At 62.7% G+C, this 57,671-nt stretch carries 48 protein-coding genes, 1 other RNA gene and 1 riboswitch (1 of these 50 running past the window's edge); of the genes, 20 read left to right on the forward strand and 29 right to left on the reverse strand.

The features are described 5' to 3' along the window. Window positions 1-101 precede the first annotated feature (101 nt). Both B0E51_RS15640 and ubiH read right to left on the reverse strand, forming a co-directional pair. Entirely contained in the window at window positions 102-1,313 is a 1,212-nt protein-coding gene (locus B0E51_RS15640) for a UbiH/UbiF/VisC/COQ6 family ubiquinone biosynthesis hydroxylase (protein ID WP_077445809.1), read from the reverse strand. After that, entirely contained in the window at window positions 1,310-2,539 is a 1,230-nt protein-coding gene (ubiH, locus tag B0E51_RS15645; protein ID WP_077445810.1) for a 2-octaprenyl-6-methoxyphenyl hydroxylase, read from the reverse strand. Before ubiH ends, B0E51_RS15640 begins: the two co-directional genes overlap by 4 nt. Before the next feature lie 88 nt (window positions 2,540-2,627). On the opposite strand from ubiH, the gene B0E51_RS15650 reads away from it, so the two are divergent. From B0E51_RS15650 to B0E51_RS15690, 9 genes are all read left to right on the forward strand, one after another. After that, on the forward strand, window positions 2,628-3,254 hold the full coding sequence (locus tag B0E51_RS15650) for a hypothetical protein (protein ID WP_077445811.1): 627 nt from the start codon (window positions 2,628-2,630) through the stop codon (window positions 3,252-3,254). 19 nt (window positions 3,255-3,273) lie between these two features. Beyond that, window positions 3,274-3,846, forward strand: coding sequence for a cob(I)yrinic acid a,c-diamide adenosyltransferase (locus B0E51_RS15655; protein ID WP_077445812.1), 573 nt, complete (start codon window positions 3,274-3,276; stop codon window positions 3,844-3,846). A gap of 8 nt (window positions 3,847-3,854) precedes the next feature. Next, on the forward strand, window positions 3,855-4,775 hold the full coding sequence (locus B0E51_RS15660; RefSeq protein ID WP_077445813.1) for a histone deacetylase family protein: 921 nt from the start codon (window positions 3,855-3,857) through the stop codon (window positions 4,773-4,775). 300 nt (window positions 4,776-5,075) lie between these two features. Next, a complete protein-coding gene (gene lptD, locus B0E51_RS15665) occupies window positions 5,076-7,508 on the forward strand; it encodes an LPS assembly protein LptD (protein ID WP_143525961.1) in 2,433 nt (810 codons plus the stop codon). Between the two features lie 25 nt (window positions 7,509-7,533). Continuing rightward, window positions 7,534-8,877: a peptidylprolyl isomerase gene (locus B0E51_RS15670; RefSeq protein WP_077445815.1), complete on the forward strand. Its 1,344-nt coding sequence runs from the start codon at window positions 7,534-7,536 to the stop codon at window positions 8,875-8,877. A gap of 6 nt (window positions 8,878-8,883) precedes the next feature. Beyond that, entirely contained in the window at window positions 8,884-9,879 is a 996-nt protein-coding gene (gene pdxA, locus B0E51_RS15675; RefSeq protein WP_077445816.1) for a 4-hydroxythreonine-4-phosphate dehydrogenase PdxA, read from the forward strand. Continuing rightward, the gene (gene rsmA, locus B0E51_RS15680; protein WP_077445817.1) at window positions 9,876-10,664 is read left to right on the forward strand and encodes a 16S rRNA (adenine(1518)-N(6)/adenine(1519)-N(6))-dimethyltransferase RsmA; all 789 of its coding nucleotides are present in this window, start codon (window positions 9,876-9,878) and stop codon (window positions 10,662-10,664) included. The genes pdxA and rsmA overlap by 4 nt, the downstream gene beginning before the upstream one ends. Window positions 10,665-10,735: 71 nt before the next feature. Continuing rightward, entirely contained in the window at window positions 10,736-11,119 is a 384-nt protein-coding gene (apaG, locus tag B0E51_RS15685) for a Co2+/Mg2+ efflux protein ApaG (RefSeq protein WP_077441104.1), read from the forward strand. Between the two features lie 14 nt (window positions 11,120-11,133). Beyond that, window positions 11,134-11,985 carry a symmetrical bis(5'-nucleosyl)-tetraphosphatase gene (locus B0E51_RS15690; RefSeq protein ID WP_077445818.1) on the forward strand — a complete coding sequence of 284 codons (852 nt, stop codon included), beginning with the start codon at window positions 11,134-11,136 and terminating at the stop codon, window positions 11,983-11,985. A gap of 57 nt (window positions 11,986-12,042) precedes the next feature. Here B0E51_RS15690 and secA read toward each other — a convergent pair whose 3' ends face one another. Further along, window positions 12,043-14,769 carry a preprotein translocase subunit SecA gene (secA, locus tag B0E51_RS15695; RefSeq protein ID WP_077445819.1) on the reverse strand — a complete coding sequence of 909 codons (2,727 nt, stop codon included), beginning with the start codon at window positions 14,767-14,769 and terminating at the stop codon, window positions 12,043-12,045. Between the two features lie 232 nt (window positions 14,770-15,001). Beyond that, window positions 15,002-15,931: a M23 family metallopeptidase gene (locus B0E51_RS15700; RefSeq protein ID WP_077445820.1), complete on the reverse strand. Its 930-nt coding sequence runs from the start codon at window positions 15,929-15,931 to the stop codon at window positions 15,002-15,004. Between the two features lie 27 nt (window positions 15,932-15,958). Here B0E51_RS15700 and B0E51_RS15705 point away from each other — a divergent pair, with 27 nt between their 5' ends. Then, on the forward strand, window positions 15,959-16,441 hold the full coding sequence (locus B0E51_RS15705) for a DUF721 domain-containing protein (protein WP_077445821.1): 483 nt from the start codon (window positions 15,959-15,961) through the stop codon (window positions 16,439-16,441). Window positions 16,442-16,668: 227 nt separating this feature from the next. Here the strand turns inward: B0E51_RS15705 and lpxC are convergent, their stop codons facing one another. The 17 genes from lpxC to rsmI all read right to left on the reverse strand — a co-directional run bounded on the left by lpxC (window position 16,669) and on the right by rsmI (window position 35,079). Next, the gene (gene lpxC, locus B0E51_RS15710; protein ID WP_077445822.1) at window positions 16,669-17,583 is read right to left on the reverse strand and encodes a UDP-3-O-acyl-N-acetylglucosamine deacetylase; all 915 of its coding nucleotides are present in this window, start codon (window positions 17,581-17,583) and stop codon (window positions 16,669-16,671) included. A 459-nt stretch (window positions 17,584-18,042) separates the two neighbouring features. Further along, the gene (ftsZ, locus tag B0E51_RS15715) at window positions 18,043-19,233 is read right to left on the reverse strand and encodes a cell division protein FtsZ (protein WP_077445823.1); all 1,191 of its coding nucleotides are present in this window, start codon (window positions 19,231-19,233) and stop codon (window positions 18,043-18,045) included. 130 nt (window positions 19,234-19,363) lie between these two features. After that, complete coding sequence (gene ftsA / locus B0E51_RS15720; RefSeq protein ID WP_077445824.1) at window positions 19,364-20,596, reverse strand: cell division protein FtsA; 1,233 nt, start codon at window positions 20,594-20,596, stop codon at window positions 19,364-19,366. 10 nt (window positions 20,597-20,606) lie between these two features. After that, entirely contained in the window at window positions 20,607-21,341 is a 735-nt protein-coding gene (locus B0E51_RS15725) for a cell division protein FtsQ/DivIB (protein ID WP_077445825.1), read from the reverse strand. Beyond that, on the reverse strand, window positions 21,338-22,300 hold the full coding sequence (locus B0E51_RS15730) for a D-alanine--D-alanine ligase (RefSeq protein WP_254424555.1): 963 nt from the start codon (window positions 22,298-22,300) through the stop codon (window positions 21,338-21,340). The genes B0E51_RS15725 and B0E51_RS15730 overlap by 4 nt, the downstream gene beginning before the upstream one ends. Before the next feature lie 5 nt (window positions 22,301-22,305). Next, window positions 22,306-23,745 (reverse strand): UDP-N-acetylmuramate--L-alanine ligase, encoded by a 1,440-nt coding sequence (murC, locus tag B0E51_RS15735; RefSeq protein ID WP_077445826.1) that lies wholly within the window; start codon window positions 23,743-23,745, stop codon window positions 22,306-22,308. Further along, window positions 23,742-24,815: an undecaprenyldiphospho-muramoylpentapeptide beta-N-acetylglucosaminyltransferase gene (gene murG, locus B0E51_RS15740; RefSeq protein WP_077445827.1), complete on the reverse strand. Its 1,074-nt coding sequence runs from the start codon at window positions 24,813-24,815 to the stop codon at window positions 23,742-23,744. Before murG ends, murC begins: the two co-directional genes overlap by 4 nt. Further along, the gene (ftsW, locus tag B0E51_RS15745) at window positions 24,812-26,050 is read right to left on the reverse strand and encodes a putative lipid II flippase FtsW (RefSeq protein ID WP_077445828.1); all 1,239 of its coding nucleotides are present in this window, start codon (window positions 26,048-26,050) and stop codon (window positions 24,812-24,814) included. Before ftsW ends, murG begins: the two co-directional genes overlap by 4 nt. Continuing rightward, complete coding sequence (gene mraY, locus B0E51_RS15750) at window positions 26,050-27,150, reverse strand: phospho-N-acetylmuramoyl-pentapeptide-transferase (protein WP_077445829.1); 1,101 nt, start codon at window positions 27,148-27,150, stop codon at window positions 26,050-26,052. The genes ftsW and mraY overlap by 1 nt, the downstream gene beginning before the upstream one ends. Continuing rightward, complete coding sequence (gene murF, locus B0E51_RS15755) at window positions 27,140-28,507, reverse strand: UDP-N-acetylmuramoyl-tripeptide--D-alanyl-D-alanine ligase (protein ID WP_077445830.1); 1,368 nt, start codon at window positions 28,505-28,507, stop codon at window positions 27,140-27,142. The genes mraY and murF overlap by 11 nt, the downstream gene beginning before the upstream one ends. Beyond that, window positions 28,504-30,009: a UDP-N-acetylmuramoyl-L-alanyl-D-glutamate--2,6-diaminopimelate ligase gene (locus B0E51_RS15760; RefSeq protein WP_077445831.1), complete on the reverse strand. Its 1,506-nt coding sequence runs from the start codon at window positions 30,007-30,009 to the stop codon at window positions 28,504-28,506. The genes murF and B0E51_RS15760 overlap by 4 nt, the downstream gene beginning before the upstream one ends. Next, on the reverse strand, window positions 30,006-31,823 hold the full coding sequence (locus B0E51_RS15765; protein WP_077445832.1) for a penicillin-binding protein 2: 1,818 nt from the start codon (window positions 31,821-31,823) through the stop codon (window positions 30,006-30,008). The genes B0E51_RS15760 and B0E51_RS15765 overlap by 4 nt, the downstream gene beginning before the upstream one ends. After that, on the reverse strand, window positions 31,823-32,083 hold the full coding sequence (gene ftsL / locus B0E51_RS15770) for a cell division protein FtsL (protein ID WP_168172659.1): 261 nt from the start codon (window positions 32,081-32,083) through the stop codon (window positions 31,823-31,825). Before ftsL ends, B0E51_RS15765 begins: the two co-directional genes overlap by 1 nt. A 5-nt stretch (window positions 32,084-32,088) precedes the next feature. Next, window positions 32,089-33,042, reverse strand: coding sequence for a 16S rRNA (cytosine(1402)-N(4))-methyltransferase RsmH (gene rsmH, locus B0E51_RS15775; protein ID WP_077445834.1), 954 nt, complete (start codon window positions 33,040-33,042; stop codon window positions 32,089-32,091). A 54-nt stretch (window positions 33,043-33,096) separates the two neighbouring features. After that, on the reverse strand, window positions 33,097-33,543 hold the full coding sequence (mraZ, locus tag B0E51_RS15780) for a division/cell wall cluster transcriptional repressor MraZ (RefSeq protein WP_077445835.1): 447 nt from the start codon (window positions 33,541-33,543) through the stop codon (window positions 33,097-33,099). Between the two features lie 314 nt (window positions 33,544-33,857). Further along, an RNA gene (gene rnpB, locus B0E51_RS15785) (RNase P RNA component class A) lies at window positions 33,858-34,224 on the reverse strand. Between the two features lie 27 nt (window positions 34,225-34,251). Next, a complete protein-coding gene (gene rsmI / locus B0E51_RS15790) occupies window positions 34,252-35,079 on the reverse strand; it encodes a 16S rRNA (cytidine(1402)-2'-O)-methyltransferase (protein WP_077445836.1) in 828 nt (275 codons plus the stop codon). 350 nt (window positions 35,080-35,429) lie between these two features. Here rsmI and B0E51_RS15795 point away from each other — a divergent pair, with 350 nt between their 5' ends. The 10 genes from B0E51_RS15795 (at window position 35,430) to B0E51_RS15840 (ending at window position 49,607) form a co-directional block, all read left to right on the forward strand. After that, complete coding sequence (locus tag B0E51_RS15795; protein ID WP_077445837.1) at window positions 35,430-37,373, forward strand: penicillin-binding protein activator; 1,944 nt, start codon at window positions 35,430-35,432, stop codon at window positions 37,371-37,373. Further along, window positions 37,373-37,729: a YraN family protein gene (locus B0E51_RS15800; protein ID WP_077445838.1), complete on the forward strand. Its 357-nt coding sequence runs from the start codon at window positions 37,373-37,375 to the stop codon at window positions 37,727-37,729. Before B0E51_RS15795 ends, B0E51_RS15800 begins: the two co-directional genes overlap by 1 nt. Window positions 37,730-37,982: 253 nt before the next feature. Continuing rightward, window positions 37,983-39,353, forward strand: coding sequence for an FAD-linked oxidase C-terminal domain-containing protein (locus B0E51_RS15805; protein ID WP_077445868.1), 1,371 nt, complete (start codon window positions 37,983-37,985; stop codon window positions 39,351-39,353). Window positions 39,354-39,417: 64 nt separating this feature from the next. Then, window positions 39,418-40,014 carry a uracil-DNA glycosylase family protein gene (locus B0E51_RS15810; protein ID WP_174570688.1) on the forward strand — a complete coding sequence of 199 codons (597 nt, stop codon included), beginning with the start codon at window positions 39,418-39,420 and terminating at the stop codon, window positions 40,012-40,014. A gap of 269 nt (window positions 40,015-40,283) precedes the next feature. Then, window positions 40,284-41,561, forward strand: a complete 1,278-nt coding sequence (locus B0E51_RS15815) for a nucleoside permease (RefSeq protein WP_077445839.1) — start codon at window positions 40,284-40,286, stop codon at window positions 41,559-41,561. Window positions 41,562-41,601: 40 nt separating this feature from the next. Then, a complete protein-coding gene (dusB, locus tag B0E51_RS15820; protein ID WP_077445840.1) occupies window positions 41,602-42,588 on the forward strand; it encodes a tRNA dihydrouridine synthase DusB in 987 nt (328 codons plus the stop codon). 122 nt (window positions 42,589-42,710) lie between these two features. Beyond that, window positions 42,711-42,920: riboswitch (cobalamin riboswitch) on the forward strand. Window positions 42,921-43,113: 193 nt separating this feature from the next. Next, window positions 43,114-45,414 carry a 5-methyltetrahydropteroyltriglutamate--homocysteine S-methyltransferase gene (metE, locus tag B0E51_RS15825; RefSeq protein ID WP_077445841.1) on the forward strand — a complete coding sequence of 767 codons (2,301 nt, stop codon included), beginning with the start codon at window positions 43,114-43,116 and terminating at the stop codon, window positions 45,412-45,414. 255 nt (window positions 45,415-45,669) lie between these two features. Then, window positions 45,670-46,869 carry a methionine adenosyltransferase gene (metK, locus tag B0E51_RS15830; protein ID WP_077445842.1) on the forward strand — a complete coding sequence of 400 codons (1,200 nt, stop codon included), beginning with the start codon at window positions 45,670-45,672 and terminating at the stop codon, window positions 46,867-46,869. A gap of 595 nt (window positions 46,870-47,464) precedes the next feature. Next, window positions 47,465-48,574 (forward strand): undecaprenyl/decaprenyl-phosphate alpha-N-acetylglucosaminyl 1-phosphate transferase, encoded by a 1,110-nt coding sequence (locus tag B0E51_RS15835; RefSeq protein ID WP_254424550.1) that lies wholly within the window; start codon window positions 47,465-47,467, stop codon window positions 48,572-48,574. A gap of 355 nt (window positions 48,575-48,929) precedes the next feature. Further along, window positions 48,930-49,607, forward strand: a complete 678-nt coding sequence (locus B0E51_RS15840) for a YdcF family protein (protein WP_168172657.1) — start codon at window positions 48,930-48,932, stop codon at window positions 49,605-49,607. 32 nt (window positions 49,608-49,639) lie between these two features. Here the strand turns inward: B0E51_RS15840 and B0E51_RS15845 are convergent, their stop codons facing one another. The 8 genes from B0E51_RS15845 to B0E51_RS15880 form a co-directional block, all read right to left on the reverse strand. Continuing rightward, window positions 49,640-51,079 carry a glycoside hydrolase family 55 protein gene (locus B0E51_RS15845; RefSeq protein WP_254424551.1) on the reverse strand — a complete coding sequence of 480 codons (1,440 nt, stop codon included), beginning with the start codon at window positions 51,077-51,079 and terminating at the stop codon, window positions 49,640-49,642. Between the two features lie 63 nt (window positions 51,080-51,142). Next, complete coding sequence (locus B0E51_RS15850) at window positions 51,143-51,745, reverse strand: GNAT family N-acetyltransferase (RefSeq protein ID WP_077553983.1); 603 nt, start codon at window positions 51,743-51,745, stop codon at window positions 51,143-51,145. A 16-nt stretch (window positions 51,746-51,761) separates the two neighbouring features. Beyond that, window positions 51,762-52,433 carry a sugar transferase gene (locus tag B0E51_RS15855; protein ID WP_077445846.1) on the reverse strand — a complete coding sequence of 224 codons (672 nt, stop codon included), beginning with the start codon at window positions 52,431-52,433 and terminating at the stop codon, window positions 51,762-51,764. Window positions 52,434-52,435: 2 nt separating this feature from the next. Then, window positions 52,436-53,623 (reverse strand): UDP-N-acetylglucosamine 4,6-dehydratase, encoded by a 1,188-nt coding sequence (locus B0E51_RS15860; protein WP_077445847.1) that lies wholly within the window; start codon window positions 53,621-53,623, stop codon window positions 52,436-52,438. Continuing rightward, a complete protein-coding gene (locus tag B0E51_RS15865) occupies window positions 53,620-54,807 on the reverse strand; it encodes a LegC family aminotransferase (RefSeq protein WP_077445848.1) in 1,188 nt (395 codons plus the stop codon). Before B0E51_RS15865 ends, B0E51_RS15860 begins: the two co-directional genes overlap by 4 nt. Before the next feature lie 23 nt (window positions 54,808-54,830). Further along, window positions 54,831-55,961 (reverse strand): glycosyltransferase family 4 protein, encoded by a 1,131-nt coding sequence (locus tag B0E51_RS15870; protein WP_077445849.1) that lies wholly within the window; start codon window positions 55,959-55,961, stop codon window positions 54,831-54,833. Window positions 55,962-56,025: 64 nt separating this feature from the next. Beyond that, window positions 56,026-57,144: a glycosyltransferase family 4 protein gene (locus B0E51_RS15875; protein ID WP_077445850.1), complete on the reverse strand. Its 1,119-nt coding sequence runs from the start codon at window positions 57,142-57,144 to the stop codon at window positions 56,026-56,028. Continuing rightward, window positions 57,141-57,671: the 3' portion of a hypothetical protein gene (locus tag B0E51_RS15880; protein WP_077445851.1), read on the reverse strand. The gene runs 798 nt beyond the window's last position; only the last 531 of its 1,329 coding nucleotides appear in the window; its start codon lies off the right edge, out of view; its stop codon occupies window positions 57,141-57,143. The genes B0E51_RS15875 and B0E51_RS15880 overlap by 4 nt, the downstream gene beginning before the upstream one ends.

The following is a 57,671-nucleotide window of genomic DNA, read 5'->3' on the forward strand; positions in this document are numbered from 1 at the left end:
CCCCTGCTCGCAGGGGAGGGTCGGGGCGGGGTGCTCTTCGTCACAAGGTCAAAAGCTTTACTCCTCCCACCTCCCTCTGCAGGCAGAGGGAGGAGAAAAGTTCAGAATCCGGCGGCATGCCCGGCGATGCGCCGCTTCAGCGGCGCAAGGTGATCGAGCAGGCGCACGCCGAGTCCGCGTGCGGCGACCAGCGCCGGCGATTGCCACGCATAGATACGTGCCAGCGCATCGAAGCCCAGTGCATCGAGCGTGTCGGCACTGCGCCGGCGACGTGCGTAACGGCGCAGTACATGCCTGGCGCCGATGTCGCGGCCGGCGTTGCGTGCTGCGAGCAACGTATCACGCAACTCGGCCACGTCGCGCAACCCGAGATTGACACCCTGGCCGGCCAGCGGATGCACTGCATGCGCGGCATCGCCAAGCAACACGAAACGATCGGCCTGATAGCTTTCGGCAAGTTGCAGCTTCAGCGGAAACGCCGCACGCCTTGTCGCGGCAAGGATCCGCCCCAGCCGGAAATCGCTGGCCAAGCCAAGTTCGTCCAGAAAAGCCTGCTCGTCCAGTGCCAGCACACGCTGTGCCTCAGCCTCAGGCAACGACCACACGATCGAGCTGCGACCATCCGCCAACGGCAGCAAGGCCAGCGGCCCGCTCGGCAGGAAGCGTTGCCACGCGGTGTTCTCGTGCGGCCGCTCCGTGCGGACATGGGCCACCACCGCGCGCTGCGCATAGTCGCGACCACGCGTCCCGATGCCTGCCAGCTGACGCAGCGGCGAGGCGGCGCCGTCGGCGGCCACGAGCAATCCCGCAGCCAGCGTTTCACCATCCGCAAGCTCCAGCTGGATGCGATCCTCGCGTGCCTCGAAACCCTTCACCTCGGCCGGGCACAGGCGACGCACGCCGGCGGCTTCGAGTGCCTGCCACAGTGTCCACTGCACCAGACTATTTTCGACGATATAGCCGAGCAGGTCGTGCCCTTCGCTGGCTGCATCGAAGTCGATCGCCGCACCGCTCTCGGCATCCCATACATGCATGTGTGCATACGGACCAACACGGGCATCACGAATGGACGTCCAGACGCCCAGATCCTTCAGTAGCGCCAGCGAGGATGGCGCCAGGCCAACCACGCGCAGGTCCACTTCGTCGTCCATGCTCCACGCTGTCGGTGCACGCGCCTCCAGCAGCGCAGTACTGAAGCCTGCACGTGCCAACGCCAGCGCAGCGGCGGCACCAACCATGCCGCCGCCGACGACGGCGACATCCAGTGCCGGTGCACGGCGGCGCATCGAAACCTCCTGCAGTGGCGTATTCATGAAAGCCGCTCCAGTACTGCCAGCGGCGATTCACCCCTGAACCCCATGCCACGCCGTGCCAATGCGCGTTGCAGCGGTGGCACACGGTCGCAGGCCAACAAGGCCAGCGAGCGTAGCGGCGCCAGCATGGGTTGTGGCAGGCAGGCCAGCCGCACCAGGCCGTGACTCATCGCCATGGTGCCGCCGCGATCCGGTGCACGGCGTGCGGCATAGCGCTCCAGCAGATCGACAGCACCCGGATCCGGTGCTGCCGCCACCAGCTCGGCCAGCGTCAGCGCGTCACGCAGACCCAGATTGAAACCCTGCGCACCGATCGGATGCACGGTCTGTGCGGCATTCCCGACCAGTACCGCACGCGGCCCGGTCAACTGCGCCGCGGCGACGCGATGGATCGGATACGGATGACGCCGGCCGGGCCGCGTCAGGCGACCGAGACGCCAGCCGAATCGACGCTGCGCCAGTTCGATGAAGCCTGCATCATCGAGTGCGGCGACCGCATCCGTCTCGTCGGCAGCGACGGTCAGCACCAACCCGCAGCGACGCTCGGCCAGCGGCAGCAGCGCGATCGGGCCATCATCGGCGAAACGCTCGTAGGCACGATTGGCATGCTCGCGCTCTGGCGTGACCGTGCAGACGAACAGCGTTTGCCGATAATCATGCCGCTCGGCATCGATGCCGAGCTGTGCGCGCACGAACGAGTTGGTACCGTCAGCACCGACCAGCAGCCGCGTGTCGATGCTGCGCACGCCATCGGCGGTACTGATCTGCGCACGCCAGCCATCAGCCAGCGGCTGCAGCGCGGACAAGGTCGCAGGTGCGAGCCGGGTCAGCCGGGTGCATTCGTCCAGCCGCTGCAGCAGGGCCGCGCCGAGTTCGCGCGCTGGCAGCGTCCAGCCCAGCGCATCGACACCGTGCCGATCCGCATCGATGCGTGCACTGCCGAATTCACCGGCACGGCTTACATGGATATGCCTGATCGGTGTGGCACGCGCCGCGGCATGCCGCCATACACCGATCGCATCGAGCCCGTTGACGGTGGCCCGTGCCAGTGCCAGGTTGCGTTCGTCGTAGCTGGGCTGGGCATCGGCGCGCGGCGCGGCGGTTTCGACCAGGGTGGTGGCGACACCTGCGGCATCCAGCGCGATCGCCAGGCTGGCGCCCACCAGGCCACCACCGATGATCAGGACGCCAGGCTCGTTCATGGCGGAAGAAGCGAGGTCATTCATGGGCCGATGATACGCGGTGAGGCTGCCTGCGTCCTCGTGCATTGGGCTAGACTAGCGGTTTATACAGACGCCTATACGGAGCACCTCCATGGTCAAGACACTGACCCAACGCCTCGGCATCTTGCTGGTACTCGCCCTGGTGATGGCGGCCACCCGCGTGCACCACTCCTTCCTGCATCACTTCGATGCGCTGCCGGACGCCTCGTGGGGCATTTTCTTCCTTGCCGGCTTCTGGCTGCGCGGCACCGGTCGCTGGGCCGGCTTTCGTTGGGCATTTCCGCTGCTGATGGCCGAAGCAGTGCTGATCGACTATCTGGTCATCACCAACCAGGGCATCGATTTCTGGAGCCACTACTGCGTATCGGCAGCCTACTGGTTCCTGATTCCGTCGTATTTCAGCCTGTGGCTGGGTGGCAGCTGGTTGGCACGTCACCAGATCGGCTTGCGTTTGCAGACTCTGGGCATGGCCGTCGTGGCCCTGCTGGTCAGCTGGGCGGTGTGTTATCTGCTGTCCAATGGCAGCTTCTACTGGCTCAGCAGCAGCGTGCCGCTGCCGCGCAGCTTTGCGGCATGGTTCGCCAATCTGGGCGACTGGTATCTGCCGTTCCTGCAGACCACGGCGCTGTATGTCGGCGTAGGTGCTTTCTTGCACGTCCTGGCGATCCAGCTGACGCGTGCACTGAAGCAGGCTGACCAGCCGAATCTGCCGCGCTGAGTCAGCGCAGCAAATCGCCATGGGCAACCGCCTTTCGAAGATCTATACGCGTACCGGCGACGACGGCAGTACCGGCCTCGGCGACGGCTCGCGCGTGGGCAAGGATTCGCTGCGGGTCAATGCCTACGGCACGGTGGACGAGCTCAACAGCACGATCGGCATGGTGCTGGCTGCCGACGGTGTCGATGCCACGATAAGCGACGTGCTCGGCCAGGTGCAGCACGCCCTGTTCGACCTCGGCGGCGAGCTGTGCATCCCGGGCATGGCGCTGATCGAGGATGCCGACATCGAACGGCTGGAGCAGGTGCTCGATGGCTTCAACGATCCACTGCCGCCGCTGAAGGATTTCATCCTGCCCGGTGGCGGCATGGCAGCGGCCTGCTGCCACCTGGCACGTACCGTGTGCCGCCGCGCCGAGCGCGAGGTGATCACCCTGGCGCGGGTCGAGACCGTGCGTCCGCAGGTACAGCGTTACCTCAACCGATTGTCCGACCTGCTATTCGTGATTTCGCGTGTTCTGGCGCGTACCAGCGGCCATGGCGAGGTGCTGTGGCAGCACGAGCGGCGTCGCAAGCCCCAGTCTGCCGGATAAGCCACCGCATGCAGCGGCTGTACACCCATCCCGCCTGTCTGCTGCATGATCCCGGCCCGGGACATGCCGAACAGCCGGCGCGACTGCGTGCCGTGTTGCAGGCACTGGATCACGATCGCTACGCCGCGCTCGACCGCGTCGAGGCGCCTCAAGCCACCCGTGAGCAGCTGTTGCGGGTGCATGGCGCCGCCCATGTCGACCGGATCCTGGCCTGTACTGCGCACGAAGGCAGGCAATGGCTGGATGCGGACACGGCGATGTCGCCGGGATCGATCGAGGCGGCCCTGCGCGCCGCCGGCGCCGCCGTGGCGGCGGTCGACGCCGTCATGACCAGCGCGACCACGCACGCGTTCTGCGCTGTGCGTCCGCCTGGCCACCATGCCACGCGCGACCAGGCGATGGGCTTCTGCCTGTTCAACAACATCGCCGTGGCCGCGGCGCATGCGCTGGATGCGCATGGCCTGAAGCGCATCGCCATCGCCGACTTCGACGTGCACCACGGCAACGGCACGCAGGCCATCTTCGAGCGCGAACCGCGCGTGCTGTTCGCATCCAGTCACCAGTCGCCGCTGTACCCGGACAGCGGGCGCGAAGACGAACGCGGTGTCGGCAACATCGTCAACGGCATCCTGTCGCCCGGTGCCGGCTCGCATGAGTTCCGCGAGTTGTGGGACAGCGTGCTGCTGCCACGGTTGCAGGCCTTCAAGCCACAATTGGTACTGGTCTCGGCCGGCTTCGACGCGCATCGCAACGACCCGCTGGCGGACATCAGGCTGGGCCAGGAAGACTACGTCTGGATCACCGAGCGCCTGGCGACACTGGCCCGAACATATGCCGGTGGCCGGCTGGTCTCCACGCTGGAAGGCGGCTACGACCTCGCTGCACTGGCCGCCTGCGCAAGCGCGCATGCGGGCACGCTTGCCGACTAGCCCTCCTTAACCTGGCGGTTTGGGTACCCACGTCGTACTTGCTTCGCGCCACGGGCGCACAGGTATAGGCACCCGCCTCATGATGATGGTGTCACTGTCCGCTGAAAGGTGGTTCGATGGCCAAACAGCGGCGGATCGCATGTTGCTTCTGAGCCAGCCCGACGTGCCATCAGGCATCGGTCCTGCTCGATTTGTGCCCACTCATGCTGAATCTTCGCACTGCCCCGATAAAGGTTTGCCTGCCGCCAGATGGGGCTTTCTGCTAGCTTAACCAGCCTTCAACGTCGGCAGACTTCCACTGTGATGTCCAAGTTCCCCCCACGCCGCCTGCTGGCGGTTGCCGCAGCTCTTGCCCTGGTCGGCGGACAAGCCGAAGCCAAGGGTGACCAGAACCGTCCCAAGAGCTCGCTGGACGGCTCCGAACAGGTATGCCCACTGGGTTCGTTTCACTGTACGCCGCGGCCCTACAACTACGCGATGTGCCGACCCAACGCCATGCTGGAGTTCTACGACCCGACCCTGAGCAAGGACTCCGATCTGCGTGATACCAGCCCGGCGTATGCCAGGGCAAAGTTGGTGGACAGCTCGAACCAGACGATTTATCACCTGGCTGGCGACGCCTGGCTGACGCGGGCGGATCAGCGCGTACAGGCCGACACGATCGATTACAACGACGACACCACCGACTACGATGCCCGCGGCAACGTCCGTTACCAGGAGGCCGGCCAGCTGATGGCGGGTTCCCACATGCGCGGCAACACCGATGCCAACCGCGGCATTGCCGACGACGTGCGCTACCAGATGCTGGATGAGCGCGGCAACGGCGTGGCCAAGCAGGGACAGATGCTGGATGCCCAGCACACCCGTTATTCCATGGCCACCTATTCCACCTGCGACCTCGGCCATCACGCGTGGGAGTTCCGTGGCAAGACGATCACCATCGACAAGGCAACCGGTGTCGGCGTGGCACGCGATGCCACCATGCGCATCGGCAACGTGCCGTTCCTTTACCTGCCGTACTTCAGCTTCCCGGTCGATCACCAGCGCAAGAGCGGTTTTCTGTATCCGAGCTTTGGTCGAAGCAGCCGTTCCGGCTTCGAGATCAGCACGCCGTACTACCTGAATCTGGCGCCGAACTACGACGCCACCCTGGATCCGCGCATCTATACCCTGCGCGGATCGATGCTGGCCGGCGAATTCCGCTATCTGGTACCCGGCAGCAACGGCCAGCTCAACCTGGAATATGTACCGAACGATCATGGCCCCAGCGACGGGCTGGCCGATACCCAGGGCACATCCCGGTATCTGGTCAGCTACACGGATCGCACGCAGCTGTGGCAAGGCTGGGCCTTCGTCGGCTCCTACAATCATGCCTCGGACAGCAGTTACCTGTACGACTACGGCAATGCGCTGTCGCATACGGTGATCTATGCCTTTGCCTCCAATGCCGCGATCGTTGGTGGCGGCAAGTGGTGGAATGCCTCGTTCGGCGGCACGATCTACCAGAACACCAATCCGTTCGCCACCGACTCCTCGCTGCCCTATGAGCAGCTGCCCTATGCAAATTTCAGCATGGACGTGCCGCTGAACCACTGGCTGGAATTCGGCATGAACAGCTCGGTGGCGGAATTCCGCAAGGACGACAACGTCGACGGCCAGCGCGCTGACATCTACCCCTATCTTGCCGCCGATTTCGGCACCTCGGCCTGGTTCGTGCGACCGAAGCTGGCCTATCGCTACACCGCCTACCAACTGGATGGCGACTACCAGAACTACGGTTACTACGGACTACTCAGCAGCGGCACCACATCACCGTTCACGCAGCAATCGCCAAGCCGCTCGCTGCCCATCGTCAGCCTCGACAGCGGCCTGGTATTCGACCGCAGCACCTCGCTGTTCGGCGACAGCTACACGCAGACCCTGGAACCGCGGCTGTATTACCTCTACGTTCCCTACCGCAACCAGAACGACCTGCCGCTGTTCGACAGCAGCCTGATGTCATTCGACTACTGGCAGCTGTTCTCGCCAAACCAGTTCGCCGGCGCGGATCGCCAGATGAACGCGAACAACCTCACCGGGGCTATCACCAGCCGTCTGCTGGACGAAGATGGCGTCGAACGCCTGTCGGCCAGTTTCGGGCAGATCCGCTATTTCACGCCGCAGCGGGTGCAGTTGCCCAACGGATCGAACACCATTCCCGCCGTCACCGACTGGTCCGGCTCGGACTATGTCACCGAGCTGGACCTGCAGCTCAGCGATCGCTGGCGCCTGAGCAGCGAATATCAGTGGAACCCGAACAGCCGCGGCACCGACATGGCCTCGCTGGAACTGCAGCACCGGCTGGGCAGCGACGGCGTCCTCAATTTCTCGTATCACTATCGCCGCGACCTGATGGAACAATACAGCGTATCCGCGGTCTACCCGCTGTCTGATCGCTGGCGCCTGCTCGGATCCTGGACTTACGCGGTTCCCATCAAGAACATGGTCGAGGCACCCACCGGTACGGTCGATGCCATGGCCGGCGTGGAATACGACAGCTGCTGCGTCACTCTGCGGCTGGTCGATCGCAGTTATGTAAATCAGGCTTATTACGGACTGATTCCGGTCCCCACAGGCAGCAATATCAATCGTCGCGATAACGCCGTCATGTTCGAGATGGTCTTCAAGGGACTGGGCTCGTCGGGCGGTAAAATCGATAACCTGCTACGCCGTGATATTCTCGGCTATCAATAATCACCGTAGTCACCGGCTTTCACTGATGAAGCAACTCATTGCACTTCTCCTGTTCGCACTCGCGATCACGCTCCCCGCTCATGCCCAACTGCTGACGGCAAACGTGCCGGCCAGCCAGCCGATTGATCGCATTGTGGCCGTTGTCAACGATGACGTGATCCTGCAGAGTGATCTGGACAGCGCCGTGCGCTCGATCCAGCAACAGTACGCGGGCCACACCGAACAGCTGCCGCCGATGAACGTACTGCAGCAACAGGTGCTCGATCGACTGGTGCTGATGCGACTGCAGTTGCAGAAGGCGGGTGACCAGGGCGTACACGTCTCCAACGACGATGTCGATCAGGCCGTGGCCAGCGTCGCCCAGCAGAACAAGCTCACCCCCGATCAGCTGCGTGCGGCCGTGGAGCAGTCAGGCGCCAGCTTTGCAGCCTTCCGCGAGCAGCTGTCGGACCAGATCACGGTGCAACGCCTGCATGAGAGCGTGGTGCACGATTCAGTCACGGTCACTGACAGCGAGATCGACAACCTGCTGAACAGCCCGACCTACAAGGCGGGGGAAGTGCATCTGGCACACATCCAGATCAGCATTCCCGGCGGCGCCGACGCAGCCGCGATCCAGACCAGTCAGACCAAGGCCGAGCAAGCACTCGCCGCGATCAAGGGCGGGATGGATTTCCATGCCGCGGCGATCCGCTACTCCGATGCGCCCGATGCGCTGGACGGCGGGGACCTCGGCTGGCGTCGCATGGACGAGATTCCGCCGGCCTTCGCGGACACGGTCGAGTCGATGAAGTCAGGCGATGTCAGCGCGGCCCTGCGCGGCCCGACCGGCTTCCATATCATCAAGCTGATCGATCAGCGCAAGAACGACCGTTCGATGGTCACCGAATTCCATGCCCGGCAGATCCTGATCAAGCCGAGCGAACTGGTGACTCCCGCACAGGCCCAGCAGCAGGCGCAGGATCTGTACAGCCGTATCGTCAACAAGCATGAAGACTTCGCCGCACTGGCCAAGGAACATTCCAAGGACGACACCACCGCCAATCTCGGCGGCGACATGGGCTGGTTCCCGCAGGACCAGTGGGGTTCGATCATCGCCAAGCAACTGGACGACCTGAAGGACAACGAAGTCTCGCACCCGTTCCAGAGCGAGGCCGGCTGGCACATCCTGCAGCGTCTCGGCACCCGTCAGAGCGACAAGACTGTGCAGCTCGCGCGCAATCAGGCACGCGAGGCGATTGGCAACCGCAAGTCCGATCAGGTCTACGACGATTATCTGCGTGACCTGCGCGCCAACGCCTACATCAACATCCTGGTACCCGAGCTGCGTGAGGCCGGCAACCAGGCTGCCGCCGACGCGTCACCGTAAGCCGGTTTGGGCGCCCACCTTCCCCGGCTCGCGGTCACTGCCGGCGAGCCGGCGGGCATCGGTGCGGAACTGCTGATCCGTCTGGCCGCCAGTACGCTGGCGGTCGATCTGGTCGCAATCACTGATCGCACCTTGCTGGAGCGTGCCGCTGCTCGCTGCGGCACCCTGATCGAATTGACCGACGATGACGGCAGCATGCAGACGCAGCGTCGCCCAGGCACGCTGCGTCTTCACCATATACCGCTGGCGGTTGCCGAGGTACCCGGCCAGCCCGATCCGCGCAACGCCCGTCATGTGCTGGCCACGCTTGCCGAAGCCGCCGATGGATGCATGGCCGGGCGCTACGATGCCGTGGTCACCGCACCACTGCAGAAATCCTCGATCAACGAGGCCGGCATCCGCTTCAGCGGGCACACCGAATTCTTTGCCGAACGCGCGCACGCCGACGTGGTGATGATGCTGGCCAGCCCGGAACTGCGGGTGGCACTGGCGACGACCCATCTGCCGCTGGCGGCGGTATCGGCAGCCATTACCCGCGAATCGCTGACCCGCACGCTGCGCATCGTGCACGCCGAGCTGCGTCTCAAGTTCGGCATCGCCGAACCACGCGTGGCTGTGCTGGGTCTCAATCCCCACGCAGGCGAAAGCGGTCATCTCGGTCACGAGGAAATCGACACGCTGATTCCGGTACTGGACACATTGCGCGGCGAAGGCATGCATCTGCTCGGCCCGCTGCCGGCCGACACCGCGTTCGTGCCGGCGCAACGTCTGCACTACGATGCGGTGCTGGCGATGTACCACGACCAGGCGCTGCCGGTGCTGAAGAGCGAAGCGTTCGACCGCACCGTCAACCTCACCCTCGGCCTGCCGTTCATCCGCACCTCGGTCGATCACGGTACTGCGCTGGATCTGGCTGGCAGCGGCAAGGCCGACCCGGCCAGCCTGATGGCAGCAACACGCATGGCCATGGATCTTGTTGCACGCAGGGAGCACGCCGCATGAACGCCCGCCCCAAAAAAAGCTTTGGCCAGCATTTCCTGCACGACCGGCGCTACATCGATCGCATCGTCAGTGCAGTTGCGCCACGAGCGGAGGATTTCGTGGTCGAGATCGGTCCCGGCGAAGGTGCGTTGACGCTGCCGCTGCTGGCCGCCGCCGGCAAACTCACCGCGATCGAGCTGGACACCGACCTGATTCCCGGCCTGCAGGCACGCGCTGCCACGGCGGGTGAGCTGCATATCATCCACGCTGACGTGCTGAAGGTGAACTTCACCGCGATGGCGCACAGTCATGGCGTACCGCGCCTGCGCATCGCCGGCAACCTGCCTTACTACATCTCCAGTCCGATCCTGTTCCACTGCGTCGAACACGCTGCGGCAATCCAGGATATGCACTTCATGTTGCAGAAGGAAGTGGTCGAGCGGATGGCCGCCGAGCCGGGCAGCAAGGTGTACGGCCGGTTGTCCGTGATGTTGCAGCTGGCATGCCGGGTCGAACCGCTTTTCGATGTGCCGCCGGAGGCCTTTCGACCGCCACCGAAGGTGGAGTCCGCCGTGGTGCGGCTGCTGCCGCTGCCGACCGACGAGCTGCATGACGCCCAGCCCGGGCACGTTTATGCGGTGGTCAAGGCGGCGTTCGGACAGCGGCGCAAGACGCTTGCGAATGCGCTCAGGCAACTGATGGATGGTGATGCCATCCGTCGCGCCGACGTCGACCCCAAGGCCCGTGCCGAGACGCTTGCCCCAGCTGACTTCGTGCGCCTGGCCAAGGTCTACGGCAGTCTCTGATTTCCGCGCATGCCCGCAGCGGATTGCGGCTGCATCGCCCCATTCGTGACGGCAGGCCTTACAATCGGTCCATGACTGAAAAACCTTCCTACACGATCGACGTGCAGGTCGAAACCCGCTTCGTTCCCGACCAGTCGAAGCCCGGTGACAATCGCTACGTTTTCGCCTACACCGTCACCCTGCGCAATGCCGGCGACATGCCGGCGCGCCTGCTCACCCGCCACTGGATGATCACCGACGCCAACGGCAAGGTGGAGGAAGTGCGTGGCGATGGCGTGGTTGGCGAGCAGCCATGGATGCGTCCCGGCGATGATTACGAGTACACCTCGGGTGCCGTGCTGGAAACTCCGGTCGGTACCATGGGTGGCAGCTACCAGATGCTGGCCGACGACGGCACGCAGTTCGATGCGCCGATTCCGACCTTCACCCTGTCCATCCCGCGTACCCTGCACTGATGGCCCTGCTCTAGATGGCCACCTATGCGATCGGCGACGTGCAGGGCTGCTATCCCGAACTGCAACGCCTGCTGGACAAGCTGCGTTTTGATACGGCACAGGATCAACTGTGGTTTTGCGGCGACCTGGTCAATCGAGGCGGCCAATCGCTGGAAACGCTGCGGCTGATCCACGGCCTGCGCGAGCACAGCGTGGTCACGCTCGGCAACCATGACCTGAGCCTGCTCGCGATCGCTCAACGACGCCAGGATGCCCAGGCGCGGGTGAACCCCGAGCTGCGTGAAGTGCTGTTTGCCGAGGACGCACCGGTACTGTTCGAATGGCTGCGTTCGCAGAAACTGCTGCACCACGACGAACAGCTCAACTGGACGATGGTGCATGCGGGCTTGGCACCGATGTGGACACTGCGTCAAGCCCAGCGCTCCGCCCAGGATGTCGAGCGCGAGCTCTCCAGTCCGCGGCATCCGCGCCTGCTGCGCAACCTGTTCGGCAACCGTCCGGCAGTCTGGTCAAGCCGCCTGCAAGGCCTGGAGCGCCAGCGCGCGACGATCAACACGATGACCCGGATGCGCTACTGCGACGTCAATGGCCGTATCGATTTCGAGGCCAAGGACATTCCCGGTACACAGAAGCCTGGCCTCTACCCGTGGTACGAAGTGCCTGGCATGCGTCGTCGCGATACCCGCATCGTGTGCGGGCACTGGTCGGCACTCGGCCGTTTCGCGGGGCTCGGCGTGCACGCGATCGACACCGGCTGCGTGTGGGGTGGTCAGCTCACCGCGCTGCGCCTGGATGGCGAGGAGCCGCAGTACATCGCGGTCAACGCCGAACCGCATCGCAAACGACCGCCGGGCGTCGAGGACTGATCCGTCACCCAGGAAAAACCCCGCCGCGGCGGGGTTTTTCCTGGGTGTCACGCCGACTCAGGCCAGCTGGCCATGGCAATGCTTGTACTTCTTGCCGGAACCGCACGGACACGGATCGTTGCGACCAATCTTCGGACCATCCTGCTGGGTCGGTCGCGGCGCGCCAGCCTGCCCCTCCAGCGCATCTCCACCACCGAACGCATCCACCGGGGCACCGCCGCCGGTAGCCAGCATCTGTTTCTGCAGGCGCTCGGCGATGCGCTGCTGCTCGGCCTCCATCGCAGCGACTTCCTCCTCGCTGCGAATGCGGATCCGCGCCAGCATCTGCACCACCTCGGCCTTGATGCGGTCGAGCATTTCGGAGAACAGCCGGAACGATTCGCGCTTGAACGCCTGCTTCGGATCCTGCTGTGCATAGCCGACCAGATAGATGCCCTGACGCAGGTAATCCATGTTGGACAGGTGATCCTTCCAGGCGTTGTCGACCACCGTCAGCATGATGTGCTTTTCCAGCTGGCGCATGGTCTCGGCGCCGATCTGGGTCTCCTTCGCCTGGAACAGCTCGTTCACCGCGTCGCGCACATGCCCGAGGATCATCTCGGCATCCACCTCGTGCTGCTGCTCGACCCAGTGCCGGAGATCAAGCGAGAGGCCGAATGCACCTTCCAGCTCACGGTCGAGGCCGGCCAGATCCCACTGTTCGTCAATGCTCTCGGCAGGCACATGGGCACGCGTCATCGATTGCGCCACGTCCTCGCGGATATCGGCAACGGTCGCCGACACATCGTCGCCCTCGAGCAACTCGTCGCGCTGGCGATAGATCACCTTGCGCTGGTCGTTGGCGACGTCGTCGAATTCCAGCAGGTGCTTGCGGATGTCGAAGTTGTGCTGCTCGACCTTGCGCTGGGCCTTCTCGATCTGCCGGCTGATCATGCGATCTTCCAGCGCGTCGTCGTCCTTCATGCCGAAGCGCTTCATCCAGCGGATCAGGCCTTCGCCACCGAAGATGCGCAGCAGGTTGTCTTCCAGCGACAGGTAGAAACGCGAGGAACCCGGGTCGCCCTGACGGCCGGAGCGGCCACGCAGCTGGTTGTCGATACGCCGCGATTCGTGCCGCTCGGTACCGATGATGTGCAGGCCACCGGCAGCGAGCACCTGTTCGTGCAGCTTCTTCCATTCGGTCTTGACGCGCTGGCGATCCATTTCGCTGGCGTCCGCCGGCAGCGCCGTCATGGCCGCGTCCAGGCTGCCGCCAAGCACGATATCGGTGCCGCGACCGGCCATGTTGGTGGCGATGGTGACCTGGCCCGGTGCACCGGCCTGCGCGACGATGTGTGCCTCACGCTCATGCTGCTTGGCGTTGAGCACCTCGTGCGGCACCTTGGCCTTGGTCAGCATGCCGGACAACAGTTCGGACACCTCGATCGAGGTGGTGCCGACCAGCACCGGTTGCCCGCGCTTGTGGCAGTCCTTGATGTCCTCGATCACCGAGCGGTACTTCGGCTCCTGCGCGAGGAAGATCATGTCCGAGTTGTCCTTGCGGATCATCGGCATGTGGGTGGGGATCACCACCACCTCGAGGCCGTAGATGCTCTGGAACTCGAACGCCTCGGTGTCGGCCGTGCCGGTCATGCCGGCCAGCTTCTTGTACATGCGGAACAGGTTCTGGAACGTCACCGTGGCCAGCGTCTGGTTCTCGCGCTGGATCGACACGCCTTCCTTCGCCTCGACCGCCTGATGCAGACCGTCGGACCAGCGGCGGCCCGGCAGGGTGCGGCCGGTGAACTCGTCGACGATGATCACTTCACCGTCGCGCACGATGTAATCGACATCGCGCTGGTAGATGCCATTGGCGCGCAACGCGGCATTGAGGTGATGCACTACCGCCAGGTTCTTCGAATCGTACAGGCCGCTGTCCTGTTCGATCACGCCAGCCGCGCGCAGCAGTTCGTCTGCATGCTGCATGCCCGCTTCGGACAGATGCACCTGCTTCTGCTTTTCGTCGACCCAGTAGTCGCCGTCGCCTTCTTCCTCGGTCTGCCGGACCATCTGCGGCACGATCTTGTTCACCGCGAGATACAGCTGCGGGGAATCCTCGGCCGGCCCGGAGATGATCAACGGCGTGCGCGCCTCATCGATCAGGATCGAGTCGACCTCATCGACGATCGCGTAGTGCAGGCCGCGCTGGTAGCGCTGTTCCTTGCTCAACGCCATGTTGTCGCGCAGATAATCGAAACCGAACTCGTTGTTGGTGCCGTACGTAATGTCGGCTGCATACGCCGCGTGCTTGTCGGCGTGATCCATGCCCGGATACACCACGCCCACGTTCAGGCCGAGGAAGTTGTACAGCTTGCCCATCTGCGCCGAGTCACGGCGAGCCAGATAGTCATTGACGGTGACTACGTGCACACCCTTGCCGGCGAGCGCATTGAGGTAGACCGGCAAGGTGCCAACCAGGGTCTTGCCCTCGCCGGTGCGCATCTCGGCGATCTTGCCCGAGTGCAGCACCATGCCACCGATCATCTGCACGTCGTAATGGCGCATGCCAAGTGTGCGCCTGGCCGCCTCGCGCACTACCGCAAACGCCTCCGGCAGCAGCTTGTCCAATGATTCGCCGTCGGCGATCCGCTGCTTGAACTCGGTGGTCTTGCCGCGCAAGGCATCGTCACCGAGTTTCTCGAACTCGGCTTCCAGCGCGTTGATACGGGTAACGGATCGGGAGAGCTGACGCAGTACGCGATCGTTGCGGCTACCGAACAGGCTCGTCAGGGCACGATTGAACATCGATCTTCCGGATAGGGAAACAGGTTACCCGCTGCGGTCACGGGCCAATCGGGCATCTTACTACATGCCTACTACGGCCGGCCCACTTCGACCGGCCTACTAACGAGAGACTTGCCGCGGCATGGCCACCGTGACACGGGCCATCCGGAGCCACACAGCCGCCAATCCAAGCGGGATGATGAATGGCGCCAGCCGCAGCAGGATTCAAGGGAGGCGCAGCGGGCTCTTCGCCTTAGCGGTGATTACGCACAAAGGCCAGCGGATTGACCACGCGACCTCCATACCAGACCTCGAAATGCACATGCGAGCCAGTCGAACGCCCGGTGGAGCCGGCCTGGGCAATCACATCACCGACCTGCACATGCTGGCCAGGATGCACGTCCAGCGCACTGTTGTGCGCATAGCGTGTCATGTAGCCATTGCCATGATCGATCTCGACCACGTTGCCATATCCACTGCGCACACCGGCAAAGGTCACCATGCCCTCGGCCACGGCATGCACAGGCGTGCCGAACGGGGTCGAGATGTCGATACCGGTATGGCGCGCAGAATGGCCGTCGAACGGATCGGGGCGCGCGCCGAAATAGGACGAGATATAACCTGGCACCGGCATCCCGGTCGGCTTCAGGTTCGACTCGATGCGTGCATCCAGCAACAAGCTCTGCAGGGCCGACAGCTGCGCCTGCTGGATGTCCAGCTGACTGGCCAGCTGGTTGATGCTGCTGTCGAGCGCCGGCGGCAATGCATAGGCGCTGCCACCGACATCCTCGACACCGCCAATCGCGGGGGACTGGTCGAAATTGAACTCGCCATCGTCGAGCTTGCCGACCTGCACCAGACGCTCACCGAGTGCATTCAATCGGGTCGACTGCGCCTGCAGCTGACCCAGCTTGACCGCCAAGGCATCCAGTCCGCGCTGCGCATCCTCGCGCACTCCGCCCAACTGTGCGTGCTGCTGCTTGATCTGCTGCTGGAGCTCCCGGATTTCCGCCAGCGCCCGATCGCGCGGGCTGGCGACCGTCAAGGCCAGCACGACGCCGATACTTACGCAGCCGAGCACCGCCACGGCCAGCGCCGAAAACAGTTTCCAGCGCAGGCGCCGGTCAGCCAGATCAAGGGTTTTCGGCAATTTCCTGGCGTGTGATACGAGTATGATTTGCATGTCTTTCCAACATCGAATTCCGGCACCATGCAGCACGCCGCTCCAGTTCTTTCCCGCCGCACCGGCAACGGACCGAAATCCCTTGCTGAATGTGGCTCCTTCGCGACACTGGCCAAAAGGGCCGGCGCGCTGGAAGCGCTGGATCGTGCACTGCGCCAGACGTTGCCATCGCCGTTGCGCGAGCAGGTGAGATTCGCCGACCTGCGCAACGACCGCCTCGTCTTTCTGGCGTCTTCACCGGCCTGGGCATCGCGCCTGCGTTTGATGCAAACACAGATCCTTGCCACCGCACGCGCCATTGGCACCTGCGCCAGTTCAGTCACCGTGAAAGTGGCCCCCCAACCACCGGTCACAACGGAGCCGGATCGGTCGAAACCGCTTTCGCCTGCCGCAGCCACCCATCTTCGGGCCGCCGCGGCGTCAATTTCAGACCCCGAATTGCGGGTACTGTTCCTTGAGTTGGCGTCCCTCGCCGAAACCGCTGATTCCGGGGCCGATGGGGCGACCTGAGCCCCTGGCATCGTCTTGCTTGCCGCACATGGTCAGGCCGAAACCTGCCACGCGTAGATCATGAAGCTTGGGTTTATACCACGCACTCTCGCCCGCGGACAGCGTCGAGCGCTGTCTTTACATGAAACTGAATCGCTTACCGGCAACCGGGTTCACAAAAGTGAAACGGCCGTGTCGCAAGACACGGCCGTTTCGTTTGGAACTTGCGCCTGAAGCTTGCGGCAGGGTCAGACTGCCTGGGCAGGATGCGCGTAGGAGATCGGCGATGTGGCCGGATCGTCCTGATAGCTGACCTCTTCCCATGCCGTGGCATCGGCCATCAGCGTGCGCAGCAACTTGTTGTTGAGCTCGTGACCGGACTTGTGCGCGTGATAGGCGCCGATCAGGCTGTGACCGAGCAGGTACAGATCACCGATCGCATCGAGGATCTTGTGCTTGACGAATTCGTCTTCGTAACGGAGGCCGTCCTCGTTCAGCACGCGGTAGTCATCCAGCACCACGGCGTTGTCCATCGAGCCGCCCAGCGCGAGGTTGTGTTCGCGCAGCATCTCGATGTCGCGCATGAAGCCGAACGTGCGGGCCCGACTCACTTCCTTGACAAAGGAAGTGGTGGAGAAATCGATCTCGGCGCGCGAGGTGCGCTTGCTGATGATCGGGTGATTGAAGTCGATCGAGAAGCCGACCTTGAAACCCTCGAACGGCTCGAAGCTGGCCCATTTGTCGCCTTCCTGCACCTTCACCGGCTTGCGGATGCGGATGAAGCGCTTGGCGACGTTTTGTTCTTCAATACCGGCGGATTGCAGCAGGAACACGAACGGACCGGCACTGCCATCCATGATCGGCACTTCCGGTGCCGACAGATCCACGTACGCATTGTCGATGCCCAGGCCCGCCATCGCCGAGAGCAGATGCTCGACTGTGGAAACACGCGCATCGCCATTCACCAGCGTGGTCGACAATCGCGTGTCACCGACGTTGTCCTGACGCGCGCGAATGTCCACCGGCGGACTGAGGTCGGTGCGACGAAACACGATGCCAGTGTTGGGTGCTGCCGGTCGCAGCGTCATGTACACCTTGTCACCGGTGTGCAACCCAACGCCGGTGGCCCGGATGATGTTTTTGAGCGTACGCTGCTTGATCATTGTTGTTGGTACCCGTGGAGGCAGCAGCCAATCGGAGACGGATGCTAACACAGTTTTAACCTGTGGCAAAAGCAAACCGCACCGTACAGTCTGATTAAGTCTTCATATAACTTTCATGCCTGGTGAACGTTGACTTTCAGGCCTGTTTCTTCCGCCATCCCGCGGATCGACACGACGCCCCGTGCCAGGGACGGGAGTCCGGCACGGGGCGTCGAACCAGCCGACACGGGCAACCCGAGCGACTGGTCATGCGTCATCCCTACGCACAGTCTTGCTGCCTTTACCTAAGAACAGCGATCCGATGGCCATCAACCCACACCTGCAATCCAGGCCGGAACCTGACCCTGGATAACGTCACCCCCAACTGCGAACAGCCGACACGGACACGTTGGTGAACTGACAGGCACAACGGACGTTCGTTCAATTTTTTCGCATCTCCTTAACCTGGACGATTCGACCTCAGTCGGCCTGACGCCGCAAAAACGCAGGAATATCCAGGTAATCGAAGCCCGGATCGGCATTCTTGGCCGGTGCCGCGGATTCCGCACGACTGGAGCCGTTGATCATCATCTCCGGACTCGCGTAGTCGACCACTTCGTTGCCGGTGCCGGTACGCAGCACTACAGGACGCGGGCGCATCTGCATCTGCTGTGTCTCGACCATGCGCATGGGCGGCTGCTGACGCGAGGCGGCGGCACGGTTGAGGCCGGTGGCCACCACGGTGACGCGCACGTCGTCCTTCATTTCCGGGTCGAGCGAGGTGCCGATCACCACGGTAGCGTCTTCGCTGGCGAAGTCATGAATGATACGACCGATTTCGTCGAATTCACGCATGGTCAGGTTCGGACCGGCAGTGACGTTGACCAGGATGCCGCAGGCACCGTTGAGGTTGACGTCTTCCAGCAGCGGATTCTTGATCGCCGCTTCGGCCGCCGCCTGGGCGCGGTCGTCGCCACGGGCGGTGCCCGAGCCCATCATCGCCAGGCCCATCTCCGACATCACGGTGCGCACGTCGGCAAAGTCGACGTTGATCAGGCCCGGGGCGGTGATCAGGTCGGCGATACCCTGCACGGCGCCCTGCAGCACGTCGTTGGCAGCCTTGAACGCATTCAGCAGGGTGACATCGCGGCCGAGCACGCTGAGCAGCTTCTCGTTCGGCACCGTGATCAGCGAATCGACGTGCTGCGACAGGTCCTCGATGCCCTTGAGGGCGACCTGCATGCGCCGGCGACCCTCGAACGGGAACGGCTTGGTGACCACCGCCACGGTAAGGATGCCCTTTTCCTTGGCCAGCTGCGCCACCACCGGCGCCGCGCCGGTACCGGTGCCACCGCCCATGCCGGCAGTGATGAACACCATGTCGGCGCCTTCGAGCATCGCCTCGATGCGTTCACGATCTTCCAGCGCCGCCTGACGGCCCACTTCCGGGTTGGCGCCGGCGCCGAGACCCTTGGTCACGTTGCCGCCCAACTGCAGGTGGGTGCGCGAGCTGCAGCTGGTCATCGCCTGGGCATCGGTATTGGCGACGATGAATTCGACGCCTTCGATGTTGGAGTTGAGCATGTGCGCCACGGCATTGCCGCCGCCACCGCCCACGCCGATCACTTTAATCACTGCATTGGGTGCGAGTTTATCAATAAGTTCAAACATTTCCCGTCCTCCGTAGAGTTGTTGTCGTTGTAACCAGGGATCGCGACTCCTGTCGGTCCTTGGTGGTGGGCGGATATCCTTCCGCCCGGAGCGACGCTTCGTGCGTCACCCAAAAATCAAAAACCGACCATCAGAAATTCTTGGTGAGCCAGCCCCGCAACTTGCCGACCAGACCGCCGACGCTGCCGCCGACCGGACCGCTTGCGCGCATGCCGCCAGCGCGTGCGCCGTGCAACAACAGGCCGACACCGGTGGCATGCAGCGGACTGGAGACAACCTCGCCGAGACCCTCGATCTGCTGCGGCACGCCGATGCGCACCATCTTGTGGAAGATCTCCTCGGCCAGCTCCAGCGCGCCTTCCATCTTCGAAGCGCCGCCGGTCAGCACCACGCCCGCCGCGACCAGACTTTCGTAGCCGGACCGACGCAGCTGGTCCTGCACCATCTCGAAGATTTCCTCGTAGCGCGCCTGCACGCTCTGCGCGAGCGACTGCCGCGCGAGCCGGCGCGGTGGGCGATCGCCGACGCTGGGCACCTGGATGGTTTCTTCGGCATGTGCCAGCCCGGTCTGCGCGCAGGCGTACTTGATCTTGATTTCCTCGGCATGCGCAGTCGGCGTGTGCACGCCGTACGCGATGTCGCTGGTGACCTGGTCGCCACCGACCGGCAATGAGGCGGTGTAGCGGATCGAACCCTGGGTGTAGATCGCGATGTCGGTGGTGCCGGCGCCGATGTCGACCAGGCACACACCCAGCTCGCGCTCGTCGTCGGTCAGCACGGCCTTGGCGCTGGCCAAGGCCGATGGCACCAGTTCGTCCACCGACAGCCCGCAGCGCTGGATGCATTTGGTGATGTTCTGCACCGCCGCGGCCGCACCGGTGACCAGATGCACGTTCGCCTCCAGCCGCACACCGCTCATGCCGACCGGCGAGCGGATGCCGTCCTGACCATCGATGCGGTATTCCTGCGACTCCTTGTAGAGCACCTTGCGGTCGGCCGGGATCGCCACCGCACTGGCTGCTTCCAGCACCTGCTCCAGATCGCCCGCGGTCACCTCACGGTCGCGGATCGCCGCGTTGCCGTGCGAGTTGCGGGTTTCCAGATGGCTGCCGGAGATCGACGCATACACCGAGCGGATGTCGCAGCCAGCCATCAGCTCGGCCTCTTCCACGGCCCGCTGGATCGAGTGCACGGTCGATTCGATGTCGACTACCGAGCCGCGCTTCATGCCGCGCGATACATGGGTACCGATGCCGATCACGGTGATCGGCTCGCCCGGTTCGTACTCGCCGACGATCGCCACCACCTTCGAGGTGCCGATATCGAGGCCGACCACCAATTGCTTGTCGTTGCGTGGCTTCATAGTGAGATAGTCATGTGCGGGGCGAACCTCCAGCGTTGGCGGCGGCCGCTTGCGGCCAGCGCACGGCAAATCCATTGGTGTAGCGAAGATCGGCGTAGGCGAAGCCATCGGTGTGGCCGGCCATCAGCTGCGGATAGACATCGAGGAAACGGCGCAGCCGGCGCCCGGCCTGCGCGCGATCCCCGATCGCGATCTGCGCACCGCTGGCGGTGGTAACGCTCCAGCTGCCGCGCTCGGTCAGCGCGACGCCGGTGATCTGCAGATGGGTGCCGGCGAACGCCTTCTGCGTGTCGGCGTAGAAGCTCACCACCTCGGCCAGCCGCGCATCCGGGCCATGCAGATCCGGCAACGCATTGATGCCATCCATGCCCGGTGCGTCGAACACCAGGCCTTGCCTGCTGATCAGCTGCTTGTCGTTCCAGCGGGCAAACGGTTGGCGTTCGTAGATGCGCAGCAGCAAGGTGTCCGGCCAGCGCTTGCGCGCCTCTGCCGATTCCACCCACGGCAACGCCGCCACCGCTTTTTGCACGGTATCGAGGTCCAGCGCGAAAAAGCCCTTGCCCAGCCGCGGCAACACGGCCGCCCGGATCTCGTCCGGGCTGACGTGCTTGAACTCGGCCTGCACCGTCAGCTGGGTCACCGGCCAGCGGTTGGCCGCAAACCATCCGCGCAGCACGCCGACGATCGGCAGCGCCACCAGCGCGATGGCCAGACACCAGGCAACGAGGCGAAGGGCTCCCTTCACGCATCCTCCCGCAAACTGGTTTCCAGCACGCGCCAGCACAGCTCCTGGTAATCGATGCCGGCGACCTTGGCTGCTTTCGGCACCAGCGAGTGCGAGGTCATGCCGGGCGCGGTGTTCACTTCCAGCAGCCAGTTGCGGCCGCTGCGGTCGCGCATCACATCGACGCGACCCCAGCCCGAGCAACCCAGCGCGTCGAACGCGGCCAGCGACAGCGCACGCAGTTCCTCGCCGGCCACGCCTTCCAGACCGGGACAGATGTATTGGGTATCCTCGGCCACATACTTCGCGTTGTAGTCGTAGAACGCACCCTTGGGCACGATATGGATGCTGGGCAGCACCTGGCGGCCAAGGATCGCGACGGTGAGTTCATCGCCCTCGATCAGGGTTTCCATCAGCAGGTCGCCCGGATACTGCGCAGCCAGCTTGACCGCCTCGTCCAGGTCCTTCTCCGCGAACACCCGCGTGACGCCGACGCTGGAGCCTTCGCAAGCGGGTTTCACGATCAACGGGAAACCGACCTGACGTGCTGCTGCATGCACGTCCGCACCACGCGGCAGCGCGACAAACTTCGGCGTAGACACGCCAAGCGACTGCCACACCCGTTTGGAGCGCGTCTTGTCCATCGACAGCGCCGAACCGAGCACGCCCGAACCGGTGTAAGGCACATGGAGCGATTCCAGCGCACCTTGCAGCACCCCGTCCTCACCGCCGCCGTGCTGACCATGCAGGATGTTGAACACGCGAGTGAAATGGCCGGCACGCAGCGCATCGAGCAGCGCCGGAATGCCATCGATCGCGTGTGCGTCGACACCACGGGCCAGCAGTGCCTCCAGCACGTTGCGACCCGAATCGAGCGACACTTCGCGCTCGGCCGAACTCCCGCCCATCACCACGGCAACGCGGCCAAACTGGGCTGGATCACTGATTCTGTTCACGCTGATCTTGTTCGCGCTCATCATGTAGCTCACTTGCTTGTCCTCAGATGACCCGCATGGGCCAGTTCCACCGCCGCCGTGCCGATGTCGCCGGCACCGAGCAGCAGCAACAGATCGCCGTCGCGCAGCAACGCCGGCAGCGTTTCCTTCAGATCGCGGGGATGTTCGATCAGCACCGGGTCGACCTTGCCGCGCGCGCGCACCGCGCGCGCCAGCGCACGGCCGTCGGCACCGGCAATCGGCGCTTCGCCGGCCGGGTAGACATCGGTCAGCACCAGCACATCGGCCTCGGCCAGCACATTGGCAAAATCGTCGAGCAGGTCTCGCGTGCGGCTGTAGCGATGCGGCTGGAAGCCGACCACCAGCCGACGCTCCGGCCACCCGCCGCGGGCAGCGGCAAACACTGCAGCCAATTCACGCGGGTGGTGGCCGTAATCGTCGACCAGCAGCACGCTGCCATGATCGAGCGCAATCTCGCCGCGCCGATGGAAGCGTCGACCGACACCCTGGAAGTGTTCCAGCGCATGTGCCAGCGCACCGGCCTCGACACCGAGCTGCCAGCCGATCGTGGCCGCGGCCAGGGCATTCAGCACGTTGTGCCGCCCCGGCAGGTTCAACTTCACCGGCAGTGCATCGCCACGGTTCGGCAGCAGCAGGTCGAAGTGCATCTCGAAGCCGTGCTGGATAAGGTTCACTGCGCGCACATCGGCATCCGGCGTGTCGATGCCGTAGGTCATCACGCGGCGCGTGGTCGACTTCGCCAGTGCGGCGACTTCCGGATCATCCACGCACAGCACGGCCAGGCCATAGAACGGCAGCCGGTGCAGGAAATCGGCGAACGCCTTCTTGACCTGGGCGAAATCCCCGCCGTAGTTCTCCAGGTGATCGGCGTCGATATTGGTGACCGCGGCGATCACCGGCGACAGCAGCAGGAACGATCCATCGGATTCATCGGCTTCCGCGACCAGATACTGGCCGGTACCCAGTCGCGCATTCGCGCCGGCAGCATTCAGCTGGCCACCGATCACGAAGGTCGGGTCATAGCCGGCCTCGGCCAGCACGCTGGCGGTGAGGCTGGTGGTGGTGGTCTTGCCGTGGGTGCCGGCGATCGCCACGCCACGGCGGAAGCGCATCAGTTCACCGAGCATCTCCGCTCGGGGGATCACCGGGATGCGCGCGGTACGCGCGGCTACCAGTTCCGGATTGTCCTGCCTGATCGCACTCGAAGTCACCACCACGTCGGCATCGCCAATGTGCTCGGCGGCATGCCCGACATGCACGTCGATACCCAGCTGCTGCAGCCGCTGCGCGGTCGACGAATTGGCCCGGTCGGAACCGGACACCGCATAACCGAGGTTGTGCAGCACTTCGGCGATACCGCTCATGCCGACACCACCGATGCCGATGAAGTGCACGCGGCGGAACGTGCTCATCAGATCTTCATGCGCATGCAGGCGACGGGGCGTCATGCAGCCACCTCCAGGCAGGCGCGGGCAATCACCTCGGCCGCATCGGGCTTGGCCAGCGTGCGCGCAGCGGTCGCCATGCCGACGAGTTGTGCTGGAGTATTCAACAGCGTGCCCAACTGCTGGGCGAGAACCTGTACGTTCAGATCGGACTCCTGGATCACCACGGCGGCACCTGCGGCCACCAGTACTTCGGCATTGCGTGTCTGGTGGTCGTCCACCGCATGCGGGAACGGCACCAGCACCGCGCCGAGCCCGGCAGCGGTCAGCTCGGCCAGGGTCAGCGCACCCGCGCGACAGACTGCGAGATCGGCCCAGCCATAGCTGGCCGCCATGTCATCGATGAACGGCACCACCTGCGCCTCGACCCCTGCCTGCGCATAGGCCTCACGCGCTTCGTCGAGACCGCGATTGCCGGATTGATGCAGCACGTCGGGACGCTGCTCCGGCTTCAGCTGGGCCAGCGCCTGCGGCACAGCGAGATTCAAGGCGCGCGCACCGAGGCTGCCGCCCAGAACCAGCAAACGCGACTTTCCGGTGCGTGCGGCCATGCGCTGGGCCGGCGCGGGTAACGACGCGATGGTCGTGCGCACGGGGTTGCCGACCCACTCGGCCTGCGGCAACGCATCGGCAAATCCAGCCAGCACGCGCTTTGCGAACCCAGCCAGCCGACGATTGGTAAAGCCAACCACGCGATTCTGCTCATGCACCAGCAGCGGGCGACGCAGCAACCATGCAGCGAGACCACCAGGGCCAGCCACGTACCCACCCATCGACAGCACGCTGCGTGGCTTCACCTTGCGCAGCACAGCCAGCGATGCGAGCAATGAACGCAACAGCATCCACGGTGCCAGCAAGCGGGTCTTGAAACCCTTGCCACGCAGACCGCCCACCACCACCGTATGCAACTCGATCTGATGCGCAGGCACCACTTTCGTTTCCATGCCGCCGGCCGCGCCCAGCCACACCACCGGCACACCTTGCGCACGCAGGCAGTCGGCCACGGCCAGACCGGGGAAGATGTGGCCACCGGTACCACCGGCCATGATCAGCACGGGCGACGACGCGGTCATGCGGCCACCGCCTCGCGTGATGGCGCCGCGACATTCGCATCGACTGCTGCGACAGCAGCCGGCATGCGCGTAGCCATCTGCCGTGCATCCAGCGCGCGATTCACCTCGAACGTGGCGCGCAACAGCACACCGACCATGGCACAGGTCAGCACCATCGACGAGCCGCCATAGCTGATCAGCGGCAGGGTCAGGCCCTTGGTCGGCAGTGCACCGAGATTCACGCCGACCGACACGATCGCCTGCATCGCCAGCATCAGCGAACTGCCGAACGCGACGTAACCGGCGAAGCGCTGACCAATCTCGACGCCTTTCAGACCCAGATACAGGCCACGCCCGACCGCCAGCGCGAACAGGCCGATCACCAGCAGTACCCCGGCCAGACCGAGTTCCTCGCCGATCACCGCGAAGATGAAATCGGTGTGCGCCTCCGGCAGATAGGACAGCTTCAGCACGCTGGAACCCAGCCCCACGCCATCCCATTCACCGCGACCGATCGCCATCAGCGACTGGGTCAGCTGGAAGCCGTCGTTGAACGGATCCTTCCACGGATCCATGAACGAGGTCAGCCGCTTCATGCGGTAGCTTTCGCCGGTCGCCGCGATGTACAGCAGCGGCATCAGCGGCAGACCCATGATGAACAGGAAGATCGGCCGCGCACCACCCAGCCAGACCATCGCGATGCTCACTGCGATCACCAGCGTGGCCGAGCCGAAGTCCGGCTGCGCCAGCAGCAACAGCACGATCATCCCGGCAACGAAGATCGGCTTGATCAGGCCGAGGAAGCGTGTCTCGACACTCTCGCGATGACGCACCAGATAACTGGCGATATAAATCACCAGAATGAGCTTCACCGCCTCGACCGGCTGGAAGCTGGTCACCAGCAGGTTCAGCCAGCGCCGCGCGCCGTTGATGCGCATGCCGAAATGCGGTACGAACACCGCCAGCAGCAGCACGAACGCCACCGCCAACAGCGGGAACGCGTGCTTCTCCAGCAGTTTCAGCTCGGTGCGCATCGCCATGCCGGCGGCAACCAGACCGAGGCCAAGAAAGAGCAGATGCTTCTTCAGGAAATAGAACGCGCCCAGGTGCTGGCTGTCGGCCACGGCAATCGAGCTCGAGGTCACCATCACCACACCGACGCTGATCAGCCCGACCAGCGCGACCAGCAGCCACAGATCGAAGCTGCCGCGCGGACCCTGCCGGCGTTTTGCCTGGGTTGTATCGAAGCCGAACATCAGCGCACCTTCAACGTGGCAAGACCGACCAGCACCAGCACCACGCTGATGATCCAGAAACGCACGATCACCCGCGGCTCCGGCCAGCCCTTCAACTCGAAGTGATGGTGGATCGGCGCCATCCGGAACACGCGCTTGCCAGTCAGCTTGAAGCTGGCGACCTGGATCATCACCGAGGCGGTTTCCATCACGAACACGCCACCCATCACCAGCAACACGATTTCCTGGCGCACGATCACCGCCACGCAACCGAGCGCGGCACCCATCGCCAGCGCGCCGACATCGCCCATGAACACCTGTGCCGGATAGGTGTTGAACCACAGGAAACCCAGCCCCGAACCGGCCAGCGCGCCGCAGAAGATCGCCAGTTCACCGGCACCTGGGATCGAGGGAATGCCAAGGTATTCGGAAAACAGCTTGTTGCCGGCCAGGTACGCAAACACGCCCAGTGCACCGGAGACCAGCACGGTCGGCATGATCGCCAGGCCATCCAGCCCGTCGGTGAGGTTCACCGCGTTGGAGAAACCGACGATCATGAAATAGGTCACCAACACGAACAGCAGCCCGAGTGGCAACACCACATGCTTGAACAGCGGCACGTACAGCGCGGTCTCCGCCACCGGCAGGCCGGCAACCGCTGCTGGTGCGCTGTAATACAGGAACAGCGCTGCTCCGAGGCCGAACACCGACTGCCAGAAATATTTCCAGCGACTGGCCAGACCGCGACTGTCCTTCAACACCAGTTTCTTGTAGTCGTCGTAGAAACCGATCACGCCGAAACTGATCAGCACGGTCAGGACGATCCACACATAGCGGTTATGCAGGTCGGCCCACAGCAAGGTGGCCACGCTGACCGAAAGCAGGATCATCACGCCGCCCATGGTCGGCGTGCCGGCCTTGACCAGATGCGTCTGCGGACCGTCGCTGCGCACCACCTGGCCTGCCTTCAGCGCCGCCAGCCGGTTGATCAGCCATGGCCCGCACAGCAGCGACATCGCCAATGCGGTGAGCGCAGCCATGATCGTGCGGAAGGTGATGTACTGGAACAGATGCAGTGCGGTGAAATGCCGTGCCATCCAGTCCGCCAGTTCAAGCAGCATCGGAGGTGCCCTCCCCTTGCTCAAGGTTTTGCAATGCGGCAACCACCTGTTCCATGCCCGCCGAATGCGAGCCCTTGACCAGACACGTCACGCCGCCATGCAGGCGTGACTGCAAGGCAGCGATCAGTGCCGCCTTGTCATCGAAATGTTCACCCTGCACGCCGAATGCCTCGACCGTGGCAGTGCCCAAGGGGCCGACCGCGAGCAGGCGCTCGATGCCGTGTTTGCGTGCACGGACACCGACCTCCGCATGCAGCGCACGTGCATCCGTGCCCAGTTCCGCCATGTCGCCCAACACCAGCCAGCGCTCGCCATGCGCCAGTGCCAGCGTGTCGATCGCAGCCGCCATCGAACTGGGGTTGGCGTTGTAGCTGTCATCGATCAGTGTCCAGCCACCAGCCATCGCCTTACGCTTGAGCCGGCCTGCGACAGCGGTCGCCTGCTCAAGTCCGGCGACGATCGTCGTCAGCGGCACGTCCAGCGCCAGTGCGATCGCCGCAGCCGCCAGCGCGTTGGCTACGTTGTGTCGTCCCGGCAACGGCAACGACACCTCGGCGTCGCCTGCCGGCGTGCTCAGTACGAAGCGCGATCCGTCCACGCGCTGCTCGATGATGTCGGCGCCCACATCCGCCTTGTGGTCGAGACCAAAGCGCAGCACGCGACGCGTGCCAGCCAGGCCGCTGAAGAAGCTGGCGAACGCATCGTCCGCATTGATGATCGCCACACCGTCGGCTGGTAGCGCCTGATACAGCGCGCCCTTGGTCTCGGCGACGCCTTCCACGCTGCCCATCCGCTCAAGATGCGCCGGCGCAATGATGTTGACGAGGCCTATATCTGGCCGCGCGATGGCGGCGAGATACGCGATGTCACCCGGCTTGCCGGCACCCATTTCCAGCACGGCGTATTCGGCGTCGGCCGGCATCGCCAGCAAGGTCAACGGCAGGCCGATCTCGTTGTTGTAGCTGCCGGCATTCACATGGGTGCGGCCATGCAGCGAAAGGATCGCTGCAGTCAGCGTCTTCACCGTGGTCTTGCCGTTGGAACCGGTGATGCCGATCACCCGCGCGCTGCGCTGCGCACGCACCGCGCTGGCCAGGTCACCCAGTGCCAGTTCCACGTTGTCCACCAGCACCTGCGGCAACTCGCTGTCGACCTTGCGCTCCACCAGCGCTGCGACAGCACCGTGCGCAGCCGCCTGAGCAAGATAGTCATGCCCATCCACGTGCTCGCCCTTGAACGCCGCGAACAGGTCGCCCGGCTCGAGCTTGCGGGTATCGATCGCGACACCGGTGACTTCGACATCGGTACCGGACAGCTGCCCATGGGTCCACACGGCGACGGCGCTCAGCGGCATCATGCGCGCGGCTCCCGGCTGATCCGTTCCAGCGCCGCATGCGCGACCGCCAGATCGTCGAACGGACGCTTGCCGGCCGCACCTTCCTGATAGGTTTCATGCCCCTTGCCGGCAATCAGCACCACGTCGCCGGGCTGTGCCAGCTGCAGGGCCTGACCGATTGCCATCGCGCGATCACGCTCGACCGTCATCGCGCGTGCCGCGGCCATGCCGGCGACGATCTGCTCCACAATCGCATCACCGTCTTCGCCACGCGGATTGTCGTCGGTGACGATCGCGACATCCGCCAGCCGTGCGGCGATCGCGCCCATCAACGGACGCTTGCCGGCATCGCGCTCACCGCCGCAACCGAACACGCAGATCAGCCGGCCGGCGCAATGCGCACGTACCGCGTTCAATGCCTGCTCCAGTGCATCCGGTGTATGTGCGTAATCCACCACCACCAGCGGCAGGCCATGCAGGCCACCGAGCCGACTCATGCGACCGTTGACCGGTTGCAGTTGCTCGACCGCCGCCACGATGTGCCCGAACGATTCGCCCAGCGCGCCAAGACAGGCCACCACGATGAGCAGGTTCGCCACATTGAAGCGGCCCAGCAAATGGCTGTTCAGCGCGCGCGATCCCCACGGCGTACGCAGCCGGAACGCCAGACCTTCAGCCGTCGTGACAATCGCGCTGGCGGTGATCTCGGCCTCGACATCATCGATCATGCTGAAGCGCAATGGCTTCACACCGGCAGGCAGTTGCGCCGCCAGCTCTCGACCGAACGCATCGTCGGCATTGATCACCGCGCTCTGCAGACCCGGCCATGCGAACAGCTTCGCCTTGGCCGCGCCGTACGCCTCCATGCTGCCGTGATAGTCCAGATGGTCGCGGGTGAGATTGGTGAAGGCAGCCACCTCAAAATCCACCGCGGCGACACGCCCCTGCTCCAGCGCGTGCGACGACACTTCCATCGCCACATGACTGACGCTGGCTTCACGAAATTCCGCCAGCAGGCCCTGCACACTGATCGCGTCGGGTGTCGTGCGCTCACCCTCGCGCAGTTGGCCGTGCATGCCCGCGCCCAGCGTGCCGATGGTCGCCGCGCGACGACCGAGGAAAGTCAGCGCCTGTGCCAGCAGCTGCACGCAGGAAGTCTTGCCGTTGGTGCCGGTGATGCCGACCACACGCAGCGCCTCGGTCGGGCGATCGTAGAAGCGTGCGGCGATTTCGCTGACCTGATCGTGCAGGCCGTCGATCCACAGCAGCGGCACATCCAGCGCCGCCACTTCGACTGCCGGAGCCTCGGCCAACACGACCTGGGCACCACGCTGCACCGCATTGGCGGCAAATTCGATGCCGTGGCCCTGGCTGCCGCGCAATGCGAAAAACGCATGACCGCGATGCACCTTGCGCGAGTCGAGCGCAAGCCCGGACACCACGATGCGGCCAGCACCCGACGTCGCCGCAACCTGCGCGTCGGCAATCCCCAGCAACAGCTGATCGAGATGGCCGATGCTCATGGCGTCGCCTCTTCGGCTGGCGCTTCTTCGATGTTCGGCGCGACGGGTGGCTGGTTGCCGGTCAGCCCGTTCTGAACCTGCAAGGGGCCGCCAACGTACCAGCGACCGATATTGTCGGGCGGGATGTCGAGCAGGCGCAGCGCACCCGCCATGACCGTGGCAAACACCGGGGCCGAGACCAGGCCGCCGTAGTAGCTGCCCTTTCTGGGATTGTCGACCACCACGGCTGCCACCAACCGCGGGTTGGTTGCCGGCACCATGCCGGCAAATGCAGCACCGTAGTTGTCCTTCGAATAGCCGCCCGCCACGGCCTTGTGCGCCGTGCCGGTCTTGCCGGCCACCGTGTAATTGGCAATCCAGGCATACGGTGCCGCCGTACCGCCCGGCTGGGTGGTGGTTTCCAGCATGTTCACCAGTTGCTGGGCTATCTGCGGCTCGATGATCGCCTTGGCATCGCTGTCGTTGCCCTTGATGAAGGTCGGCGAGTGCATGACGCCGCCGTCGGCAATCGTCGCGTAGGCATTGGCCAACTGCAGCACGGTCACGTTGAGGCCATAGCCATAGCCCAGGATGGCCTTTTCCAGCGGCCGCCAGTCGCGTCCGATCTTCAGATAACCGGACGCCTCACCGGGAAACCCGCTATTTGTACTGTTGCCAAAGCCGAACGCGCGATAGGTGTCGTACATCAGTCCGGTATCGAGCTGCATGGCGATATGCGCGGCGCCAACGTTGCTCGACTTGGTGATCACGCCGGTCGGCGTCAGCAGTCCGTAATTGTGCGTGTCGTGGATGTCGTGGCCCTGGAAATACCAGTGACCTCCCGTGGTGTCGATCGCCGGACCGGTCGGCGTGAATTTGCCGCTGGACAGCGCCGCAGCCATCAGCACCGGCTTGATCGTGGAGCCTGGCTCGAGTACGTCGGTCATGGCGCGGTTGCGGCGATTCGACGCCGATGTGCTGCCTACCGCATTCGGGTTGTAGGTCGGCAGGTTGACCATTGCGAGCACTTCGCCGGTTTTCGCGTCCAGTATCACCATCGAACCGGAGTCGGCCTGGGACTTTTCCAGCGTGCTCTTCAGTTCGCTGTAGGCAAGGAACTGGATGCGCCGATCAATGCTCAGCGTGAGATCACGCCCAGGCTGCGGGGCACGCACCTGCTCCAGATCCTCGACGATGTGACCCTTGCCATCCCTGATCACACGCTTGATGCCCGGCTTGCCGGACAACCAGTCGTCGTAGGCCAGCTCCAGTCCTTCCTGGCCGTGGTCGTCGATATTGGTGAAACCAAGGACGTGCGCAGTCACTTCGCCTGACGGGTAGTAACGCTTGAATTCGCGCTGACCGTTGATGCCGGGAATGTCCAGATCGAGCACGGATTGCGCCGCCTCGGGCGCCATCTGGCGACGCAGATAGACGAACTCGCGATCCGCACGTTGTTCGAGATACTGCTTGATGGTGTCCGGGTCGTCGTTCAGTGCCTTGGCCAGCGCAGGAATGCGGTCCGCGTTGTCCAGCACTTCGGAGGGGTTCGCCCAGATCGACATCACCGGCGTCGATACCGCCAGCGGCTCGCCGTTGCGGTCGAAGATGGTGCCGCGCGACACCGGAATCTTCATTTCGCGCAGGAACCGCGCGTCGCCCTGGCTCTGATAGAACTGCTTGCGCACCACCTGCAGGTCGAAGGCGCGCGCGACCAGTCCGATCGAGGCCAGACCCAGCAGGCCGACCACGACCGTCATGCGCCGACGTGCGCTGGGACCCGTGCCGTGGCGGCGACCTTGCCGGGAGGGTGCGGTGTGATCGCGCCAGCCCATCAGTGCAGCAACCGGATGTCTTGCGGGGGCGGGTCGAGCATGCCCAGCCGCTGCCGTGCCTCGTCATTGATGCGACGCGGCTCGGCATAGGTGGCCTGCTCGAGTTCGAGCTTGCCGTATTCGATGTTCAGTTCGTCCCGCTGATTCTGCAGCGCGGTCAGATTGACGAACAGCACACGGCTCTCGTGGCGCGTCCAAACCACGCCGAGTGCACTGGCCAGCACCGCCGCCAGCAGCATCAGCATGAACAGACCGCCGATCGCCTTCATGCGCGCCCTCCCTGCGACTGCGCCTGGTCGGCCAATTTCTCCGCCACGCGCAGCACGGCCGAACGCGAACGCGGATTCACCGCGATCTCCGCATCCGACGGGAACTGCGCCTTGCTGACCGCTGCCAGCCGTGCCGCCATCGCCTGCACCGGCGGACCGCGCCGGCTGTTCTGCACGCGGCCGGAGTGATCGCGGATGAACAGCTTCACCGCACGGTCTTCCAGCGAATGGAAACTGATCACCGACAACCGGCCACCCGGCTTGAGCCGTTCCAGCGCAGCATTCAGGCCTTGCTGCAAGGCGTCCAGCTCGCCGTTCACGCGAATGCGCAGTGCCTGGAAGCTGCGCGTGGCCGGATGCTTGCCCGGTTCGCGGCGACCGACGATGCGTTCGATCAGCGCGGCCAGCTGGCCGGTGCGGGTGAACGGCGTGGCCGCACGATCTTCGACGATGGCGCGGGCAATGCGCCGGCTATGGCGCTCCTCGCCATACATCCACAGCACGTCGGCAATCTCGCGCTCATCGGCATGCGCCAGGAAATCCGCAGCGCTATCGCCCTGCGTGGTGTCCATGCGCATGTCCAGCGGCGCATCGGCCATGAAGCTGAAGCCGCGGGCGGCCTCGTCCAGCTGCGGGGAGGACACGCCCAGATCGAGCAGCACGCCATCCAGACCGTCCGCCGTTTCGTCCCACTCGGCCAGGCTGGAGAAATTGGCATGCCGGATCGCCACGCGCGGATCGCCAGCGAACTCGGCCTGGGCGGCGGCGATCGCGACGGGATCACGATCCATCAGCAACAGCCGACCGGCGGGGCCAAGGCGCGACAGTACGGCGCGAGCATGGCCACCGCGTCCGAACGTACCATCGAGATAACGCCCGTCAGACTGCACGGACAGACCCTCCACCGCTTCACCCAGCATCACCGGGATGTGCCGCCACTGCTCGGCCATGCCGCACTCCCGCCCCGTCCAACAACGCGATTCCACTGCACCCACCGTTTTCGGTTACAGGCGCAGAACTGCCATTTCGTCTGTGATGTCGTCTTCGCCGATGCTCTGGCGGATCTTGGCCAGATGGGCCTGCTCGCTCCAAAGCTCGAACTTGTTGCCCATGCCCAGCAGCACTGCCTTCTTCTCGATGCCCGCCGCCGCACGTTGACTGGCTGGCAACAACACTCGCGCCGCGCCATCAGGCTCGACCACGGCCGCGGCACCGACCAGCTTCATCTGCATGTCGCGATGCGCCGCCTTGACCTTGGGCAGTGCATTCACCTGATCTCGCACCTGTTCCCATTCGGCATGCGGGAACAGCCACAGGCAGCCCGGTTCGAACGGGTTGTAGGTGATCACCAGACGGTTGCCGCACTCGCCCGTCACCAGATCGCGATATGCAGTCGGGATGGCCAGGCGGCCCTTGTCGTCTACAGTGATGGCGGTTTCGCCCTGGAACACAGTGTCTAGACTCCACTAAAACCCACGATTTCACACTGGAACCCACGATAATCTCGCCCCATGAGACTGTCAAGGGAAATTCGCTTGAGAATCAAAGAGAAAGGCGAAGTTGTGACGGTATTTCCAGCGCTTTCTCATGAACCTGTGCAAGGTGCTTGAAAGCAGGGGATTTTTTATTTCGCGACTTGCTGCCCGATGGCGTCAAATCAGGCTTGATTCGATGTTTCAGGCCGGTCCGGGATGAACCGGCGTTCAGTACCAGACGCCACACGAGCTTCCGGCGCGGACAAGCCGCGCCGGAAGCATTCGGGAAGAGGTGGAGTCGGCCTGTAAGCCGGGTTCTGTACGTCTTGCGACGCGACAGTCATTCCTCTCGGCCAGACGTCGCCGTCTGGCTCCAGCAACCTACCCGGGAACAACGCGGGCCGCGTTATCGTTCCCCTATTTGGTCTTGCTCCGAGTGGGGTTTACCGTGCCGTACGACGTTAGCCCCGTACGCGGTGCGCTCTTACCGCACCCTTTCACCCTTACCACGCACATCCGAAGATGCCGTTCGGCGGTCTGCTCTCTGTTGCACTGGCCGTCAGCTCACGCTGCCCAGGAGTTACCTGGCACTCTGCCCTGTGGAGCCCGGACTTTCCTCGATGCACTTGCGTGCGACGCGACTGCCCGGCCGACTCCACCGGGAATTGTACTCCACGCGAGGCCTCAGCCTTCGTAGAGCAGCTTACGCGGTGCACCGGTGATCGCTGCGGCCATCTTCGCCGCCTTCGCCGGCGGCAACTCCTCGCGCAGTATCGCGAAGATACGCTGGCCCTCGGCGAGCTTCGCATCCGTCTCTTCGCCGCGACCGGCGACCAGGATCACGCACTCGCCGCGCTGCTGGTCGGGATCGGCCGCGACCCGTGCAGCCAGTTCGGCCAGCGGCTCGCCCAGCACCGTCTCGAACATCTTGGTCAGCTCGCGCGCCAGCACCGCCTCGCGCGCGGCGCCGAAAACATCGCGCATATCGGCCAGACTCTCTGCCACACGATGCGACGACTCATAGAAGATGAGCGTGCGCGCATCGCCGGCCAGCTCCTGCAGACGGCTGCGCCGTGCCGCGACCTTCGGCGGCAGGAAACCCTCGAACACGAAGCGGTCGCTGGGCAGTCCCGCCACCGACAGCGCGGCAATCGCCGCGCAGGCGCCCGGCACGGGAATACAGCGAATGCCGGCGGCACGCGCAGCACGCACCAGGCGAAAACCGGGATCGCTGATCAGCGGCGTGCCGGCATCAGAAATCAACGCCACCGAGTCGCCACCTTGCAGCCGCCTCACGATCGCGTCCACCGCATCGCGCTCGTTGTGCTCGTGCAAGGCGATCAGTGGTGTGTCGACGTTGTGATGCACCAGCAAGGGGCGACTGTGGCGAGTGTCCTCGGCGGCAATCACTGCCACCGCACGCAAGGTTTCGATGGCACGTGTGGACAAATCGTCGCGGTGGCCGATCGGCGTGGCGACCACCCACAGGCAGCCTGGCTGAACTGATGACATCTGAGAACTCCTGCGCCGTAAGAGGCTGTCTAAAGTCTCCCCGTAGCCCGCGCCGGGAGCTGTTTGCGCGCAGGCCAAGGAAGAACGAGGGAGTGTACGTCGGTACACGACCGAGTGATGACGCTGGCATGTGGGCAAACAGACCCGGCCCGAAGGGTTGCCTTTGAGTGGCCGCCATGCGGTAGCGCGCGGCTTGACTTGACGGCCAGTCAGGCGCTGCGCCACGCACTATCACCTGACGGCCACTCAACGGAAACGCGAGCTGCGGGGAGACTTTAGACAGCCTCTTTGCCGGCAATCCGATCGGCTATGATCGCGCATTGATGACCATGACGAACAAGGGATCTCCCATGCGCTTCATGCGCCTCTCGCGCACCGCTGCGATCGGACTGGTGTTTTCGCTCGCCCTTGCCGCCTGCGTACCGACCAACGTCCAGCGCTCGCCGGCGGAAATCGCCGCTGCACAGAGTGCCGCCGCGCTGGCACAGCAAGGTCAGTTCGACCAGGCCGCGCAGGCGTATCTCACGCTGGCCACGCAATCGCCAGGTCACGCCGACAGCTACCGCCTGCTGGCCGCCGAGGCCTGGCGCGAGGAAGGTCAGATCGAACGCGCCGCCCCTACCCTGGACAGCATCAAGCGCCAGCGCCTGGGCGGTGACGAGCCGCTGCGCCTCGACCTGTTGCGCGCCGAACTGGCCTTGAGCCGGCACGATGCGCAGACCGCGTTGCAGCTCACCACCCAGCCGAATGTCACCGTGCCGGCCGCCATGCAACTGCGCCTGCTGGAACTGCGCGCCCGTGCCATGCAGGCCAGCGGTGACAACTGGGGCGCCGCGCGCACCCGCGTGCAGATGGACGACCGGCTGAGCGGCTTCGACCACACCCAGAACCGTCGACAGATCCTGGATCTGCTCGGCAAGGTGGACGTCGATTCGCTCAAGCAGCGTACCGCCGCGATGAGCCCGGGCGACCGCATGCTGTCGTGGGCCAATGAGGCACTGAGCCGTCGTGGCGTGGTCGTGGCTCGTCCACAGCCGGAGCTGCAGCAGCCGGTCGGCACCTTGCTGCCGGGCGCCAACGCGAACGTGCGCGAAGGCTACAAGGCGCCCACGCAACTGGCCCTGCTGCTGCCCAGCGACGGCAACTACGCCGCGGCCAGCACACCGATCCGTGAAGGTTTCTTCGCCGCCTATCTCGATGCCGGCCACAACCATGCACCACGTCCGATCGTGCGCGTGTATGACAGCCACGGCACCGCCGATGGCGCCATCAAGGCTTACCAGCAGGCGGTCAGCGACGGCGCCACCCTGGTGGTCGGCCCGCTGACCCGCGGCGAAGTCTCCGCGGTGTTCGGGCAGGCACAGCTGCCAGTACCGCTGCTCGCACTCAACCATCCGGATGACCGCCAGCTGCCAGCCGGCGACACCAGCGAATTCGGCCTGTTGCCGGAAACCGAAGGTGCCCAGGCCGCCGACCACATGATCGAGCGTGGGCTGCACCATGCCTACGTACTGGTCTCCAACGATGATTTCGCCCAGCGCGCGGCCGGTGCCTTCAAGGCGGAGCTCGCCGCTCGCGGCGGCCAGCTCGACAACATGCTGACCCTGACCAGCTTCACCGATGCGGTCAGCGGACTGAATATTCCGCATGCCAGCCCGGCTACAGCTCCCGCAGCCAGTTCCAGCACTGCCAGCAGCGCCGACGTCGCACCGACGGAGACGGATAACAGCGCCGGCAACGATACGGGCATCTTCATCAGCATGCGGCCGAACCAGGCACGCATGCTGATACCGCAACTGCTGATCGCCAACATCCATTTGCCGGTGTTCGCCACCTCGCACGTCTATGACGGCAGCGACGACGCAACTGCGAACCGCGACCTCGATGGCGTGGAGTTCTGCGACTCACCATGGCTGTTCAACGCCCAGCCGGGCCTGCCCAACCATGACGATATCGCGGCCCAACTGCCGTCCGCCCGCGGCAGCGCCGCACGACTGTTTGCCTTCGGCATGGATGCATGGAATCTGGTGCCGTACCTCGACTGGCTGCGTACGCATCCGGGCAGTTACATGCCCGGTGCCAGCGGCCAGCTTGCCGCCGACCAGTTTGGCCGCATCCGCCGCGTGCTGATCTGGGCCAGGTTCCAGGATGGCCTGGCGCGGCCCTTGAGCGGCAGCCTGCAGACGGATGACGTGCCCTCCAGCGCGCCACCCGCCGATACCGCACCGGCACCGGCCGGGTCCATGCCGGCAAGTCCGTCGTCGACCGGTCCCAGCTCACCCATGCCGGGCTGATGCGCGCCGCCGGCGACCCGTTCGAAGCGCGCGCCTGCAGCGAACTGGAGCGCGCCGGACTGACCCTGCTGGCACGCAACTACAGCACCCGTCATGGCGAGCTGGATCTGGTGATGCGCGAAGGCGATATCGTGGTCTTCGTCGAAGTGCGCTATCGCCGCAGCGCCAGTCACGGCGACGCCGCCAGCTCGGTCACCGCCAGCAAGCAGGCCAGGTTGATCCTCGCTGCGCAGCACTGGCTGGCCGCACATCCACAGCATGCGCGGAGCACCTGTCGCTTCGACGTGGTCAGCTACGACGGGCCAGCCGACGCCATCCGTCGCGACTGGCTGCGTGGCGCATTCGAGGCTGGTTGACCAAACGACCTTCCGCCGAATCTGCAGGAGCGCCCAATGGGGATCTCGAAAAACCATCGTCATTCCTGCGAAAGCAGGAATCCAGCGACTTCAAGCGACTGAATCCCAAGGCACTGGATCCCTGCTTTCGCAGGGATGACGAGCAAAAGCCTGGTTTTTCGAGATTCCCCAATGTGAGCTCCTGCGCATGGTCGTGACGGCAGCGAAACCCGTGCACGCCGAAATTCCCCTGCGAGTGGATTACGCTTCACGCATGCCGCTCTCCACCGAACTGCTCGCCCGCCTGCACGAAATTTTCCCCGCCAATGCGCTTGCCAGCGGCGAGGCCGAGCGTATCGCCTATTCGTACGACAACTCGCGCCAGCACGCACTGCCGGATGCCGTGGCGTTCCCCACCGAACACGCCCAGGTCGAAGCGCTGGTGCAGGCATGTCGCGCACACAGGATGCCCGTGATCGCACGCGGCCGCGGCAGCAACACCACCGGTGCCACCGTACCGGTGGACGGCGGCGTGGTGGTGAGCTTCGAGCGGATGAACCGGATCCTGCGCATCGACCCGGACAACCGCCTCGCAGTGGTCGAGCCGGGCGTGTTGAACGGTGATCTGCAACAGGCGCTGCTGCCGCACGGTTTCTTCTGGCCACCCGATCCATCCTCCGCACCCTGGTGCAGCATCGGTGGCAACCTCGCCTGCAATTCGGCCGGCCCGCGCACGGTGAAGTACGGCAGCCCGCGCGAGAACACACTGGGGTTGCGGGCCGTCTCCGGCATCGGCACAGGATTTCGCTGCGGCACCTATACCAGCAAGGGCGCAACCGGCTACGACCTGACCCGATTGCTGATCGGCTCGGAAGGCACGCTGGCATTGATCACCGAAGCCACGCTCAAACTCACCCCGAAACCGTCCGCCGTGCGTACCTTGCGTGCCACCTACCGCAACGTCGGTGCGGCCGCCCGTGCGGTGGCGCGGATCATGGCGCAGCCGGTGACGCCTTGCGCGCTGGAATTCATCGACGACGTGGCGCTGAAGCTGGCGCACGCGCACGGCGGCGACAGCGTGCCGCTGGCTGGCGCGATGCTGATGATCGAGGTCGATGGCGAGCCGGACAGCCTGCCATCCTCGGTTGAAGCCGTCTCGCGCGCTGCCCGTGGCGACGGGCTGGAAGAGCTGCGCCTGGCGGAAACCGCCGAGGAAACCCGCGCGCTATGGTCGGCCCGCAAGGCACTCTCACCAGCGCAGCGCACGATCTCGCCGAACAAGATCAACGAGGACGTGGTCGTGCCGGTCAGCCACCTGCCCGAACTGGTCGACGGCATCAAGCAGCTTTCGGCTAAACACGATGTACTGATCGTCACCTTCGGCCATGCCGGCAACGGCAACCTGCACGTCAACCTCCTGCCTCGCGACGAGGCCGAGCGCACGCGTGCGCATGCCTGCCTCGCCGAGGTGTTCACGCTGGTGATCCGGCTGGAAGGCACGCTATCGGGCGAGCATGGCATCGGCATGATCAAGCGCGAATTCATGCCGCTGGCGCTATCGCCGAATACACTCGAGCTGATGCGCAACATCAAGAGCGCGTTCGATCCAGACGGCATCCTCAATCCGGGCAAGCTGCTGCCTTGAATGGCAAGAGACAACGCTTTTGTTCTTGTCATTCCGGCACAGGCCGCAATGACGGCGATATTCCATGACTGACACTGTGGACAAGCTACTGAGCGAAATCCGCGCCTGCCGGATCTGCGATGTGCACCTGCCGCTGGGTCCACGGCCCGTGCTGCAGGCTTCGTCGACCGCACGATTACTGATTGTCAGTCAGGCACCGGGACGCAAGGTGCACGACACCGGTATCCCGTTCAACGACGTTAGTGGCGATCGGTTGCGTACATGGCTGAGCATCGATCGCGACACGTTCTACGATGCCAGTCGCATCGCGATCGTGCCGATGGGCTTCTGCTTCCCCGGTACCAGCCGTAGTGGCGATCTGCCACCACGGCCGGAATGCGCACCGACCTGGCATCCGCGACTGTTGCCGTTGCTGAAACAGGTCCGGTTGACGCTGGTGATTGGCCAGTATGCGCAGGGCGGTATCCTCGGTGTGCCGCGCGGCACGCGCCTCACCGACACGGTGCAGGCCTGGCGTGAACATCTCGCGCACGGGCACTTGCCGCTGCCGCATCCCAGCCCGCGCAACCGGCTGTGGCTGGTGCGCAATCCGTGGTTCGAGACCGAGTTGCTGCCGCTGCTGCGCGAGCGCGTGGCTGCCGTCCTGCATGCGGCAGCCTGAAAGCTCGCCAGTAGGAGCACATCCTGTGCGCGATGCTCTTCGCTCGATCGACACCAGGGCGTCGCACACAGGATGCGCTCCTGCAAATTCGGAAGGCTCGTGAGCGGGACAGCCGACGATTTTCGCAAGCCACTGCTTTTCGCCGGCTCGCGCGGTCGCTGCAGCGCGCCTTGCCGCTTCCCCGCAGCTTCCTCTAACCTGCCTCGGCTGGTGGCCACGGGGCATTTCCCTCGGCTGCGTCAGGGGACACACATGCCGGATACCTGCCCGTGAATTTGAAGCTCCGCCTTGTCGTCATGAATTTTCTCCAGTACTACATCTGGGGTGCCTGGCTGCTGACCATCGGCACGTGGTGGTTCCAGACCTTGCACTGGTCGGGCACCAGTTTCGGCGCGATCTTCTCGACGATGGGCATCGCCTCGTTGTTCATGCCTTCGCTGGCGGGCATCGTGGCGGACAAGTGGGTCAACGCCGAACGTCTGTACGGCCTGTTCCACATCCTTGGCGCGGCGGTGCTGCTCGCGATTCCGCATGCGGGCAATCCGCAGCAGATGTTCTGGGTAGTGCTGCTGTACATGTGTTTCTACATGCCCACCATCTCGCTCGCCATCGCGGTGGCGTACAACGCGCTGAAGCAGGAGGGGCTGGACGTGGTGAGCACCTATCCGCCGATTCGCGTGTGGGGCACCGTCGGTTTCATCGCCGCCACGTGGACGACCAGCCTGCTGGGCCTCAAGGCATCTGCCGCGCAGTTCCACGTGGCCGCGGGCGCTTCACTGCTGCTGGGCCTGTACGCCTTCACACTGCCCAAGTGCCCGCCCAAGCTCGATGCCTCGCACAGCCGCAGCGTGATGGATCGGCTCGGCCTCACCTCGTTCGTGCTGTTCAAGAACCGCAACATGGCGGTGTTCTTCATCTTCGCGATGCTGCTGGGCGCGGCGCTGCAACTCACCAACGCCTACGGCGACGCCTTCCTCAGCGACTTCGTCAAGGTGCCGGCCTACGCCAACCTGCTGACGGTGAAATACTCCACCATCATCATCTCCATCTCGCAGTTCTCCGAAACCGCGTTCATCCTCACCATCCCGTTCTTCCTCAAGCGCTTCGGCATCAAGGCAGTGATGACGATGAGCATGTTGGCCTGGGTGCTGCGCTTCGGCCTGTTCGGCTTTGGCAACCCGGCCGACGGCCTGTGGATGATCGTGCTCTCCTGCATCATCTACGGCATGGCGTTCGACTTCTTCAACATCTCCGGCTCGCTGTTCGTGGAGAGCCAGGCCGACCCGAAGATCCGCGCCAGCGCGCAGGGCCTTTTCATGCTGATGACCAATGGCGTGGGCGCCGTGCTGGGCAGCTTGATCGCGGGCTGGATGATCGACCGCTTCTTCACCAGCCACACCTGCGACGACACCGTCGCCATCTGCAAGGACTGGCACGGCATCTGGCTGGCCTTTGCCGGCTATTCGCTGGTCATGGCGCTCCTGTTCGTACCGCTGTTCAGGCACAAGCATCAGGCGCAGCCGCTCCAAGTCCTGCCGACCCACTGACGCCCGGGCTCGCGGCGGCCCGGCCGGCTACAATGTGCGGATGCGCATTGGTCCTTACCTCATCGACCCACCCGTGGTGCTCGCCCCGATGGCGGGCGTCACCGACAAGCCGTTCCGCCTGCTATGCAAGCGGCTGGGCGCAGGTCTGGCCGTGTCGGAAATGACCAATGCCGATCCGCGTCTGTGGCATACACGCAAGTCGTTGCAGCGGATGGATCACGTCGGCGAACCCGAACCGGTCAGCGTGCAGATCGCCGGCTACGACCCGGCGATGCTGGCCGAGGCGGCGCGCTTCAATGTCGCCAACGGCGCGCAGATCATCGACATCAACATGGGCTGCCCCGCGAAGAAGGTCTGTAACGTATGGTCGGGATCGGCCCTGCTGCAGGACGAACCGCTGGTGGCGCGCATCGTCAAGGCCGTGGTCGATGCCGTCGAGATACCGGTAACGCTGAAGATCCGCACCGGTTGGGACCGGCAGAACAAGAACGCACTGAACATCGCGCACCTTGCCGAGGACAACGGCATCGCCGCGCTGGCCGTGCATGGCCGCACCCGCGCCGACAAATACGAAGGCGAAGCCGAGTACGACACCATCACGGCGGTGAAGGCAGCCGTGCGCATCCCGGTGCTCGCGAACGGTGATGTCAGTACGCCGCAGCAGGCGCGGCATGTACTCGACATCACCGGCGCCGATGCGCTGATGATTGGTCGCGGCGCACAGGGTCGGCCGTGGATCTTCCGCGAGATCGCGCACTACCTGGCCACCGGCCAACTGCTGCCCGAGCCCGAGCCGGCCGAAGTCGCCACGATCCTGCTCGGCCATCTCGAACAGCTCTACGCGTTCTACGGTGAATTGCAGGGCGTGCGCATCGCGCGCAAGCACCTGGGCTGGTACGCCAAGGATCGGCCGGAGAATGCCGCATTCCGGCAGGTGGTCAATCGCGCCGAATCGGCCGATACGCAGTTGCGCCTGACCCGCGAGTATTTCGCTGCACTCGCTGCCGGCGAACGCTTGGCAGCCTGAACCACGATCCCCGTGTCTGGCCCCGGTCGATTCGACGAAAACGATTGGTCGATTGGCGGCAAGCCAGCCTGTCGTTCCTGCATCACCCGATGCATGGTTTGACTTCGGACGTCCATACGGCTAATTTTTGCGACGCTGATGGTAACTATCTCTTCATGCGAATAAAGAGATAACTCAAGGGAAGCCGGTGTGAATCCGGCGCTGCCCCGCAGCGGTATGTGGAAACGACCTCCGTTACATGCACTGGACGCGATGCGTCCGGGAAGCGACGGACAGTAGGTTGAGCCGTACGTCCACGAGCCCGAATACCTGCCTCAGCCGGAAGCGTGCATGCGCGCTTCTGTCCGACCTGGCGTTTCCGCGGGGGAACACCGGAGCCCGTGCGCCCTCCGTCATATGCGGATGATGCGCTGGCTTCTCTCATCCCGCGGCAGTGCCGGCTCGCCCGCGGGGGCGAAGGTCAAAGGCACAGCGATCATGCTGGTCATCCTTCGTTCCTCTTTGCCCATTGCAAGAGGAAATCCAATGTCACTCGTTACCTATTCAGGCTTTCCGCGCATCGGCCTCAAGCGTGAACTCAAGCGCTCGCTTGAATCACACTGGCGCGGTGAAATCAGTGCAGAGGCGCTGTCCGACACCGCCAGCATGTTGCGTCATCGGCATTGGCAGCTGGCCGCGGACGCCGGTGCCGATGTCGTGCCGTGCAACGACTTCAGCCTGTATGACCATGTACTCGACACAGCCGTGCTGTTTGACGCCATTCCCTCGCGCTATCGGCCGGTGTTCGCCGAAACCCCCCTGGACGGCTATTTCGCGATGGCCCGCGGCCACAAGCGCGACGGCCATGACCTGCATGCGCTGGAAATGACCAAGTGGTTCGACACCAACTACCACTACCTGGTGCCCGAACTGGAGGCTGGTCAACGTTTTGCGCTCAGCGGCGACAAGCCACTCGCTGAATTCCGCGAAGCGCAGGCACAAGGTCATCGGGCACGCCCCATACTGCTCGGCCCGGTTTCGTTCCTGCTGCTCTCCAAGGCTGTCGACGGCAGCGACCGCCTGGCGTTGCTGGACAATCTGCTGCCCGTCTACGTCGAGCTGCTCGAACAACTGGCGGACGCCGGTGCCGACTGGGTGCAACTTGACGAGCCCTGTCTTGCGCTCGATCAGGATGACGATGACCACGCCGCTTATCGGCGTGCCTACGCTGCACTGGCCAGGGCGCGCACACCACGACTGCTGCTGGCGAGTTACTTCGGCGCCTTGGGCGACAACCTGAAGCTGGCGACTGCGCTGCCGGTGGATGGGCTGCACATCGATCTGGTGCGTGCGCCGGAACAGCTCGACAGTGTGCTGGACGCGCTGCCGCCCAGCCATATCCTCAGTGTCGGCGTGGTCGATGGGCGCAACATCTGGCGCAGCCAGCCCGAGCGCGTGCTGCCGCTGTTGCACAAGGCTCGGGCGCGCATCGGCAGTGAACGCCTGTGGCTCGCACCATCCTGCTCGTTGCTGCACGTGCCGATCGATCTCGCGGCGGAAACCACACTCGATCCAGCGCGCCTTGCCCCCATGGCCTTCGCCCGGCAGAAAATCGAGGAGCTGCGCGTGTATGCCGATGCGCTCGCCGGCCTGCCGGAAGCCGACGCCGCACTGGCGGCGCAGCAGGCCCTGTTGACCGCACAGGCGCATGCACCTGGCGTCATCGATACCGGGGTTCGCAGCCGCCTGCGCGCACTCAACCCGCAGGCGACCTTGCGTCGCTCCGGCTATCCCATACGCCAGCTGACACAGTCCGAGACCTTGGCATTGCCGCCGCTGCCGACCACCACGATCGGCTCCTTCCCGCAAACCGACGAGTTGCGCAAGGCGCGTGCCGCCCATCGTGCCGGCAGGCTGGACGATGCCGCCTACAACGCCCTGCTGGAAGCCGAAGTCGAACGTGTAGTGCGTTTCCAGGAACACATCGGTCTGGACGTCCTGGTGCACGGCGAACCCGAACGCAACGACATGGTCGAATACTTCGGCGAACAACTGGATGGCTATCTGTTCACCAAGCTTGGTTGGGTGCAGAGCTACGGTTCGCGCTGCGTGAAGCCACCGGTGATCTATGGCGATATCGCCCGTCGCGCACCGATGACCGTGCATTGGTCGAGCTACGCGCAATCGCTGACCGAAAAGCCGATGAAGGGCATGCTGACCGGCCCGGTGACGATGTTGCAATGGTCGTTCGTGCGCGACGATCTGCCGCGCGAGACTGTCTGCCGGCAGATCGCGCTGGCCTTGCGCGACGAAGTGCATGACCTGGAAGCCGCCGGTATCCATGTGATCCAGATCGACGAGCCGGCGCTGCGCGAAGGCCTGCCACTGCGCCGCAGCGAGTGGCCTGCGTATCTGGCATGGGCCGTGGAATGCTTCCGCATCACCGCCGGCGGCGTGCGCGACGCGACGCAGATCCACACGCATATGTGCTACTCGGAGTTCAACGACATCATCGATGCGGTGGCCGCGATGGATGCCGATGTGATCTCGATCGAGACCAGCCGCTCGCGGATGGAACTGCTCGACGCGTTCGTGCGCTTTCGCTACCCCAACGGCATCGGCCCGGGCGTGTACGACATCCACTCACCGCGCGTGCCCGAACCGGCGGAAATGCTCGACCTGCTGCACAAGGCGCTCGACGTGCTGCAACCGGACCAGCTCTGGATCAATCCCGATTGCGGGCTGAAGACCCGAGGCTGGCCCGAGGTGGAGCTGGCACTGCGCCACATGGTTGGTACCGCGCAGCAGTTGCGAAGCGAACTCAAACTGCTGGTATGCGACTTTTAACCCTCCTCCTGCTCATAGGCTCCTCCCCCTGCTCGCAGGGGGAGGCTGGGAGGGGGTTACCCGGCCTTGCGACAGAGATCAAAAGCACCCTTCCCCGGCCCTCCCCTGCGCACAGGGGAGGGAGCACCAAGGGCGACTGAACATGCGCCTAACCCCGCAGCCACCAAAATCAGCCCGGGCTGCAAAACCGGGAGCGTCGATGTATCATGTCGGGCTTCTTTATCTCTCTATCCGCACGAAAGGATATATACCGCGATGTCCAACTACCTGTTCACCTCCGAATCGGTCTCCGAAGGCCATCCGGACAAAGTCGCCGACCAGATCTCCGACGCCGTGCTCGACGCGATCCTCGCGCAGGACCCGCGCGCCCGCGTCGCTTGCGAAACCATGGTCAAGACCGGCGTGGCGATCGTCGCCGGCGAGGTCACCACGAGTGCCTGGATCGATCTGGAGGCGCTGACCCGCAAGGTCATCGTCGACATCGGCTACAACTCCAGCGAAGTCGGTTTCGACGGCGAGACCTGCGGCGTGCTGAACCTGATCGGCAAGCAGTCGCCGGACATCAACCAGGGCGTGGACCGCAAGAACCCGGAAGACCAGGGTGCCGGCGACCAGGGCCTTATGTTCGGCTATGCGACGAACGAGACGAAGGACATGATGCCGGCGGCGATCTACTACTCGCACCGCCTGGTCGAGCAGCAGGCCAAGGTCCGCAAGAAGAAGAACTCGCCGCTGCCATGGCTGCGCCCGGATGCCAAGAGCCAAGTCACCCTGCGCTACGAGAATGGCGTGGCGACCGCGATCGACGCCGTGGTGCTGTCGACCCAGCACGATCCGAGCGTGAAGCAGAAGGACCTGATCGAGGCCGTGCGCGAGCACATCCTCAAGCCCGTGCTGCCGGCCAAGCTGCTGCACAAGGGCACCAAGTTCCACATCAATCCGACCGGCAAGTTCGTCATCGGTGGCCCGGTGGGCGACTGCGGCCTGACCGGCCGCAAGATCATCGTCGACACCTACGGCGGCTGGGCCCGTCACGGTGGCGGTGCGTTCTCGGGCAAGGATCCGTCCAAGGTCGACCGCTCGGCCGCCTACGCCGCGCGTTACGTGGCCAAGAACATCGTGGCCGCCGGCATTGCCGACCGCTGCGAAGTGCAGGTGAGCTACGCGATCGGTGTGGCGCATCCGACCTCGATCTCGGTGACCACCTTCGGTACCGGCAAGATCAGCGACGAGAAGATCGAGAAGCTGATCCGCAAGCATTTCGACCTGCGCCCTTATGGCATCCTCAAGATGCTCGACCTGGTCCATCCGATGTACCAGCAGACCGCCAGCTACGGTCACTTCGGCCGTACCCCGTACGAGATGAAGGATGCCAGCGGCAACACCTTCACCGCGTTCTCGTGGGAAAAGACCGATCGCGCCGAAGCGCTGCGCAAGGATGCCGGGCTGAAGTAAGCCGGTAACATTGCTGTGATGTGCTGACAAGAACGGGCCGACTCAAACGGCCCGTTTTTTTATTCAGAGCCAACGCCATTCGCAAGAAATAGCGACATGGCTCATGCACTAAAAGCAGAGAGCATGTCCCTCGATCGGAGCGAATTGAAAGATCGATCCAGGCACGTGCGTAACGAATGATCATCTCGACATCACATACTCAATACGCAGCGAGATGCATAAGCAAAGACCGCAAGAACACATGCGAGCTCAATTCGACTATCAACCTTGACACTCCATTCACCTACACAGCCACTGGCTGAACGCTTGCAAGGTACTGCAGATATCGTCTGCTCCTGCATGATAAAATCGGGCTTCGCATCTACTGATATCGCTAAACACGAACCATCACTGAGGGGCACGATCGGCATGCTGCTGCGACACGCATGCTGTTCATGGCAGTGATTCCGGAACAAACGGCGAAATTCGACCACCAGCACATCTCGTTGCCCTGATCTATTGCGACACGCGCCAAAAACCGTCTCCGGAATTCCGGAAGCATTCTTTTTGACATGATTCAATTAGGACACTAAGACCTCCTATGCAGGACACACGGATGCTCCTTGCTTGCCTGGTCGCCGCATGCACCTCAGCATTGGCGATAGCGGTTCTGCGCCGATTCGCCATCCCACTGGGCCTGGTCGATCATCCGAACGAGCGCAAACATCACGTAGGCAGCGTCCCATTGGTTGGCGGCTTGGCCATTTTCATGGGTGTGCTCGCTGGTGCGCTCTGCTATGGCCGGTTCCATACGTTTCTGAACTCTCTGCTGAGCACTGCTGCCGTACTTGCCTTGCTTGGTGCATTGGATGATCGATTCGACCTGAGCGTACGGGTTCGCTTGCTGGTTCAGACCATTGCGATCCTGGCCGTCATCGCCAGCACGGGCGTGTATGTCCACACCTTGGGGCACATCTACGGTTACGAGCTGGAGCTCGGCTGGTTGGGCATACCGTTGACCGTGGTCGCCGTGATCGGTCTGTTGAACGCCTTCAACATGATGGATGGCATCGATGGCCTCGCTGGCAGTCTGGCGCTGGTAAGCATCGCTGCGATCGTCATGTTTGCGGGACCACTTCCATTGCACAGCGGCATGGCACTCATGACGCTATTGGCCGCTGCAGTAATTCCATATCTAGCTGCGAATCTAGGCTTTATGGGCCGCAAAATTTTTATGGGTGATGCTGGCAGCATGTTCGTTGGCTATCTATTGGCTTGGGCCTTGATCCACATGAGCCAAGAGCCAGGAACACGTCTGTCGCCAGTCAATGTCCTGTGGTGCGTGGCTTTGCCTGTACTTGATACCTTTGCTGTGATGTACCGCCGGTTACGCCAAGGGAAGTCGCCATTTAAGCCGGATCGCGGGCACATTCACCACATCCTGCTTCGCGCTGGCCTAAGTTCACGTGCAACGCTAATTGCTCTCGTTGCGCTAGCCGCTTCCATTGCTTTCGTGGGTAGCGTAGCTCGCTCACTCGGTGCCGGAGCTGGCTCCAATCTGGCGATATTTTGCATCTTTGGCGGCGTCTACATAATGACTGTTACACGAATCTGGGTTCGTCAGAATGCACAACCAATCAGCGCCTCGACTCGGATTAATGCAGCCAATGACGACCGCATTACGAACAAAGTTGCAATGATTAAAGCAGCGCGTCCTGCCGATTAATAGCTTTCGAACCTATGGCAAGGCCATCAGATAGGGGCTGATCAAGCTCCATCTCGTCAGTAGTCATTAGCTAAATAACAGCCCCACTGGATGTGCGGCATGCATGATTATGCCTACAAATGCATCGAAATTGCCCATATTAGCGCCATCAAGAGCTGCATACCGCTCCCATGCCAAGAGGAAATTAGCACTGACTAAGCGCGGATATTTCTATGTATACAGAAACTATAGTGTGAACTATCTTCGAGCCACCAAGTTTCAGCGCTCCGGTTAATCACACGATATGTACTTCCCGCCCTTCTTTTACGGGTACAGCCACCCGATTACGCATGCAGTGGTTATATGCCTTATCGGGTTGATCTTCGTACTGACGCGTCACCGTCGCATCGGCTTGGGTATCGTAACTCTTGGAGCTCTATGGGTCACCTTCTGCGCCATGCCAGTATTTGTCGATCACTTGCAGCGCGGCCTCGAAGACCAATACGCCATCAAGCCGGCCTCAACCTACCCTAACGAGGGTGCTATCGTCGTACTCGGTGGTGATATACCGCCACATGAAAACAGCGATTGGAACGACGATACGAACATTACGGCAGCCACTCGTGCCGGCTTCGGCTATCTGCTCTTCAGGGCCCAGCGCGCGCCACTCGTTCTGCTTTCAGCAGGTGATGGCGGCGCACAGGACATGGCTCGCATGCTTGAGCAGCAAGGTGTCCCATCCACGGCGCTATTGATCGAGGATCGCAGTAAAACCACCTATGAAAACGCGCTTTACTCGGCAGCCATACTCAGACACCAAGGCATACAGCGCATTCTGCTGGTGACCTCGGCTCTACACATGCCGCGAGCAGTCGCCAGCTTCCGTAAACAGGGAATGGACGTAGTACCCGCGCCAGCGTTTAGCTCTCAGCTAAATAGTCCCTTTCGAGATAACCATCGATGGCGACCACAGCGTGCGGAGCTGTGGCGTTGCTCGCATATTTTGCATGAATACCTTGGCCTGTGGATCTACAAGCTTCGTGGCCTCGCCTAAACTTCCGCACTCGACATAAGCGTCATCGCATTTCAGGGAGTGACTCGTCCACGGAACTGGACCGTTTCACCGCTAGCGACCGGACGTACGCCGCTACCCAGCTGGTTATTGTACTCAAAGCAAGATTCGTCGAGAACAACGCTGCTGGCACCTCCATTCACACTCTTGCTCACGGCCAGAAAAACCGTATTTATAGGCCGACCAGCAACCAGGCGCGCACTATGTTGCACCACATTTCCCGAAATGATTACCGACTCAATATGTCCTGCAGTATTGGCCATATCCTCTGTCGGGAAGCTGATGCAGGTACCCACAATGTCGGTGAAACTGTTTCCGGCGCACACCAGCCCATTTACACCGATTACGCCGATCACACCGAGTTGTGGGTGAATGCCGCTGAACATGTTGCCAGTGATGACCGCATTGAGAGCGCTGCTGCTGCGAGCGGAGGTGGACGTGCCTAGGCGGATCGCATCACCACCTTTCCCGGCTCCGGGCGGTAACCGTTCGAAGATGCACGCCATGATTCGCGTGCCATTGAGACCATTCACCGCTACATCTGTGCGGACAGAATTCAGGAAGTGGCAGTGACTGATCGTAAGATTGTCTTCGACATCACCGACATTCTTCGGTTTTGCCGAGGATGCGATACCCCAGTAACAGTTGTCGAACTGGCAACCAATCACCTCCCAGTCGTGCATGTTTTGCCCGACTTGATAGGCATTGTGGAATGTGATGCCCGCTGTGTTGGTGGAGTCGATGTTGCGGAACTTGCAGTCTCTGACGCTGACGTCGCGATAGATACTCCAGTTGTGATCAGGCTCGAAGTCGATGCCACCGACTGATGCCGACAGCTTGGAGTTGCCAATATTTTGAAATATGCAGCTGTCGACGATCAGGCCGTCACAGTCGATAACCGACAAACCGTTGCGATTGTTCTTGACTGCACCGTCGAACAAGCAATCGCGCACCAGGATGCGCTGGTTGAATCGTTTGGTCGTGTTCAGTGTCCCGGAACCAACGTACATGCCATCACCACGGAAGCCATAGAACGTGACCTGCTCTACCTTCATGTCTGACGTGGCGTTAACAGCCAGTAGAAAAAAGAATGGCGAATAGCCCAATTCCGCCACACGCCCATTGAGTTTGAGCCCATGGATATGGATATTGCGCAGATTGTCTGCAGTGTTTTCGGTACCCCCATCACGTACATGGGTAGCCAGCAGAAATTGGCATGCGGTCGTCGCGTCATACACCCTCAGTTCGCTGGATGGACCCGCACCATAGAATTCGATGCCGGATTTCAGGTTCAGCTGCTTGGTGAGATATACCCCAGGCGGTACATACACACGATCCCCCGTGTCGATTGCCTTCTGGATGCCGGCGGTGCAGTCGTAATTACTGGTACCAGCATGGATGGCGGCATGCTCAGCCACCGGCAAAAAATCGAGCACGCTCACTTGCTTCGTCACGATGCTTACTCCGGTTCTGATGCTGACCGATACACTGCCTGCAATCGCCGGCGTATTGGTGGTTCATTCTGCCGCATCGATAGTCATTGACAACCGCTGGCTATAAATCGTCGATGCTTCGTTCTGATGGACCTCGATCTCCGCAATCGGCAGTGCACCCATGCGCCGATAGAACCTGTGTGCCGGCGCCAATGCCGTGCCCACTATGATCTTGAACTCATCGATACCTTGGCGGCTGAAAATTTCTGTCAGCTTTCGATAGAGTGTTTCGGCGTGCTGCTGGCCCCGATAGGCCGGATCCACCGCGATGCTCAACAGCTCGGCACGTGGCAGGTGCACCGACCGATCATTTCTGTGGCTATAACGCAGTATCTCAAGCATTCGTCTAACCCGGCGCAGCGAGAACAGCGAGGGCAGTAACGCGAGCATCACCCGTGGAGCATGACGCAACATCCGGCGATAGATCGGCCTCATGCCGCTGCCACCGGCAACAAAACCGATCACACGATCATCACGCTCAATAACCAGCAACACGCTTTCCTCGCCCTCGTCGATCGCCTGATACATCAGCGACACGAAGCGCACACCAAGCAGCGACAAGAAACCCTGATCAATGTTCGCGACATGCAGGGCCGCGACTTGACGATACAGTTCACGCTTGCTCATGGCATGCGTGTTCACATCACGTACCAAGCACTTCAGCCAACCCAGCGGGTGGGCGAGGCAAGTTATCGAAGGCTTGCCAGACAATCGACGACCTCGGGGAGATCACGACCCAGGCGGTTATTACGATCAGCATGAAGTAGCTGCGCAGCCCCTGATTGGCCACATACCACTCTTCAAGCACCCCCTTATACGGGGCAATCACTTCATCGTAATAGCGCTCTTGCTCGACATGACCATGCATCAGATTTTCCTCGTCGCGAAACACGATCGACCCGATGCCGGACAGGCCCGGCCGCACCTTGATGACCTGCTCCTGTACCGCCTCGGAAAATGCATCGAAGCAGCGCTGGGTCTGCGGGCGCGGCCCGATGATGCTCATGTCGCCCTTGAGGATATTGATCAGCTGCGGCAGCTCGTTGAGTTTCGTCTTGCGCAGGAACCTGCCTATGGGCAGTACACGTGGATCGTCCTTCACGGTGACCGTACCGGTGGCGAGGTTCGGGCTGTTCTTCAGCATGGTTGCCAACTTGAGCAGCCCGAACAGTTTGCCACTACGACCAACCCGTTGCTGCACGTAAAAGATCTCGCCTTCACCGCTAAGGCGCAGGATGATCAATACTGGGATCAACAGCGGCGAGAGCACCAGCAACGCAAGCAGGGATAAAGCTATGTCGAAGAAACGTTGCATGCTCACATCCTGCTGTCGAGGTACTTGCCGGTTTCCTTGTGCGCGAAATCCGGAATCATGTGATTGAAGAGATCGACAATCTCACGCTTGTCCCAGCTTGCGCCTGAACGGATCGAGCTGATCGTGATGAGAAAGTGCTCCAGCCGTGCCTCGTCGTATACCGGTTCGTTCTTGATCACACCGATACTTTCAAAGCGTGCCATGTCCAGAGTTTCGGCATGGGTGAAGAATTCCTCGAAGTCCTTTTCGCCGGTAGTGTCGCTGGCGAAAAAATAGCAAGGCCACTTGCGTTGCGCGATGAGTTCGCCGGTACGCAAACGTGCCTCGTCCTCGCTGGCACATTCATAAGCCTCATAACCGAGGTTTTGCAGATAGCGTACCGCGATGTCGGAGAAACGGGTGAGGTGCAGATGCTCGCTGAGCTTGGGAAAGAAAATGTCGCGGTTGTCACCGAGCAGGCACGACAGAAGGCATAGCTCACCGGATTCCTGTGGCGTGACGAAGTAGCGACGCACATCGTTCGGCGCGGAGATCGGCTGACGTTTGGCAAAGCGCTGGTTGAAGCCGTGCAGCAAGGAGCCGTCAGAAAATGCCACGTTGGCGAAGCGCGCGGTGGAGATCGGCAATTGTGCGCTCGCGCGCATCAGGAACATTTCCATGATGCGCTTGCTCGCGCCCATCATGTTGACCGGGTTTGCTGCCTTGTCGGTGGACACGCAGAAATATTTCCTGGCTCCGTGTTCGTGCGCCTGCTTTATCGTGCGGATCGTGTTGAGCACGTTTACCTCGATCAACCGCATCAGGGTGAACGGGTCCTTCTCGCTGCGCACATGCTTGAGTGCAGAGAGGTTGAGCACATAGTCGTAACCACCCTCGCTGCGCATCAACGCATCGAACTCCCGGCCACCACAGTCGATCGCGAAAGTGCGGAAATCGCCGTCGATATAGCCAAGCGTGCTGCGAATGTCGCGTACCAGCTCGACCATGTTGTTCTCGCTGATATCCACCACGTGCAGCGCCCGCGGTTTTCGCTTGAAGATTTCGCGCGTTACCGCCTGTCCGATTGAGCCAGCGCCACCGATCACCAGGAAGCGCCCTGCAGCCACCTTTTCTGACAGCAACTTTTCCTCTCGCTGCACGTCCAGATCGAATAGCTGGCGCTCACGACCGATCATCTCAAGCAGATTCATGGATTCACCACCTTCAAAGCATGATCGGGGACACTGGATGGAATATTGACGACGCGATCCTCCAGCCAGCGCGAATTTTCCAGACCATCATGCTCGCAGTCACTGAACATGGGCAGCCGCGTCATCAGCCGCCAGATCGGCCGGACCATCACACCGCGGCTGTTGCTGTATTCGAGAAACGCCTCACGCTCGGCCAGCGAATCTAGCACGAGTGCATTGAGCCAGTAGTTGGAAATAGCACCAACAGGCGAGTGCACAAAGTGCATGCCCTGTCCTGCGAAGAATGCCGCGTAACGAGCGGCAACGGCCGCTTTGATTTCGAGAAATTCCGGCAACCGCTCCATCTGCGCGCAGCCGAGCGCAGCATTCAAGTTCGGCAGACGATAGTTGTAGCCAGTCTCGTCGTGCACGAACTCATACGGATGCGGCACCTTCGCGGTAGTGGTGATGTGCTTTGCGCGCTTTGCCAGTTCGCTATCGTCCGTGAGGATCATGCCGCCAGCACCGGTAGTGATCACCTTGTTGCCATTGAAGCTCAGCGTTGCCAGCTTGCCGAAAGTGCCGGTATGACGGCCATCGCGGTAGCTTCCAAGCGACTCGGCAGCGTCTTCGATCACAGGGATGCCGTATTCGTCGCATAGCGCAACGATCTCCTGGATCCGGCACGGATGGCCAAACGTATGCATCGGCACGCAGGCGGCGATCCGACGACCAGTCGCCATGTTGAATGCATTGCCATCGCGACGAACGACCTTCGTGGCCAGAAACGCTCCTAGAGCATCCGGACTCAGGCCCATCGTCTCTCGATCCACATCGACGAACACGGGATGCGCACCGCAGTACGCAATCGCGTTGCAGGTCGCGATGAAGGTCAATGCCTGGGTAATGACCTCACTATCGCGATCCACCCCGGTCAGTTGCATTGCCACATGCAATGCCGCGGTGCCATTGACAGTGGCAATGGCATGCTTTGCGCCGGTGAATGTGGCAAGTTGCTGCTCGAATTCCACCACCTTCTTGCCGACTGAGGATACGAAGTTCGATTCGATGCAATCTAAAAGGTACCGCTTCTCGTTACCTTCGAACACTGGCCGATGCAGCGGAATCGGCCCATCGCCATAAATGCTCCGCACGACGCCAAGCACCGCGTCAAAACGGGCGTCTGTTTCCTGTATTGCCTGCATATTTTTTCCTCGCAACTGGCTGCTCAAGCGATACCCATCTGCACGAGCATTGATTGATTGACCTTGTGCACGTCATATTTGTATTCGGCAATTTCACGCGAGCGCCGACCCATGCGCTCTATCAACGCAGGTTCGTCGATGAGGCGGCGCATCGTTGCCACCAGCGCATCTACCGATTTCACCGGCACCAGAAAACCGTTGTCGCCATCGGTCACTGTCTCGCGACAACCTGGAGCATCCGTGGTAATCACCGCGCGGCCCATCGCCATCGCTTCCAGAACGGTGCGCGGTGTGCCCTCGCGGTACGAGGGCAGTACATACACACTGCATGCAGCAATGGCTGGCCGTACGTCACTCAGGCGCCCAGCGAACTCGAGCGTGCCTTCAGCTATCCATTGGGCAAGTTCCTGCTGCGTAATCGCGTCCGGGTTCTCATCGATCCATCCGACCAGTGTAAAACGCACCTGCGGATGCATTGCGTGGATGCGTCGCGCAGCCTCGACGTATTCGCGCACACCCTTGTCGCCGAGCAGGCGTCCGATGAGCAGAAAGCTCGGCGATGTAGGCAGCGGCGTCACGTTGTACGCTGCCACGTCGACGCCGGAGCCATTGACCACGAACGATGGCGTTGTCGATGGCAAGATACCGAGTTTTCGAAATAGAGCTTCGTCGTCCGGATTCTGAAACAACACCTTGTGCACACCTCCCAATGCCAGCCTGTACAGGCGCTGCGCCAGGGAACGCAACAGACCACGCCGGCTCCTGTCGCTTGAGTCATTGCCAGTGAATGCATAACCCAGCCCGGTGATCAGCGCGTAACGTCGCGGCACGCGAGCCAACCGTGCCGCAAGCGAGCCATAGATTACCGGCTTGATCGTGTAGGCCAGAGCGATGTCGGGGCCTATCGTGCGCATCAACCTCTTCAGATGGAATAGCGTACGCAAGTCTGCCAATGGATTCATGCCGGTGCGCTGCAATGGGATGTCGTGCACCATGACGCCTCGTGCCTGCAACTGCGTACGCATCATCGAACCTTGCGCCAGATCCGGGGCTGCCACATGCACGACGAGGCCGCGCGCCTGCAGTGCATCGATCAGTGGTCCGCGAAAATGCAGGACCGAGTCGGCGAAGCTGGCGATTAAAAGAAAGGTCATTCAAGCGAGCTCTGGAAACCATTGCGTTATGCGCCCATCTCCCATGGCGCCTGGTCCAATTCTGTCATGCCATAGCGGCACCATCGCGTCGCGATACTCCACCGATACCCACACTGCGCAGCACTTCTGCCAGTCGTGGAGCCTGTACCTCAAGGCAATATTCGTGCTCGACCCGCTCACGTCCGGAGCGACCCATGCGCCGGCGCAAGGAGACATCCAGTACCAGTCGAGCCAGGCTCTCTTGCCAGGCAATAGTGTCCGCAGCCAGAAAACCGCTGGTGCCGTGCTGCACGATGTCCGTATTGACTCCCACTGGCGATGCCACGACAGGTAATCCGCAGGCCATGTATTGGATCAGCTTGTAGCCGCACTTGCCTCGCTCCCACGGACCATCAATCAGCGGCATGACACCGATATCCATGCGGGCGATGCTGGCCGCCTCACTTGCTTCACTCCAGGGCACAATCTCGATGGGTATTCCCGCCAGCTGCTCGCCCATCTGCGCACTGGCACCGACCAGCAGCAATCGCGCATCATGCTTTGCGCATACCTGCCGCAGTGCATCGCGGATATCAAGCAGGTACTTCTGCGTGCTCGGTGAACCAATCCAGCCGATCACAGGCTGCGCCCGCTCCCCATGTGTCACTACCGCATAACGTCGGTGATCTACCACCGTGGGGATGATCTCGACCCGTTTCGCGCCCGCTTGGGTAGCGCGTGCAGCGAGATAACCGTTACCGGCGATCACGCAGGCTGCGTGCTGCATGACTTTGTCGATCTTGCGACCGAGTGCGTACCTGACCAGCGGATTTCGTGCCATATCGTAGTTGTGGAATAGCGCATCGTCGTAGTCAGCCACGTATGGCGTAGCCGTTCGACGAAGCATTGATTCGAACCAATATGGCAATTTCGGGAAAAGCTCACCCTCAAGCCACACCACATCGTACTCATCCTTGCGGGAAAGTTGCACGATGCGCTGCCAATAGCTCCTCCAGACCTGTTTGCCAAGCGCAAGCAGGTTGCCGCCGTAGCGAGCTTTCAGATAGGCATCCGAAAAACGCTCGCGCACTTGCACTTCGATACCTTGCTGCTCAAGTACCGGCACGTACTGCAGGCTGCGCAGGCGTGAACTCGCGCCCATACGCGAATACTTCGAGTACAGGGTTACCTTGAGCTGCTTCATTTCGGAGCCGACATCCGTGCGGCCGAATGTTCCACAAAGAAACCCACCACAGGGAGTACGTACATCCACTGAAATGCGAAAGCTTCGATATATGGATTCGTGCTGGACGCAATGAATGCGCAGATGAAGCCACAGAACATAAACTTCATGCCTGGCGTGAGACGACGCTGTAGCGCGATCTTCAGCACCTTGGCGATATACACGAAAAACAACGCGGCATATACGAGGGCACCAAGGATGCCAACTCGTAGCACAGTCGCCAACCATACCAGTTCGTAGCGCCACGGATAATCCGAGCTACGAATGAAAGACACGCCGATGCCGTGTCCGACGCCCATCCCACCGCTATTCAGGATACCTTCGTAAAGAGCATGCGCCTGCCCTACACGTTCGTCGCCACCACCAGACGCAACCTTATTCGCGACGCCACCAAGAATAAGCGACAGATTGATCTTGGTGAACTGACTGAGCGCCAGCATGACCAGGATGACTGCAAAAGCCACCGGCAAGCCGTATTTCATGACCTG

The sequence above is a fragment of the Rhodanobacter sp. C05 genome (genome assembly GCF_002001165.1).
GTDB lineage: Bacteria > Pseudomonadota > Gammaproteobacteria > Xanthomonadales > Rhodanobacteraceae > Rhodanobacter.

Bases quoted from the DNA above. Each gene is read 5' to 3' on its own strand.
- B0E51_RS15640 (WP_077445809.1), bottom strand. From the start codon at position 1,313: ATGAATACGCCACTGCAGGAGGTTTCGATGCGCCGCCGTGCACCGGCA.
- ubiH (WP_077445810.1), bottom strand. From the start codon at position 2,539: ATGAATGACCTCGCTTCTTCCGCCATGAACGAGCCTGGCGTCCTGATC.
- B0E51_RS15650 (WP_077445811.1), top strand. From the start codon at position 2,628: ATGGTCAAGACACTGACCCAACGCCTCGGCATCTTGCTGGTACTCGCC.
- B0E51_RS15655 (WP_077445812.1), top strand. From the start codon at position 3,274: ATGGGCAACCGCCTTTCGAAGATCTATACGCGTACCGGCGACGACGGC.
- B0E51_RS15660 (WP_077445813.1), top strand. From the start codon at position 3,855: ATGCAGCGGCTGTACACCCATCCCGCCTGTCTGCTGCATGATCCCGGC.
- B0E51_RS15670 (WP_077445815.1), top strand. From the start codon at position 7,534: ATGAAGCAACTCATTGCACTTCTCCTGTTCGCACTCGCGATCACGCTC.
- rsmA (WP_077445817.1), top strand. From the start codon at position 9,876: ATGAACGCCCGCCCCAAAAAAAGCTTTGGCCAGCATTTCCTGCACGAC.
- apaG (WP_077441104.1), top strand. From the start codon at position 10,736: ATGACTGAAAAACCTTCCTACACGATCGACGTGCAGGTCGAAACCCGC.
- B0E51_RS15690 (WP_077445818.1), top strand. From the start codon at position 11,134: ATGGCCACCTATGCGATCGGCGACGTGCAGGGCTGCTATCCCGAACTG.
- secA (WP_077445819.1), bottom strand. From the start codon at position 14,769: ATGTTCAATCGTGCCCTGACGAGCCTGTTCGGTAGCCGCAACGATCGC.
- B0E51_RS15700 (WP_077445820.1), bottom strand. From the start codon at position 15,931: ATGCAAATCATACTCGTATCACACGCCAGGAAATTGCCGAAAACCCTT.
- B0E51_RS15705 (WP_077445821.1), top strand. From the start codon at position 15,959: ATGCAGCACGCCGCTCCAGTTCTTTCCCGCCGCACCGGCAACGGACCG.
- lpxC (WP_077445822.1), bottom strand. From the start codon at position 17,583: ATGATCAAGCAGCGTACGCTCAAAAACATCATCCGGGCCACCGGCGTT.
- ftsZ (WP_077445823.1), bottom strand. From the start codon at position 19,233: ATGTTTGAACTTATTGATAAACTCGCACCCAATGCAGTGATTAAAGTG.
- ftsA (WP_077445824.1), bottom strand. From the start codon at position 20,596: ATGAAGCCACGCAACGACAAGCAATTGGTGGTCGGCCTCGATATCGGC.
- B0E51_RS15730 (WP_254424555.1), bottom strand. From the start codon at position 22,300: ATGATGAGCGCGAACAAGATCAGCGTGAACAGAATCAGTGATCCAGCC.
- murC (WP_077445826.1), bottom strand. From the start codon at position 23,745: ATGACGCCCCGTCGCCTGCATGCGCATGAAGATCTGATGAGCACGTTC.
- murG (WP_077445827.1), bottom strand. From the start codon at position 24,815: ATGACCGCGTCGTCGCCCGTGCTGATCATGGCCGGTGGTACCGGTGGC.
- ftsW (WP_077445828.1), bottom strand. From the start codon at position 26,050: ATGTTCGGCTTCGATACAACCCAGGCAAAACGCCGGCAGGGTCCGCGC.
- mraY (WP_077445829.1), bottom strand. From the start codon at position 27,150: ATGCTGCTTGAACTGGCGGACTGGATGGCACGGCATTTCACCGCACTG.
- murF (WP_077445830.1), bottom strand. From the start codon at position 28,507: ATGATGCCGCTGAGCGCCGTCGCCGTGTGGACCCATGGGCAGCTGTCC.
- B0E51_RS15760 (WP_077445831.1), bottom strand. From the start codon at position 30,009: ATGAGCATCGGCCATCTCGATCAGCTGTTGCTGGGGATTGCCGACGCG.
- B0E51_RS15765 (WP_077445832.1), bottom strand. From the start codon at position 31,823: ATGGGCTGGCGCGATCACACCGCACCCTCCCGGCAAGGTCGCCGCCAC.
- rsmH (WP_077445834.1), bottom strand. From the start codon at position 33,042: ATGGCCGAGCAGTGGCGGCACATCCCGGTGATGCTGGGTGAAGCGGTG.
- rsmI (WP_077445836.1), bottom strand. From the start codon at position 35,079: ATGTCATCAGTTCAGCCAGGCTGCCTGTGGGTGGTCGCCACGCCGATC.
- B0E51_RS15795 (WP_077445837.1), top strand. From the start codon at position 35,430: ATGCGCTTCATGCGCCTCTCGCGCACCGCTGCGATCGGACTGGTGTTT.
- B0E51_RS15800 (WP_077445838.1), top strand. From the start codon at position 37,373: ATGCGCGCCGCCGGCGACCCGTTCGAAGCGCGCGCCTGCAGCGAACTG.
- B0E51_RS15805 (WP_077445868.1), top strand. From the start codon at position 37,983: ATGCCGCTCTCCACCGAACTGCTCGCCCGCCTGCACGAAATTTTCCCC.
- B0E51_RS15810 (WP_174570688.1), top strand. From the start codon at position 39,418: ATGACTGACACTGTGGACAAGCTACTGAGCGAAATCCGCGCCTGCCGG.
- dusB (WP_077445840.1), top strand. From the start codon at position 41,602: ATGCGCATTGGTCCTTACCTCATCGACCCACCCGTGGTGCTCGCCCCG.
- metE (WP_077445841.1), top strand. From the start codon at position 43,114: ATGTCACTCGTTACCTATTCAGGCTTTCCGCGCATCGGCCTCAAGCGT.
- metK (WP_077445842.1), top strand. From the start codon at position 45,670: ATGTCCAACTACCTGTTCACCTCCGAATCGGTCTCCGAAGGCCATCCG.
- B0E51_RS15835 (WP_254424550.1), top strand. From the start codon at position 47,465: ATGCTCCTTGCTTGCCTGGTCGCCGCATGCACCTCAGCATTGGCGATA.
- B0E51_RS15850 (WP_077553983.1), bottom strand. From the start codon at position 51,745: ATGAGCAAGCGTGAACTGTATCGTCAAGTCGCGGCCCTGCATGTCGCG.
- B0E51_RS15855 (WP_077445846.1), bottom strand. From the start codon at position 52,433: ATGCAACGTTTCTTCGACATAGCTTTATCCCTGCTTGCGTTGCTGGTG.
- B0E51_RS15860 (WP_077445847.1), bottom strand. From the start codon at position 53,623: ATGAATCTGCTTGAGATGATCGGTCGTGAGCGCCAGCTATTCGATCTG.
- B0E51_RS15865 (WP_077445848.1), bottom strand. From the start codon at position 54,807: ATGCAGGCAATACAGGAAACAGACGCCCGTTTTGACGCGGTGCTTGGC.
- B0E51_RS15870 (WP_077445849.1), bottom strand. From the start codon at position 55,961: ATGACCTTTCTTTTAATCGCCAGCTTCGCCGACTCGGTCCTGCATTTT.
- B0E51_RS15875 (WP_077445850.1), bottom strand. From the start codon at position 57,144: ATGAAGCAGCTCAAGGTAACCCTGTACTCGAAGTATTCGCGTATGGGC.